Source organism: Pleomorphochaeta caudata, assembly GCF_055395745.1.
Window position 1 is genome coordinate 1153432 of sequence record NZ_AP042458.1, and the last position, 57671, is coordinate 1211102.

The window sequence follows — 57671 nt, forward strand, 5'->3', positions numbered from 1 at the left end:
AATACTGCTAACAGCTAAAGTAGCAATTAGAGGAGGTAATTTTTTCTTGGCAATTAAAAAAGCATTTAATGCACCAAAAGCTAATCCCATCAAACTAGCTACGATATAGAAAAATGCAATACTATCTATATTGTATTTTAAAATTAATTTAATAGTTGCATATGCGGAGAAACAAGCAATAGCAGGGAAAGAGACATCAATTCCACCACCAATTATTATCATCATTTCTAAGCCCGCAAATATTAATGTTATTAACATTGCTCTTAATAGAGTAATAACTGTACTAAAGGATAGGAATGCAGGATTTGCTATTCCAATAATTGTACATAGAATAATAACTGTATAAGCTACAATAGCTTCATTTGTAGAAAATATTTGTTTTGTTTTAGTTGTCATTATTTTCCTCCGCTGTAGCTTCTTTGATTTTTCTTGCAATTTGATCTTCGCTATAGTCTGCAGTAGTAAGAGTGCCAGAACTAATTCCATTACTCATAATTATTAATTTATTACAGTTGTAATATAATTCATTTAAATCATCACTTATGATAATAATTCCCATACCTTCTTTTGCTAGATCATGAAGTATTTTATGAATATCAAATTTTGAGCCAATATCAACACCTACAGTTGGACCATTTAATATTAGTAATTGTGGATGTGTATTTAACCATTTTGCAATTACCATTTTTTGAGCATTTCCACCTGATAATGTTCTTATTGTTGCTTTTGGAGAAGATGCGACACAACCAATTTTTTGAATCCAATATTTGGTAATTTCTTCAATTTCTTGAAGATCTAACTTGCATTTCTTCATATAAGTTTTTAATGAAGCTGCAACAGTATTATCACTTATAGATCTTGATAAGAATAAACCTTGTGTAAGTCTATCTTCTGGGACATAACCAATGCCTTTGTTTACAGCATCAAAAATTGAAGTAATTTTTACTTGTTCGTTGTTTATTATAATTTTTCCGGAAGTTGCCGGTGTTATTCCAAATAATGTATCTCCAATTTCAGAACGCCCAGATCCTAATAGTCCAGTTATTCCTAAAACATCACCTCTATTTAAAGAGAAATCAACATCTTTAAAATATCCATCTAAAGTTAAACCTTCAACTTTACATACTTCATCGCAGCAAATTTCAGGGGTATAAATTGTATCAACAATGTCTCTACCTGTCATATATTTAATAAAGGATTTCCTATTGAAATCTTCAATTAAGCCTGTTGCAACATTTTCTCCATTTCTAAGTATTGTTAGTCTATCTGCAATTTCAAATATCTCATCAATTTTATGGTTTACGATTACAATTGCCATACCTTTAGCTTTTAAATTAAGTAATGTTTGATTTAATAATTCAACTTCTCGTGCGGTAAGAGCCGTGGTAGGTTCGTCTAGAATTAATAGCTTTGCATCATTAATAATCGCTCTCGAAATTGCTACCATTTGTTTATTTGAAATTGATAATCTTTCAACTAAAATATCTGGGTCAATATCGGCACCAACTAAAGCCATAGCCTTTTGTGCTAAAGCTCTAGCTTCTTTCCAATTCATTTTTTTCTTTTCATTTAACAAGTTGTTATTCATTGCAATGTTTTCTGCAACAGAAAGATTAGGAAATACTGCAAAATCTTGATAAATAACCTGAATACCTTTATGTATTGATGTTATAGGGGTTAAATGTGATACCTCTTCCCCATTAATATAAATACTTCCAGAAGTTGGTTCATGCGCACCTGAAATTACTTTTATTAATGTTGATTTACCACAGCCATTTTCACCGGCAAGACAGTGAATCTCTCCAGTATTAATTGTTAAATCAACACCTTTAAGAGCCTTTACGCCTGTAAAATATTTTTTTATTTTCTCAAGACGGATAAATTCTTCAGTCATTGTATATACTCCATTAACTCAAATAAGGGGATTTGGAAAAATCCTTATCCCCTTAATATTTGCTTTGATTTATTTAGAAATCAATTGCTGGATCATTAACATTTTCTTTTGTGATGTCAATCCAAGCTTGTCCAGATAATACTTTGCCATTTAATTGTAGGTCTGTATAACCAGGAACGTTTAGATCACAACCACTTGCGATGTCTTCTCCATCTAATACTTTAAGAGCTAATTCAATCATTGCTTTACCTGCTAATGCTGGATCCCAGAATGAAGCCATTTGAATTGTACCATCTTCAATGTATTTACCTGCAACAGAAACTAATGATGTACCTACAATAGCAATTTTACCTTGTAAGCCTAATTCTTGTACTGCTAAAGCTGCACCAGCTACATCAGGCATTGCTGAACCTTGGATAGCTTTAATGTTAGGATTAGCTGTTAGAACTTCTTTAATTTTGTTGTAACATTGACTTTGGTTGTCAGCTGTTTCAATTTTGTCACCATATTGACTCATGTTAGGGAATTTTTCTTCTTGTAATGCTTTAGCTGCATCAACCCATTGGTTATGTGATTCTGAAGTTAAAGAACCAACTGTTAATACATATTCGCCTTCACCATTAACTAATTCACCAATTTTTTCCATGAAGTGTCTACCATAGTCAGCATTGTTAAATGCTTCAATATCATAATCGATATTGCTCATTCCTGATGCTTCATGTGTGATAACAACGATACCAGCTTCACGAGCTTTCTTTAATACTGGTTCTAGAGCTTCAGTTGAGAAAGGAACTACACAGATTGCATCAACACCTTGAGAAATTAAATCTTCAATAGCTTGAGCTTGTAGAGCACCATCACCTTCTGATGGACCTGTATAGAATGCATCAACATTATGTTCATCAGCATATTCATTTACACCAACTTCCATTCTTTGGAACCAAGAAATACTTGTTAATTTAGGAACTACTGCGATTCTGTAATCTTTTGCTCCTGATCCTTTTTCACTTTCACCATTTGCAAATGCAACAGTAGAAACCATTAATAACATAGCTAAAGATAAAGCTAGAAATTTTTTCATATTATCCTCCTTAAAGATATACTAAACAAAACTGGTTTTGTGTTTAGTAAATTGAACATCCTAATTATAGGTATCTATAGAGAAATTTGTCAAATTTAAATCAATAAAAAAATATTTCTGCACTAATTTTTTTTATAATTATATATTGTATAAAGAATTAAATAAAAAATTTTTTGTTTAGCTTTTGTTTAGTATTTACTAAATGTTAAGTAATATATTTTCTTGACAACTAAATAAAATTATGCTTAACTTGAACTTGAAGGATTAAATTATGACCGTAAGAGAAATAGCTAAAATCGCAGGGGTATCTCCTGCTACAGTATCTTTAGTAATTAATAATAAAACAGGAGTAAGTGAAAAAAAAAGAGCTGAAATTATTAAATTACTTAAAAAATTGAATTATCCGATTAATTATACTGTTACAGATAATAATATAGTTAATGAGAATAAAAATTTACTTTTTATTAAAATTATAAAAGATGGTGTTTTAGTAGAACAAAATGCGGGGTTTATTTCTAAAATAGTAGATAGCATACAAAATGATTGTGCTAGATTTAATTATAATTTACAAATGGTCACCTTCGATAAAGATTATTCAAAAAACATTAAAAATTTAAATTTTTCAAATGTTGATGGAGCTTTTGTTCTTGGAACAGAATTATTAGATATAGATTATAAAGCTCTTGATTCTATTTCAATCCCATATTTAGTTATAGATAATGCAATGCCAAATTATCCTTGTAATTCAATTACAATGGCTAATGAAGAAATGGTCGATTTAGCTATTAGGCATTTAGGTGCAAATGGGGAAAAAGATTTTGGGTATTTTAGATCTTCTTTTGATTCACAGAATTTTTTAGATAGACATGAAGGTGTTATTAAGGCCATAAATAAATATGGTTTATATTATTCTAAAGATAGAGAGTTTAGATTAGAAGCTACATTAAAAGGTAGTTATAATGGGATGCTAAATTACTTGAAAGATGAAAGACGTATTCCAAAGGTTGTTTTTGCAGATAATGATATTATTGCTTTAGGTGCAATTCAAGCGTTAACTGCTTCTGGTTATAAGATTCCTGAAGATGTTTCTATTATAGGTTTTGATGATATCTTTTTAGCTGAAACTTCTATGCCGCCATTAACAACTATGCATGTACAAAGATCTATGATTGGTCAAATGGCAGCAATAACACTTGTCAATGAAATAAGAAGAAAGCATCCTTCCTATTATAAACTTACTGTTGGTGGAAAATTAATTATTAGAAATAGTACTAATTAATCCAAAAATTATAGCTTTATTTTGGTGCTCTTAATTTACTATCTTTCTTGTTTTTTGTTGATTAGTGGAGTATCATTTAGAAAAGGAGTTTTCATGGATAGAGTACTAGTTTGTGGGCATAAAAATCCAGATATGGATAGTGTTTGTAGTGCCTGGGCATATGCTAAATTAGAAAATTTAATTAATAAAAATAATGATGATATAGAATATATAGCTGCACGTTGTGGTAACTTAAATGAGAGTACAAAACAGGTTTTTAGGAAGTTGGATATTGAGCCTCCTAAATTTGTTAAAGATGTTAGGACTAGAGTTTCTTCTGTTTATGTTAAACCAAATATATCAGTAGATTGTGAAGAACCAATACATGTATTGATGGATATATTTACTCAAAATGAAGTTTCTGTAGTTACAATAACCAAAAATGGAAAGTATCATGGTTTGTTAAGTATTGATGATGTAAATAGATATTTTTTAAGAGATGCAAGTTCTCAAAAACCTTATTATGATATTAATATTGATAAAATTACTAAAGTTTTGAAGGGTAGGTTTTTAACTAAAGGTAAAAAAGTAAAACATAGATTGCAAATAATGGTTGCTGCTATGAGCTTTACAAAATTCAAACAAGTGTTTGATGAAATTGATGATGATAATTTACCTTTATTGGTAGTAGGGGACAGATTAGAGCCCATATTAGAAGCCATCTATCGTCAAGCTCCTTTAATTATCTTGACTAAAATGAGTGATAAAATAAAAAGACTTGTAAATTTTGATAATTATGAAGGCACTGTATTTTTAAGTGAGTGTCATACAAATGAAACTTTAAGACTTTTAAGATTATGTACTCCTATCGAAGATTTATTGGAGAAAAAGCTACCAAGTTTATTTTTACATACATTATTTGTTGAAGGGAAAAATACTTTAATAAATAGTCATTTTAGAGGTCTTCCTGTTTTTGAAGAGAATGAATTTAAAGGGTTTGTTACAAGACGTTGTTTTATTGAAAAACCTAAAACAAAAATTGTAATGGTTGACCATAATGAAAGTGAACAGGGTATGCCAGGAATTGAAGAGGCTGATATTGTTGGAATTATTGACCATCATAGGTTTAATGCTTCTAAAACTAGTAATCCAATTTTTATTTATAGTGCTCCATTAGGTTCAACTTGTACTTTAGTCGCTCAATTGTATGAAAGATACAATATTGGAATTTCAAAAGAGATAGCATCAATTTTACTATCAGGGCTTATTAGCGATACTGTTATTTTGAAGAGTCCTACAACAACTCAAGAAGATATAAGAATTGCTAAGATATTATGTGAAGCTGCAGAAATTTCAGATATTAAAGCTTATGGAGAGGATATGTTTGCTAGTGGCATTTCAATAGCTAAACAAGATCCAAGAACTGCAATTGAAGGGGACTTTAAAATTTACAAAGAACATGGTTTAAAAGTTGGTATTGGTCAATGTGAAGTTACTACTTTAAAAGATATTGATGACTATAGAGAAAAATATTTAAAAACTCTTGAAGAAGTTAAAAGAAGTAATGGTTTGGATTGGGCTTTATTCTTGATAACTAATGTTGTAAAAGAAAATAGTATTTTATTAACTACAGGTCTTGATACTGTTGAGTATAAATTTATTTATGAAAAACAAGCTGAAAAAACTTTTATGTTACCTGGGGTTTTATCTAGAAAGAAACAATTACTACCTGAGGTTATTAGAGTTTTAGATGAATAATTAGTTTGATTGGAGTTGACTAATTTTAACAATATCACCAATTTTTAAAGTTCCAATTTTAGCTAAATTATCGGCCTTTATTCCTACTGTAATAGGATTGTCTTCACTGACAGTCCTAATATAGCATTGGCCTTCATTTATATTATTGTTACTTAGGGTTAAACTGCTTTCAATTAAGTAGCCATTAGAAAATTGAAGAATCAAATTATTACTATAATTAAAATCAGCCATCAATAAATCTTTTGTCAAAATATTTAAAGTTATATTTCCATAAGCATCTATTGATGCAATTTTCGCATCAATAGTAATATTTTTATTAATAGTTTTTGTTTCTAATTCAGTTGTACTTCTGCAGCCTATTAAAGATAAAGCTATTATACTTAAAAAAAGGCAAATCCATAAGTTATTTTTTCTAATCATTCTTCATAATACTATAGCAGAATTATAATAAAAAGTTTATACAATTTTTATAAAAAACAAAAAAATGTTATTTGATTTTTATTTTCTATGTAATTTTATATTCTATTATGACATTACTTTCATATTCACCAGAAGGTAAATTTGGATCGCCTGACCAATATAAGAAAAATCTAGTAACAACTGTATTTGTATTTAATCCAGCATATAATATTCCATTATTGATTTTATAGGATACATCAGGACGAATTTGAGTGTTGTTTACACCTTTTGAGTTTTTAATTTTTTTGAATTTTTGAGGGTTTATAACAATTTTAACTGATTTGTTTTTATTTAAATTACTATTTACTTTAATTGTAAAATCACCCGTCTGACCATTTTCAGTTAATGGTGCAACTAAAATTTCATAGTCTTTTGTTTTGTCTGCAATTAAATCATCTTCATAAAATAAATTATATGAAACTTCAGTTTCAGGTATTGTAGCAACAAGTGAAACATCTGAAGCTTTAGAATATATTGATGAAATTGTTAAAGTGAAAACAATAATTAATATTAAAATTTTCTTCATTCTTCCCCTACCTTATTACGTATTAGTATAAGATACTATTTCACTTTTGACAATAGTTGAATTATATAAATCTATAATATTGAACTAACGGTATTAATTGATGGTAATAGTTTTAATGCCTTTACAACCTTTTTAAAATCATCCTCATTGTCAATTTCTACTGTAAAAGTACCAATAAGCCTTGAATTATCCATATCGTCATCATAGAGCCTTCCACCAATTAAGTGTCCATGATATTTCCTTATTGCTCCCTCAATTTCGCTAAATAAGTCATAAGTTCTTTTGCTAGTTACTCTAAATTTTCTAGTTGGTTTTGGAGAATTTGTTTCCCAAGCTACTTCAACACTTCTTTCCTCAATTTCTTTCATGTTTTTCAAGTTAGGACAGTTTTTCTTATGTACGATTATTCCTCTTCCTCGACTTATGTAGCCTACAATATCATCGCCTCTTTGTGGGTTACAGCATTTTGCTAGAGAAATCATTAGGTTGGTTTCATCTCCAACTCTAAAGGTTAATCTACTTTCATCTGTAACATTTCTAATTATTTCACCTTTTTCATCAACTTTTTCTCTTTGAGGTGCAGTAATTCCTGAATCGGTGATAACACTTTTTGGTGTAGCAATGATATTTTTATCTATTATTATATTGTCATTTTTATTTAGCCAAGTTCTTATTTTTTTTCTTGCACTTTGAGTCTGAGCAAGTCTTAACCAAGATAGGTGAGGATGTGCATTTGGATTAGTCAAAATTTCAATTACTTGAGTATGTTTTAATCTTTGATCTAATGCAATTATTGAACCATCAGCTTTTGCTCCGGCAGTATGATTACCAACTTCAGTATGAATCCTATATGCAAAATCAAGTGCTGTAGAATTCTTTGGTAATTCTACAATATGTCCTTGAGGGGTAAATACACAAATTGTATTTTTTAATAACTCATCTTTAATGTCATCCATGAAAGATTCATTATGTTGAATTTCATTAGACCATTGTTCAAGAGTATTTAAAATTTTATTAAATTGAGCATCATCCATGCTTATATTATCTTGAGAGCCACTGTTTACTTTATATTTCCAGTGTGCGGCGATACCATATTCAGCTGTTTGATGCATGGCTTTAGTTCTTATTTGTATTTCAAGTAATTTACCATCAAGGGCCATGACTGTTGTATGAAGGCTTTGGTAGTTATTAGCTTTTGGCATTGCAATGTAATCTTTAAAACGGCCTTCAATTGGGGGCCAGAGTCTATGAACAATACCTAATAAAGTATAACACTCAGCTATAGAATCACAGAGTATTCTAACTCCTAAAAGATCAAAGATTTCTTCGATGTCTTTTTTTCTTTTTTTCATTTTTAAATATACAGAGTAAGCATGTTTTGCACGGCTTGTGACTATTACATTACCAAGATTATCTTCAGCACAAGCTTGATAAATTGTTTTTTCAATGCGTTTTAAATAAGCTGCTTGTTCACCTTTTTTGCTTAATAAATAACCTTGTACATAATCATAGGTTTCTTTATTAATTGTTTTCAGTGATAAGTCTTCTAATTCATCTTTAACCCAGGATATACCTAATCTATCAGCTAAAGGGGCATATATATCTAGTGTTTCTGTAGCAAATTCTTTGGCTCTTTCAGGGGTTAAGAAATGTACTGTTCTCATATTATGTAATTTATCGGCAAGTTTTATGATAATTACACGAGCATCTTTACTCATGGCAAAGAACATTTTTCTTATAGTTTCAGCTTCTTGTACTGATTTATTATCTGTTTTTAATATTTCTATCTTTGTAACACCATCAACAAGATCAGCTACTGGTTTTCCAAATTTTTCTTTTAATTCATCATATTCAGCAGTGGTGTCTTCTAAAGTATCATGTAATAGGCCCGCACAAATTGTATCTCCATCCATATTTAACTGGATAAGAATTTCTGCTACGGCTAGTGGATGTATTATATAAGGTTCCCCGCTTTTCCTTTTTTGTCCTTCATGTTTAGTGTTGGAAAAATCAACAGCTTCTTGTATTTTAATTTGTTGATTTTCTGGGTACTTCTTAGTTTTCATTAAGAATCTTTCAATTAATCTATCGCTCATATATCCCCTTAACAACTCTATCCCTATTAGCTAAATCTTTAAAGATTTCTATTTCTTTAAAACTATTTGCTTCTAAAATATATTTTACAGTATTACACTGTCTACTATCACATTCAAGAAAAATTGCATTTTTATTTGAATTGAAGTGATTTTTTGCACTTGTAATAATTTTTCTTATAATATCTAAACCATCTTGGCCAAAGCCTTCTAAAGCCAATATAGGTTCTTTTTTTACATCCTCATCTAATTCTTCACACCATTGGTTAGTTAAATAGGGAGGATTACTTACAATTATATCATAAGTTTTACAGTTTTCTAATAAATCGCTTTTAATGAAATTTATTTCTTTTGAATATAATGCTTTTGCGTTTTTTTGAGCAATTTTAAGGGCCTCATCACTTATATCACACAAGCTGATATTTGATAAATCTGTTTCAAGTGCAATTGATAGACCAACACAACCAGTACCTGTGCATAAATCTAATACATCTGGTTTGTAATCTAAGGTATTAATGTAATTTATAGTAGCTTCAACTAATGTTTCAGTGTCCGCTCTAGGAATTAATGTATCAGAAGATACTATGAAGTCTCTTCCATAAAATTCTTTTTTCCCAATTATATATGCTATTGGTTCATGGTTAAGTCGTCTTTTTATAAGTTGAAAGAATTCTTTTTGTTCTGCTTCATTGATTAATTTATCTGAAAAAGTTATTTGTTTTACTTTGTTTAAGCCACAAGCCTTTTCGAAGAGAATTGACGCATCTAAAGAAGGAGTATCAGTGATACTCCTTAATTCGTTTTTAGCTTCAAATAGTAATTCTTTAACAGTTCTATCCATAAATTTTATGCTTCTTCCATTGCTTGTTCGCCGGCTGCAATTTTTAGAGCTTCAATTACTTCATCTAATTCACCACTTAAAATTATTTCTAATTTATATAGAGTAAGATTTAAACGGTGATCAGTTAATCTGTTTTGAGGGAAGTTATATGTTCTAATTCTTTCTGATCTATCACCACTTCCAACTTGATTCTTTCTAGCTTCTGATCTTTCTTTTCTCTTTTTATCTTCTTCTAAATCATAAAGTCTTGAACGTAAAACTCTTAAAGCTTTATTTTTATTTTTTAATTGAGATTTTTCATCTTGGCAGATTACAACAAGTCCTGAAGGAATGTGTGTAAGTCTAACAGCACTGTCTGTTGTATTAACACATTGACCACCTGGACCACCAGCTCTCATAACGTCAATTTTTAAATCTTCTTGTTTTATTTCAATATCTGTAGCTTCAGCTTCTGGTAATACTGCAACAGTAACTGCAGAAGTATGTACACGTCCACCACTTTCAGTTGCAGGAACTCTTTGAACGCGATGAACTCCACTTTCCCATCTTAATGAACCATAAACATCTTTACCGCTGATTGAGAATACAATTTCTTTATAGCCTCCTAACCCGGTTTCATTTGTGCTCATGATATCTATTTTCCAACCCATTTTTTCAGCATAATGGGAATACATTTTAAATAAATCAGCACAGAAAAGAGCAGCTTCATCACCGCCAGTTCCAGCTCTGATTTCCATAATAATATTTTTACCTTCTAATGGATCTGGTGGAATAAGAAGCATTTTACATTTTTTCATAGATTTTTCAGAAGCTATTTTAAGTTCAGTAATTTCTTCTTTTGCCATAGCTATCATTTCTGCATCATCTTCAGCTTCTAATAATTCTTCAGCATCTTGAATTTCTTGATTTAATTCTTGTAATTTTGTCATTTCTTCAACAATTGGTGCAATATGAGCTCTATCTACCATAAGTTTCTTATATAGATTCATATCACTCATTGTTTGTGGATCGCCTAATTTACTATCAATCTCTTTTAATTGATTTTCATATGTAGGTAGTTTTTCTAACATTTATATATTATCTCCGTTGGATTTGTACTTCAAATATAATTGATTTTGTATATTTTGAATAGACTTATTTGCATGATGAAATATCATACAATTTTGTATGAATTTATAATGTTAATTTAAGTCGCTATCTGTGTTTATCAGGGGTGTATCTGACTACTAAATGAACTGTAGCAGGAGCGTTTGTATTACAGCTAATGGTATGCTCAATATCACAGTGATACATTAAAAAATCACCTTTTTTCATTGTGCATTCATTTTCACCTGCTTTAACTTTAACTGAGCCTTTAATTACAGTTAAGAATTCTTGTGTGCCAGCAAAATGTGGTTCACTAGGAAGTTTTGTATGAGGTTCAAAATTAATTAAGTACATTTCTAAATCTTCAACCATTGTAAGTGGTGATAAAATTCTTATAGTAACACCATTTTCTGTGGTTTCGATAACGTGTCCTGATCCAGAAGTTGGGTTTTTTATAAAATCTCTTTTTGGTTGAGGGTTAATATCTAATATATCTTGAATATCAATGTTCAAGCCTCTAGCGATTTTCCATACAGTAGCAATAGTAGGATTTACTTTATCACTTTCAATTTGACTGAGCATAGCTTTTGAAACACCACTTCTTTCACTTAGTATATTAAGTGTTAGGTGTTTTGATTGTCTAAATTTTTGTATGTTCTTTCCAATTGGTGGAGGTGTTTCCATATTAATTCCTCTTTGTACTACTAATTAAATAATATATTAATTAATTCTTGTCCATAGTCTTGCAATTCAATAAGTATTGATTTTTCTTTTTCACTTGTAGTATCAGACTCTAATTTTTCTTTTATTTTTCTATTATAGAAGTCTAAATTAATCATTATATTTCCAGGAGGGCTTACAATTCTATGGGAACAGAAAGATTTCCATTTTTCTTTTTCTTCCTCAGTTTGATATTCTAAATAGTTTCTTAAAATATGTCTATAAACTAATTCTTTTGCTCTTTTGTCATCAAAATCTATAGCTTTTGCAAGTTTTAGTTTTTCTTTTTCCCCTGCATCATGTATAAGTTGGAATCTTTTACTATCTTCATCTTTAAAGAATCCTTCATAAAGTTGGAAATCAGAATCATCAATACTTTTTATATCTGAATTAAGTAAAGCTTTTCTAATTTTTAATATTATTTCAGGATGTTCTTTTAATGTGTTAGCTCTTGAAAGCGTTTCTTGTCTATCAATATCTAATTTTTTCTCTAGTTGCTTATTTAGTATAACAAGAGGACTTACAAAAGGACATTTATTATAAGCTATGTTCACAATACCATGAGTAAATAGAATGTTTTCTTCATCAGCTTCAATTAATGGAGTTATATCTTCTTTTAAATTAAAACATATTACATTATTAGGATTATTAACATCATAAGTTATTGGCATAACAATTGATGTACAGCCATTTTTTGAAGTATATGAAGGATGAGTATGTAATATTGGTTCTCCAAATGGTGCTTTAACTACATTTTTAACTAATTGTTTTTTTCTATGTTTAAAACTCCAATCATATAATTTGGGTTGATGAGTTTTAATAAGTCTTGCAACTTCAATTGTTGCTCTAACATCAACTAAAGCATCATGTGCTCCAGTTTGTTCAATATTATTAGCTTCAGTAATATCTGTTAATTTAAAAGTTGGGTTCCCATTTTCTTTTCTAGCTGGCCAATTCATATTATCTGGTCTTAAATCATAAGCAGCTCTCACTAAATTTATTATATCCCATCTTGAGCATCCATTTTTATATTCTCTTTCATATGGATCATATAAATTTCTATATAAAGCATTTCTAATGAATTCATCATCAAAATTAATTGAGTTATATCCTGTAACAACTGTATTAGGTGTTAAAAATTCTTTTCTTATTTGTTTTATAAATTCAACTTCATTTAATCCTTTTTTATTTACTTCTTGAGGTGTAATTGATGTTACTAAACAAGATAAAGGATCTGGTAGGTAATCTTGTGTTAATTTACAATATAATATTATTTCTTTTCCTATCTGATTTAACTCTAAATCAGTTCTTATTGCTGCAAATTGAGCTATTCTATCATAATGAGAGTTCAAACCAAATGTTTCTAAATCATACCAAAGTATTGATGGTTTTTCTTTTTTTACATTCATGATATAATATTACCATATTTTCAATTTGTGAAAAAGCTTATTTGTGAATGGAGAGGTATAAATGAAAAGGATTTTATTAATCTTGCTGATTAGTTTGTTGTGCAGTTCTTTGTTTGCCTCTAGTGTTAGTGATAAGGAAGTATCAAATGCTTTTGTTGCTATAACTGATTTAGGTTATATTGCAGCATCTAATTTTATTTCTTTAAAAAGGGTAGATTTTGATTCGATTGCAATTAAAATATCTTCAAAAAATTCTTTACCTGAAGCTATTTTATTAAGTAATGCGGATTTATCGACTTATATGCCATATTTTTTGAATGAAGATTCTTCTGATGGGTATTTTGCATCTCTTATTCCTTCTATCAATCCAATAGTCAAAGATAGACTATTGATTAATGATTGGAAAGAAGGAGAAGCTGTTGTGACTGGAGCCGCTGTTGTTGTTTTTCCAGATGGTATGACTTTTCAAAGTCTTATAACTAATGCAACTTCAGGACAATTCCCAAATGTTGGAATAAGTTTTAGCTTTAATGTTTCAGGGAGCCTTTTTAGTGAAAGTCTCTTAATTAAAGGTGTTATTATTGTATCTTCTGATGAGTATGGTGTCCCAATTATTAATCCGATTAGACTCAGTATTAATGATAAGGACTATGATTTATCTTTTTTTGAGAAAGCTCCTTTACTGTTAACAATGAAAAATGATGTTTAGAGGATTACACTATGAAGCGCTTAGTGCACTTAATTTTGCTACTTATATTTATTAATTCATTGTTTGCAACTTCTTTAAGTGAACAAGAAATTAATTATGCTTTAACATGTGTAAAAGATGTGGTTTTTGTCTCTTGTGATTACTTTATTTCTGAAAGTCAGCCACAAATTCCAAATTTGAAAGTAAGAATACCTAAAAATAGTGGAATATCAGATGCTATTGTTTTTGAAAATTGTGACATGGCAACCTTACTGCAATACTTCCCCCAAAAAAATATAAATTCAAATAATATAATTGATTCATTAAAAGAACCTTTAGCAATATATGTTAGAGATTCTTTAATCAATAATGATTGGAAAGCTTCTGATGCTGTTGTTTTAGGTGCTGTTGCTTTAGCTTATAAAGATTATGAATCAATAAATCAAGTAGTTTCTAATTTAGTAGATGGAATTTATCCAAGAGTCGGGGTTGTTACTGACCTTACTATTTCTGGAAGTTTATTTTCTTCTCCTTTAAATGTTAAGGGCGTATTTGTTTTAGAAGAAATGGATGGTACTTTAGCAGTTAATCCCATGCAAATGAGTATTAATGGTGAAGAAATAGATGTCTTTCAATATTGATAAATTGCTTTTATATTAAATTTTGTAGGTATTTAATTTATATATATAAAAATAGTAGAAAAAAAAATAATTATAATTTATGATTGAATAATATATATAGTAAATCCCTTGGAGGCGTTTAATTGAATACAGAAGTAAAAGATTTTTTAATTAAATGGGGACTTGATGCAGAGTCTATTTCAATAGATAACATGGTAGATAGTTTCCTAAGTGAAATGAATAAAGGTTTAGAAAAAGCTCAATCGAGTTCTTTGCCAATGATTCCAACCTATATTGGAGAAGGTTCTCCAATTGTTCCAGGTCAAACTGTTATAGTAATTGATGCTGGTGGAACTAATTTAAGAACTTGTTTAGTTACTTTTGATGATGATTTAAAACCTGTAATTTCCGATTTCAAAAAAGTTTCAATGCCTGGTATAGATAAAGAGGTTAGTGCAAAAGAATTTTTTACTGTTTTTGCAAATCAAGTTGAACATATAATTGATAAAAGTGACAGAATTGGTTTCTGCTTTAGTTATGCAGCTCAAATTACAGAAGATAATGATGGAATTCCTTTAGTCTTTTCTAAAGAGATTAAAGCTCCTGAAGTTATTGGAAAAAAAGTAGGTGTTTCATTATTAGCAGAATTAAAAGCTAGAGGTTATTTTGTTGATAATAAAAAAATTGCAGTTGTAAATGATACTGTAACAACTCTTTTAGCTGGTAGAGCTCAAGGTAATACAAATTATGATGGTTATGTTGGTTTTATTTTAGGTACTGGTACTAATACTGCTTATTTAGAAGATACATCAAATATTAAGACTTTGAGTCAAACAAATTTAGATCATATGGTAATTAATGTTGAATCTGGAAGTTATGGTTACTCAAATGCTAAAATTGATGAATTATTCTTATCTACAACAAAAGATCCAAGTACCTATCATTTTGAGAAGAAAATAAGTGGAGCTTATTTAGGTCCAATGAGTTCTTTAGTTTTGCATAAAGCAATTGAAGAAAATGTATTATCTCAAGATTTTAAAAAGAAATTTGAAGAAGTTGGAGATGTTAATACCACAGAAATGAGCCATTATTTGGAAATGCCTTTTAATACCGATTATAAACTAGTTCAATGTGTTGCAAATAATGAAAGAGATGCTGAAAACCTATGGTATCTTCTTGAAGCTATAATTAAGAGAGCAAGTAAAATGACGGCTGCAAATCTTGCTTCAGCTGTATTAAAAACAGAATATGGTAAAAATCCACTACATCCTGTATGTATTAATGCAGATGGTACTACTTTCTATAAAACAGAATATCTAGAACAATATACAAAATATTATTTACAGCAGTTCCTACAAGAAAAACATAATCGCTATGTGAATTTTGTTAGGATAGATAATTCTCCAGTTATTGGAGCTGCAATTGCTGCTTTAGGATTAAATTAGTAATTATTATTTAAGAAAATATAGTTAATACTTGGTACAAATATGTATCAAGTATTTTTTTTATGCATTGTTACTATTAATACAGATTATTTTAGTTAAAAAGATGGAATTCGTCATTTGAAGCCATATTTTGATAGAATTTAGCCTTATTGGCTTTAAACGTATTTAAACTGAGTAAAACCCCTAAAAATCCTATTTTTTTCATTTATAATTACTATACATAAATATACTATAAATATATTAAGTTAAAATTAAAATTACAAAATTATATACCGAGTTAGGAATAATTAATTAATTTTTATAAAACAAGGAATAAAAAAAATTCCTATCAATATTTCTATTAATAGGAATTATCTATGTTATTTATCTGCTTTTTTTAGCAGTTGAGTATGTAAATTTAATAGATAATTAAATAATTCAAGGTTATCACCTTTTACATCAACTAATATTCTAAATACAGCTTCAGTTCCTGAGCCTCTCATCCAAATAAAAGCAATATTATCATTATCTTTATCCTTAAATATGATTTTGTATCCACCTTTATAAGGAGGAGTTCTAAACTCATTTCCTAGGCCTTTTATACAATTAGCACCTTCCATTTGGTACACTTCATAACTTTCTATATTAAATTTATTTTTTAAGAAATCTTTATTTTCATTATAGTAATTTAAAAATTCCATTTCATAATTGTCTTTTAATATTCCATGATCGTTATTAATTTGCAATTTTGCATCTGTAGAAAAAGCATCAAGAGTTGTGTATTTTGGTAGACTATTGATAAAGTTTTCAATTGAAAGTGTATCATTTTTGTAATTGATTTTATTTCTATAGTAATCAAATATTTCTTTATTGGATAATAAGTTTATTAAACTTAATAAAGTGTTTAATGGATCTCTTACTTTAGCAGGGTGGGTAATGTTTCCTCCATTAGAACCTTCTCCAAATATTCTAACAATATAGCCTTCATCACGTAGCATTTGAGCTTTTTGAACTACATTTGCTTCCCCAACTTCAGCTCTAAAAACTTCAACATTTAAGGCTTTAGCTATATCATCAATGCGCATTGATGTTGGACCATTTACACTAATTGCCATTTTTTCTGTTGGATATGAAACTCTCATTGCACTTAATTCTGCCATAACTACGAGAGCAAAAACTTCTTGTGCTTGTAAGATTTCAGCTGTATTAGTGCTATCTTTAATATAAACTAAGTTTCCTCTATCCCCATCATTATCAGGAACATATCCTACTACAAAAGCACTATCTTCTTTATGTTTTTCTTCTAAAATAGATCTGCACATTTCAAGATTTTCACCCTCTGGAACAATTGGATGAACAACTTCTCTAGGTTTATCATTTACTGCGTGTACTTTTATATTTAGTTCTTTAAAGAATTCTTTATCTATACTTAGAGTTCTAGCACTACCATTTAATTCTGCAACAATACCAATTTTATTATCAGTTTTCTGTTTTAGAGAATTTAAATAGTTTTCAATATTTTCATTTTTGCTAGCAGTAATTAGAGCAAATTCTCTATAATTTTCTAAACTTTTTATTTTGTTTTGTGAGATTTGTTTTAAATTAGCTTCTAATTTTTCTTTTTCTAGATTACTGACTAAGTTTTTAACAAATATTAAAGCTTGTTGATTTTCCACAAGAGATGTAAAGATTTGGGTTAGTTCTTGAGATTGACTTTTATTAAAAACACCTCCATTTGTTCCAAATTTTATACCATTATGTCCAATTGGATTATGAGAAGCTGAAACATATAAAAACGCATCAATTGACTTATCTTGTGAGGATAATGCCATAATCTCTGGAGCTGCAGCAATAAAAAGATTAACAACTTCTATATCTAGGGCTAAAAAAACTCTACTTATAACATCAAGAATTTGTACTCCAGTAGGTCTTGCATCCATTGCTACTACTATTTTCTTTGTGCTAGTTTTTTTGTTTAGTTTATTGGTGTTAATTTCTTTATCACTTACACAATTTAAGTATTTTGCTAAAGAAAGTGCTATTAATGCACAAAAGTATTTATCTGCAACACTTATTTCTTCAGTGTTATCTTCTTCATCATTGCTAATTGCAAAAACTTTTCTCCAGCCAGAGGCAGAAAGGATAAATTTTGATAATTTTTCTTTTAATTCTTTTGAATCTAAAACTGGATAACTTAAAGGATTAATAGAAGAATCAGCAATAAATAAATTACTTTTTTTGTCTTTAAATATCATAAAAACTCCTAATATAGATTATAAAAATTGTTTAATTAATCTATTTGAAAAATATATCAAAAATACAAGGGACACAATAGTATATAGTAAATATGAAAAGAATATTGCTTTTTTGTATAAATTTTACATATTTTACTTGTCGCTAAAACGAGTCTTTGATAATCTTTTTGTATGATTAAAAACTGTATTGCAATTCATGATTTATGTTGTTACGCAAAGAGTTCTTTAAGTGTTGTTATTCCAGCTTTAGAGAGCTTAATGGTAGAAGTTTTACCTTTACCAACTGCTTTGTTATCTTCTCAATCAGATGGATTTAATGATTATTATATAAAAGATTTAACCTATGAAATAAAAAATGTTTTAGATGTTTGGGATAGAGAAAATATTAAATGTGATTGTATATATAGTGGCTTTCTAGCTAATGCAGAACAAGTTAATATTGTAGAAAGGGTAATTAATTCTCAAAAAGAAAGTAAACCTTTAATAATAATTGATCCAGTTTTAGGTGATAATTTAGAAACTTATTCTCCAATTACTAAAGAATTGATTGAAAGAATGAAATATTTAATATCTTTAGCTGATGTTATTTGTCCTAATGCTACTGAAGCTGCTTTATTATTGGGTGAAAGCCCTAAAGAAAACTATAGTGATGAAGAAATTGAAAATTTTTTACATAGGTTAGTCTCTATGGGACCAAATAAAGTAGTTATTACTAGTGTATTACAAGAGAATTCAGATACAGTGGCAACTGTTTCTATTAATAATGGAAATATTTATTATCATTATAATAAAAAGATTGATATATCTTATCCTGGAACAGGTGATTTATTCGCGAGTGTTTTAACTGGTTTATTATTGAAAGGTTATGAATTTGAGAAAATTTGTGATATTTGTTCTACTATTTGCTCCAAAGCTTTAGTTAATACAAAGAATTATGGCTATAAAAAAAGGCATGGAATTTCAGTTGCTTCAATAATCCCTTATTTAGAAACTTTTAATTAATTTCACTGATACCTAAAGAAAAATCTCCAACAATTTTTATTAAATTTTGATCTCTTTTGATTTCTAATTTTCTTTCAGGCATATGAAGCTCTAGAAGAGTTTTTAATTTTTGGATAGCTGCCTCTTCAATTTTTGTTTTATCTGCTTTTGTAACCCAGCTTAATGTTCTAATATCAATATCTAATAAATACCCTCTACCAAATTGACTTCCATAACCAGTTGTAAATTGAACCCCTGTTGAAAAAAGACCATCATAATTTGCACTAGAAGTCTTTCCTCTCTTCTCTCTTTTCGGATGGAGAGGAAACATGGTGCCAAATTCATCTTCTAAATAATTGTCTAGTTCCATACAAATTTTATGCAATCTAGATTCTAATTCAATTTGTTTGGGATGCATCTATTCTAAATCCTTTTCGCTGAATCCATATTTGTCTAATATTTCTTGGTATTTTTCATTGTTAGAACTTTTTTGTCTTTGAAGTTCTTCATTATCACTTTCAAATACTTTTTCTAATTCTTTTGTATTAATATTTTCTTGAGGTAGTTCTGTTTTTTTCTTTTTGCTAAAGAAATGTGATTTCGCATTGGTATTTTCAATTAATGTTGTTTCTGTTTTGCTATTAGCAAGTTGATCAAGGGGCGTAATACTTTGATCTAATTGATTTTCTAATTGAAAAACTTCTGTTTCACTTTGTGGCTCTGTTTTTAGTTTATCGATGTCTAAAATATGAGAGAAATCTTCTCTTTTAATCATATTTTTAATAAATTCAGTTAATTTTTTCTCTTCTTTTCTATATAACTGTTCAGCGCTATCTATTAATGTATTGATTGCATAAGTAGAAGTATCATCTAATTTAAAAGAATCTCCTTTTAAATTGTAATGAATTCTAGTAAATTCAACGTCTTTTATATTTTGTGCAACTAAAGCTGCTAATTGCATTTGGCTTGTGGAAGCAATTTTTTGTATAGGGGCACCTTTTGATGGATCTATCCAGCCCATTAATCCTCCACTAATATCAATATCTTGCATTGAATAATCATTGCTTGCGGTTGAAAGGGAAAGTATGTGGAATTTTTTACAATTTGGATAAAGCTTTCTAGCTGCGCTATAAGCTAAAAGAACAGGATTATTAGCGATAATTCCACCATCAATTAAATATCTTTTCTTTTTTGCCTCTTTATCATAAAGAATAGAAGGGGGGAAATATGTAGGGGCAGCACTAGTTGCTCTAGCAGCTTCTCTAACATAAAAGTCAGAATTTTCCCAGCTTTTAAAGTTAAAAGGAATCCCTTCTGCAGCATCATAGGAGACAACCATTGTTGGAACAAGACATTGCTTCATTTTTGCATTTTGAAATGTTTTATATAAAAAGTTTTCTATATGCTTTGCATCATATTTATCTTTTAGTAAAGTTCCAAAAATTCTAGATTCTGAATGAAATATAGATTTACCATCATTTACATAAAAATCTTTTAAAGAGGAACAATCTGTTCCTTTAGTAATTAATTTTGGAGATTTTGGGTTTTGAGGTTTTATACCTTTTAATTTTTCAAGAAAAGATAAAGTTGGGGTTTCATAGGTTTGTAAAAAATCTTCCCCTTCTTCTTTCTTTAAGTTTGAAATTAATGGAGAGGTGGATAATCCTAAAGCAATTAAGCCTCCAGTTGAAGTACCTGTTATTAAATCAAAAAAAGAGTAAAAAGGTTTTTCTGTTTCAAACTCTTTTAATTTCTCATTTAATTTCGATATTACAACAGCTGGAACAATCCCTCTCATTCCTCCACCATCAATGCTTAATATATATCTTTCTTCAATTGGTTCTGTTTTTTTCTTTTTGCTAGGTATTAGCATCTTATCTCCTGTTTTGTGTATATTATATATAAAACAAATAAATAAATAAATCCGTTACTAATATACAAAATTTATTAAAATATGTTTTATAATAGGATTACACCTTTTAAAATATAATATAAATAACTATTTTAAGATTATAAAAAAGGAAATAAAATTGAATTTATTAGATGAATATAAAAATTGTAATTTATGCCCAAATCATTGTGGAGTTGATAGAACTAGTAATGAATTAGGTATTTGTAATGAAAGTGATGTTGTAAGAGTTGCTTTTAGTGGGTTACATAGAGGAGAAGAACCTCCTGTTACAGGGAAAAAAGGTTCTGGTATGATTTTCTTCTCAGGTTGTCCTTTGCATTGCAAATATTGTCAAAATTATCAAATCAGTGGTGGGAAAAAAACTAGAGATGGTAATGTAGGTATAAGTATCTCAATTGATGAATTATCAACTCTTATGTTGGAATTAGAGAAAAATGGAGCGAATAATATCAATTTAGTAACTCCAACTCATTATATTCCTTCCATAGTTATTGCAATACAAAAGGCTAGATTAAAAGGAATGAAATTACCTATTGTTTATAATACAAGTGGATATGAAGATGTTGAAGCTTTAAAATTAATTGATGATTATATTGATTTATATTTAATAGATTTAAAAACATTAGATAAAGAAGTTGCAAAGAAATTTTGTGGTAGAGAAAAGTATGTTGATGTTATAACTAAGGTTTTTGATTTCTTAGTTGAAAAGCATCCTAAATTTGAATTTATAGATGATTTAACAACCCCAAAAGGTTTATTAGTTAGACATTTAGTTTTTCCTGATTCAATAAAAGCTAGTTTAGAAGTTTTAGATTATTTTGCAAAATATTTAAAGGATAAATGCTTTTTATCTTTAATGGTTCAGTTTATTGACCCAAAAAATGTTAAAACTTTTGAAAAAATCAGCAGCGGCGATTATGATTTATTATTAGATTATTTAGATATAAAAGATATAGAAAATGGATTTGTTCAAGAGTTAGGTGATAATATAGATTGGATCCCTAATTTTAAATTAGATAAACCATTCCCTGATGATTTTTGCGATACTTTAGATTATTATTTAGATTTAAAGAGAAAGAGAGAAAATTATGGATTATGAGATTAGAGAAGCGAGTTTTGATGATATTGATAAATGTATGGAATTAGCTAGTTTTGCTTGTAAATTGATGGTTTCAAGAAATAACCCACAATGGTTAAATGGTTATCCCACTGCAGAAATTTTAAGAGATGATGTTTTAAATCATCAATTGTATGTTGCTTTTGATAAAGATGAATTAGTAGCAATGGCTGCAATTCAAGAAAAAAAAGATGAACTTTATGAAGAATATGATTTTTGGACAAAAGGCCCATATATTTCAGTACATAGAGTTGCCTCTAGAAGATCTGGATTAGGTAGATATTTTTTAAATATGGCTATAGATAAAGCTAAAAAAATAGGTGCCAATGTTAGAATTGACACCCATATAAAAAATCTTCATATGCAAGCTCTTATTGAAAGCTTAGGTTTTGTTGCAGTCGGTGAGACTGATTGTGGTTATATTGATAATACTTTAGCAAAAACTTATGAGCTTGTATTAATTAACCAATAGTAGTTCCATAGAATTCAGTTCCTCTTAAAATATTAAGGGTGTTTTCTATGTTTCTTCCATCAGCACAGATAACTTTCATACTATCTTCTTGTGCGCCTTTACTAGCAATTGGGTCGAAAGGACAGTTTTTACCGGGAACCCATTCATTTCCTACCATTTTCCTAAAGTCTTCCCAATTAATAGAATCAATTGGTTTTGCATTTTTATCTAATTTTGGGTCTGCTGTATAAACTTTTGCAATATTAGAAAGATTAACTATTAATTTTCCACCAAATCTTTTTGATAAAAATACTGCATCAGTATCTGTAGAGAAGCCTGGTTTCCAGCCTGCTGCTACAAGTACTTGATTAGTGAATTTAATATCAGCATTTGGGTTTGTAATAACTTCATCTGAACATAAATCGCTGAAAATTGAATATACTAATTGAGCATTTAAATGAGTTGCTTTTATTCCAATCCAATCCTGAATATCATTGTTTGTATCATTTACAATTTCTCTATATGCATTTTGATATACTCTAGCTGGGGCTCCACCACCACAAACTAAAATCAATTTATTCTCTTTATTTTCTTTTAAATATTCACGAATTGCTTTGTTGAATTTGCTTAAAAAATCAATATCTACTTTATCTGGTGCAATAATTGATCCACCTAAAGATAATACAGCTAAATTACTCATTAAATATCTCCTTATTATTATTTAATCATCCTTTAATTTTATAAACAACAATCATAAAAAATTAAAGGGCAAAATGATAAAAAACTTGATAGAAATAATAAAATGTGACAATAAAAAAAGTTTTTTTACTAAATGGAGGTTTTTATGAGTATGTTTGATGATCTAAATACTATAATTATTGAAGGTCGATTAACGAAAGATCCAAATGTTAGAGATCTAAAAAATAATAGTTGTGTTAGTACGTTATCTATAGCTGTTAATTCATCATACAAAGCAAAAGATGAATCTTATGTAAAAGAAGTAGGCTTCTTTGATGTTGAGGTTTGGAATAATGCAGCTAGAGCTTGCAATCAATATTTAAAAAAAGGATGCAAAATTAGGGTAAGAGGACAATTGAGACAAAATAGGTGGGAAAACAAGGACGGTAGCAAAAAGGCAAAAGTAATTATTAAGGCTGAGTCTGTAGAATTTAATAGTAAAGAATTTCAAACAGATGGAGAAACTTCAAAAGATAAAAAAGGAGAAATAGAAACATCTCTTGGAATTAACATTGTTCCTGCTTTTTAATCTAGATTTTATGCATCAATTAATATTGGTGCATTATTATTGACAATTTTAATTAAATTGATGAACATATTTTTATGTTTAAAAAATTTAATATAATTGTTTTCTTAGTAGTTTTGATTCTTTTTGTATCTTGTAAACAAGAAGAAAAATTTCAAACCCAGACTCAAATAGCTTTAGGTACTGTATGTTCTATTAAATTAGAAGAAAGTGTTGATGATTCAGTATTTTCCAATTGTTTTTCTATATTACAAAATGTTGAAAAAGAAATAAGTCGTACAAATGAAGAAAGTTATATTAGTATTTTAAATAGAGATAAAACTGTTCAAGTTAATCAAGAAGTATTTGATTTATTTAAGTTAGCAATTTCTTTAGCTCAATTAAGTGATGGTAAATTTGATGTTGCAATGGGTTCTGTTGTAAGTTTATGGGATATTGGTGGAGATAATCCAAGAATTCCATCAAAGGCAGAATTAGATAGTGTAAATGTTGATTATACTCAAATTAAATTAGATGAAGATACTTTAACAGTAGAAATACCACAAAATATGCAAATAGATTTTGGAGCATTAGGTAAAGGTTATGCTGCTGATAAACTTGTTGAATATTTAAAAAGTGAAAATATTAATAAAAGTATTATTAATCTAGGCGGAAATGTGGATGTCATTGGCCAAAAATCTGATGATAGTCTTTGGACTATTGGGCTTCAAGATCCTAATAATAAAGAAGAAATATTTGCAGCATTAGATGTAGGTGATGTATCTATAGTTACTTCTGGTACCTATGAAAGATATTTTTATCAAGATGGTGTAAAATATCATCATATTTTAGATCCTGATACTCTTTATCCAAGTGATAGTGATATAATAAGTTCAACAATAATAGGCAAACAATCTTTAATCTGTGATTGTTTATCTACAACTTGTTTTTTATTGGGGAGTGATAGAGCCTTAGAATTATTAAAACATTTTGATGGATATAGTGGGTTTTTCTTATTAAAAGATAATTCATTGATTCATTCTGATAATTTTGATTACAAATATCAAAGAATAACTAATTAATATATTCTTCTTTATTGTTTTCATATCCAAAAGTATCTCCTCGAGTTACTGTTGTATAAAAATCTTCACAGCTATCAGTATCTAGAAAATAAAAATTTTTGAACTTTCTATTAATAGTTCTTGTTGAGGTTTCAAAAGTAGTATCAACAGCCGCTTGAAATAAAGGAAATATATTTTCCCAAAGTCCTATATTCGCTAGAGTTTTTGCAGTATTTAAAACATCTTCACTAGCAAAACCTTCACAATTTGGACTAATTTTATTTGAATATATTAAGCAATCAATTACTGGTGAATTAAAAGATGGATCTTCTAATATTAAAATACATCCATTATTAGAACTTAACCCGTTTTTATTTTCACTTATAAAAACACCAGATTCTTGAGTCTCTTTAAAGGCTATTACAATGAATTCTCCTTCATTAACATATATATCAGGGAATATATATCTATCGTTATAATTATCATTAAATCCATCAGATACAACAATGCCAGCTAAAGAGCCACTCTTTGTTACAACCAATTCTACTTTATCGCAATTAGCAGAAGTTCCTTTTGTTGATACTTCGCTTATTAATAAATTTGCTCTGTTGTTATTTTTTGTATAAACATAGGAGTTGATAAATGTCGAATTTCCATTTAAATCTTCAGCTTTTATTTTTATTAAGTACTTTTCACCAGGAATTAATTTATCTTTTCTATAATAAGTTATTTTATTGTTTTTGATTATAAAATTATCTACATCAGTATTATTGAAAGATATTTTTATGTTTTCCTTTGAAGATAAAATTTCATCAAAAACAATTTCAACTGAATATGGACTATTACTTTCTATATATTTTAGTTTAGGTGGTGTAGAATCAATAGATGTTAAAAGATTATATGATTTTATTATTTTTGTATCACAAGCAGTGAAAAAAAATAGTAATAAATAAAAAATTGTAAAGAAATAAAACATTTTTTTCATATATTATAGTATTAAGATTTTTTTTATATTGCTTGAAAAAAGAAAAATCTTTAAAATCAAAGAAAAAAAATGAAGGACTTATTATGGCAAAGTTGTGGCAAAAAGAATATTCTTTAGATTCTTTAATGGAAGATTTTACTGTTTCAAATGATTATATCTTGGATCAAGATTTAGTAATTAGTGATGCATTAGCATCAATAGCTCATGCAAGAGGCTTAAATAAAATAAATATTTTAAGTGATGAGGAACTAAAAAAAGCAGAAAAAGGATTGAAAGAAATTATTGATTTAAAAAATCAAAATAATTTTCAAATTACTAAAGAAAATGAAGATTGTCATACTGCAATAGAGTCTTATATTACCACTCAATATGGGGATGTAGGTAAGAAAATACATACAGGTAGAAGTAGAAATGACCAAGTTCAAACAGCTTTGAGACTTTGGATGAGAGAGTTTGCTACTAAATTATCAATTGAAACAGCTGAATTAGCTCAAGCTTTATTAGAATTTAGCGACAAATATAAAGATATCCCAATGCAAGGAAGAACACATATGCAAATAGCAATGCCATCTTCTGTTGGACTTTGGGCAGCCTCTTTTGCTGAAGAATATTTAGATGAAGCAAAGAGAATAAATTCATTTATTTCTATTTTGGACCAATCTCCTTTAGGTTCAGCAGCTTCTTATGGTGTTCCTTTAGATTTAGATAGAGCTTTTACTGCAAATCAAATGGGATTTGAAAAAGTTCAAAAAAATGTTCTTTATGCAAATAATTCTAGAGGTAAGTTTGAAGCAATGTTATTAGATTTATGCGATTATGTAGCACTTACTTGTAGTAAATTAGCTCAAGATTTAATATTATTTACTCTTCCTGAATTTGGATATTTTTCTTTACCAAAAGAATTGTGTACAGGAAGTTCAATTATGCCACAGAAGAAAAATCCTGATGGACTTGAATTAGCTAGAAGTAGATCTGCTGTTGTAAGTAGTACTGCCTTTAGAGTTAAATCTATAATAAGATCATTGCCTTCAGGTTATAATAGAGACTTTCAAGATACAAAAGAACCATTATTAGTTGGTGCAAAAGCTACTTGGTCCTTAGTTGCAATTATGTCTAGAATGATAAATAAGGTTGCAGTAAATAAAGATAATTTAGCAAATGCTTGTGTTAGTGAGCTATATGCTACAGATGAAGTTTTAGAAAGAGTTAAAAAAGGTGAAAACTTTAGAGATACTTATAAAACAGTCGGAATGAATTTAAATACAGTTAAAAAGTACGATCCATATGAAACTATAAAAAATAGAACAAGTATTGGAACTACAAATAATTTATGTTTGGAGGAAGATTTTACTGAATTAAAGCTTTTATTTGCAGATAATAGCGATAAATTAGCAAAATTTAAAGCTGCATATAAACAACTTTGTGATAAAAACATTGAAGTTGTGAATATCTAAGTATAAATATTATTAATTTATTATTATTTGTAATTGAAAAATTATAATTAATTATAGTATTCTAAAGTTATGAGCATCATTAAACCCCACAAACTCGGTGTTATTGCTGGCCCGGGTAGTGAATATTTTACAAGCAAAGTCGTTAAACATTTGCGCCGATTATATAAGGAAAGATATAATAAATTATCTGGTGCACTTGCAAAACGACATGATATGAGTGAGGAACAAATCTTACAGATGGTCACCTTGATTGATGACATGAATAGTAAGAAGATTCCTAGAAGGAAGTGTCCAACACAATTTCAGTGTCCGGATTTCACTATTAGAGCTAAATATACTAGATTTGCAAATGGCGAAGAGAAGGCTGAAATTCTCGATCCTGTTAGAGGCTTAAGAATCTTCTTTATTTATGATTTATCTAATATGGAATTGATTAAAGTTAATGGAGCAAATGAACCTGTAAGACTAAGTGTTAATGACCATTTAATGTTCTTGTTGACAACAACACATGCACTTAAATTAGCTGGAGCTTCATCTATTACTTTAGTATTACCTACTTTCCCATATTCTAGACAACATAAAAAGAATAGTAGAGAAGCTTTAACTGCAAGTCTTTTCTCTCATATTTGTGATATGTTAGATGTTGAAAGAATTATTACTTTAGACATTCACTCAAGAGAAATTGAAAATAGTTTCATGAAAACTCATTTAGAGAACCTACATGGTTCCTATCAAACTTTAATAGCTTTAAGTAGATTAGTTGATCTAAATGATCCTGATATTGTTGTAGTATCTCCTGATACTGGAGCTATTTCTAGAAATAAATTCTATGCACAATCTCTACATAGACCTTTAGCTGTTTTATATAAAGAAAGAGATTACTCAATAGTTAGTACAGATGCAAATCATACAAATATCAAAAATATCAACTTATTAGGTGATGTTGAAGGCAAAACTGTGTTGATGGCTGATGATATGATTGCTACCGGTGGTACGATGATTACCGCTATGAGAGAACTAATGAGACGTGGTGCAAAAAAAATTATTTGTATGATTTCATTACCTTTCTTTAATGGTGGTGGTATAGAAAACTTTGATAAAGCATATAAAGAAGGTGTTTTCTACAGAATTATTGGTACAAATTCTGTTACACATGGTCATGATTTATTAGATAAACCTTGGTTTGTCCAAGCTGATATTTCAGAATTATTTGCAAGAACAATTAGTAGATTACATCATGGTAGATCTATCAGTCCTTTATTGGATAATAGAAGATTCATTCAAAAACTTATTGATTCTCAACAAGCCGCGGGGGCTAATGAGAAGAGTATTAAGAGTGAAAAAATTAAAGATTAAATTTTATAAATAAATAATAATCCACTCTTTTGGCGTTTTGTTGAAAGAGTGTTTTTTTGTTTATAAAAATAGATAAAAAATAGTAAGAAGTAAATAAAAAAAAGGTTGTAATAAAACGAATTAAGAGAAAAAAGAAAGAAAATTTATGCTAAATTAAAATTATTTTTATAAAAAATTAGGATTACCTAAATGTGAAGATTTTTTTTAATTGAGGATTTGTTTTTTTGTTGAGTTTTATAACAATATATTATATATTTCTTAAATCAAAACTATATAATTAAATAATAATTAAATTAAGGAGCCCGTTATGCAAATGTCCCGCAGAATTTCTGGATTTCAATGTTCGCCAATTAGAAGATTATCTCAGTATGCTGTCGCGGCCGCCCAAAAAGGAGTAAAAGTTCATCATTTAAATATAGGTCAACCTGATATTAATTCACCAAAAGAAGCTTTAGATGCTGTAAGAAATTATTCAAAACCTTATATTCCTTATGGTCCTAGTGAAGGATTATATGAATTAAGAGAAGGAGTAGTTAATTACTATAAAACTATTGATGTTGATATTGATGTTGATGATGTTTTGATCACTACTGGAGGTTCAGAAGCTTTACAATTTGCTTTTATGACTTTATGTGATCCTTATGATGAAATAATTATTCCCGAACCTTATTATACTAATGTTACAAGTTTTGCAAGAACAGCTATGGTTGATTTAGTTCCAATTACTAGTAGAATTGAAGATGGTTTTTCATTGCCTCCAATCGAAGAATTTGAAAGAAGAATTACTAGAAAAACTGGTGCAATTTTATTATGTTCTCCTAATAATCCTACTGGTCATATTTATTCAAAAGAAGAAATGTTAACTATTTTAGACTTGTGTAAAAGAGCAGACATTTTTTTGATTGTAGATGAAGTATACAGAGAATTCTGTTATGAAGATCAATTTTATAGTGTTTTAAATTATAAAGACTATGAAGATAGAATTGTTTGTATTGATTCTTTTTCTAAAAGATATAGCATGTGTGGATCAAGAATTGGTGCTGTGGTAACTAAAAATGAAGAATTTAAAGCAAATATATTGAAATTATCACAAGCTAGATTATGTCCTCCTGATATTGAACAAGTAGCTGCACTGGCTGCTCTCAGTACAGATTCTTCTTATCTAGATAATGTTAAGAATGAGTATAAGAAAAGAAGAGACTTTTTAAGTGCTGGTTTACAAAAAATAGATGGTGTTATATCAACAACTCCAAAAGGTGCTTTCTATATGGTTGCAGAGCTTCCTGTAGATGATGCAGAAAAGTTTGCAATTTTCATGCTAAGTGAATTTAGTTATGAAAAAGAAACTGTAATGATAGCTCCTGCTGAAGATTTTTATGTAACTCCAAAAATTGGTAAAAAACAAGCAAGATTAGCATATGTATTAAATACAGATGATTTAGCTAGAGCTTTAATTTGTCTTGAGAAAGGCTTAATAGCCTACAAAGAAAAATATTTATCTTAAATTAAATTTTAAAATTCATATATTAAAATAAATCCAAAGTTTTTAATAACTTTGGATTTTGTTTTTTATTCACTAGTCAATGAATGAATAAAAGGTATTAGAACTGATAAGGCAATTTCATTGTGACCACCTTCAGGTATAATTAAGTCAGCATATTGCATTGTTGGGAAAATAAAGTTATAAAAACCTGGTCTTACAACTTCAAGATATTGATTTATTACACTATCAACAGTTCTACCTCTTTCAGCAATATCTCTTTTTAATCTTCTAATAAATCTAATATCATCTGGAGTATCAACATATAATTTTAAATCTAATATATCTCTTATTGCTTTATCATAAAGAACCATCAGTCCTTCAATTATTACAAGTTTCTTTGGTTCTACACGTAAGGTTTCATCATTTCTTCTATGGTGAACAAAGTCATATTCTGGCATATCAATTGCTTCACCACGTTTTAGAGCTTGTAAATGTTCATATAATAATTCCATGTCAAAAGCATCAGGATGGTCGAAGTTAAAAGCAGTAATATTTTCATTATTAATAAAGGTAGCGCTTTTATAATAATTATCTTGAGGAATAAAGACGAAATCAGAACAAACTTCGCTTATTTTTCTTACAATAGTGGACTTGCCAGAACCAGAGCCACCAGTTATACCAATAATTTTAACTTCCATTAATTAATCCTTATTCGGAAATAGTTTTATAAATAATACTATTTTAGAATTTAAAAGTAAATAAATTACTTAATTTGTTGAAAAAATTTACTATAAATAATTCAAATTTTAATGATTGATTGTTGTTTAAGTTTTAAGTTATGCATACAATGCATTTATGATTTACTATCTTGCGTATTTTTTTGTTAATGCAACTTTTGTAATTGTTAATCCTTACCTGCAAGTTATGTTAGATAATTTAGGTTTTGGATTTAAGGCGGTTGGAGTCTTCATCGCTTGTTTTGAAGGCTTTGGAATCTTAGGGCCTTTATTAGTAGGATATTTGGCTAATAAAAAGAATTTATATAAAGAAATGGTAATATTATCGTTAATTATCGGTAGTATTACTTTTTATTTGCTCGCGTTCGCTCATAGCTATCTCTCTGTTATATTGTTAATTACCGTTACCGGATTTTTCTTTAGAGCTGTTGCTCCAGGTTTAGATTCTATTGGTAATTTAGCAGTAAAAGGTGATAGTTCAAAATATACAAAGATTAGAGCTGCAGGTACAATGGGATATGCTGTAGTGTCTGCAATATTGTCTTTTATAAAAAAGCCAAATATTGATTCAAATACAAGTATTGGGTTTTGGTTTATAGTCATTTGTTTGCTTTCTGTATTTACTATGATCTTTGTTCCAAAACAAGACCCAATAGTGATTAACTATAAAAAACCTATAAAAGATGATGGTAGTGAAGATGTAGAAGATAAATGGTATAACAAAGGACTAATTATTGGATTAATTGTTATTGGGTTAAGTAGATTTTCTTTATCCGGAACATATTCCTTTTTATCTTTATATTCAATTAAAGAAGTTGGTTATACAGATTTAACTACTTTAAACCTAATTGCAACCTTAGCTGAATTTTTTGTAATGCTATATAGTGGCTATTTATTGCAAGTAAAAAAAGTTAAACCTTTGTATCTATTAATGTTAGGTAGTTTAGCAATCTCTTTACGTGTTTTAATTTATGCTTTTTTACCAAGTGTTAAATTTTTATTACTAGCACAAACTTTACATGGACTTTGTTTTGGTGCTTTCCATCCTGCTGCTATTGTATTTATCAATCAACATGTTAGAAATGATAAAGTAGGGGTAGGAATTAGTTTATATTATGCCTTATCAACAGGATTGCCAGCAGTTTTAGGTTCTACAATTGGTGGAGTTTTGGTTTCTAATTATGGTTTTAAGACTTTATTTATCTTCTATTGTATAATAGGTTTAGTAGCAGTATTTACAGGAATTATTTTCCATAAACCTTTGAATGAAAAAATAGAACATTAGATCTAAATTATATATAAAATTTGGGTTGTTTTGAATTTAAAAAATGTTATAATTTGGGGAGTTTAGGAGTTGGGTTATATGAATTATGATAATTGGGATTTAGAAAAAGCTAATATTTCAAAAGAAAAGATAGAAAAGAATTTAAAAGAAGCTTCAAGATTAATAGAAGCTGATATATATTCTATATTAAATATTATTGAGAAATATGACCCTTTAGTAGTCTTAAAATCTATAGCAATTTATGTTGATGAAATAGTAAGTAAAAATCAAGAAAGAAAAGATGTTCAAGCTAATATTTATGGTTTGATGAGATTTTTAATTAAATGGATTGCAACAAATCCTAATAAATTTTCAGAGAATCAAGATGTATCAAATTTTGATAAAAACAAATTGAAAAAAATATATGGTCAGCTAGAATCTCATACAATAAAATATTTAGATAATTATATTTTACATGAAATAGAAAAACCAAAAGATAGAGCAGAAATTCAATCAATTTATCATAAATATATAAAACCTTTACCTATAGAATATGAAAAATTAAATGATAAAATTTTAGAGTTAAAATGTTTATTACTTCCTTTTGTTGATGAAATATCAAAGACGTTTGATTCTGATTTAGAAGGAATTTTAGAAGCTATTAAAATTGTTACTTATAATGGATTTAAAGCAATGGAGTTATTAGATCAAGAAGTAACTATTTTTTCAGATAAAACTCAAGAGAAAATTCAAAAACATAGAGATGCCGGGAATACTGAAAGTGATAAGGATTTATTAAAAAGAATTATCAGTGAAGAAAATTGGCAAAGTTGGTTTGATGATATTAGATATAAAAGTGAAGGATATGACTTATTTTTTGCTAACAAATTAACTAATTTATCTCAACATGATATTGATTTATTATCTGTAACTGCAGGCACTGTAAATTCAGAGAATTATTGCTGGTTAAGTGAAAGTGCAGGATTGGATGATTCAATTTTTATTAAAATTAGAAATAGAGCTTTTATATTTGATGGAATGTTTGCAATTGATAGAACTTATGCAGCGATAAAAAAAGCAGTATTAAATAATAATCCTTCATATAGAGAGTTTTGGGAATCTAATGAAAAAAGAAAAACTGCAATGTTGCCTTTTTCTATTTTTGCAGGAGTTTTTAGTAAACTTGGTTATACTTTGAATTATAAATTTGAGAATACAGTTTTTACCACCTTTTATGAAAATGATAAAAATAAAGTCTATTTACAAGTACCTAAGGCTCATGGATATATAATTCCATTGAACCCAATTAAAGAAATTGAGTTAACAGAAAATGCTATTCATTGTTTTAATTCAAGTGTTTTAGATTTTGATAAAATTTCTGATCCAATTATTTTAGTTATGGATGATGATGAATTAGAAAATGATATTTTTGTAGAAGATAATTTATATAAAGTTCGACTTTCTTATGTAGTAACTTTGATGGATGATTTTTCAAAAATTGTTGATTTCAAAAAACTTATATTTAATCTTTCTGAAATAGAAGCAAATGAAGACTCTCATGACCATCATCATGAAAAATTAACTGAGAAAGAAGAATCTAATATGGATAAAAATGGAGCTGCTTTAGCTATTGAGACAGAAAATAATGTTTTAGATGAAGTGGATTTTGATGAAGATGATTTAATGGATGAAATTGCTGATGAAGAGCATGAGCTAGAGAATGAAGAATCTCTAGATGATTATGTTGAATTAAAAGAATCATTAGAAGAGCAATTTTCTGATAAAAAATATGAAAGTGATGAAGAAGAAATTTTAAATGTTGGTTATGAGCAATTAAGTAAATATGAAGAAATAAATACTTTAAATGATTTAGAGCTACAAGATCACTTAGAAGAACAAGAAGAACAAGAAGAACAAGAAGAACAAGAAGAACAAGAAGAACAAGAAGAACAAGAAGAACAAGAAGATCAAGAAGATCAAGAGGACCAAGAGGACCAAGAGGACCAAGAGGACCAAGAGGACCAAGAGGACCAAGAGGACCAAGAGGACCAAGAGGACCAAGAGGACCAAGAGGACCAAGAGGACCAAGAGGACCAAGAGGACCAAGAGGACCAAGAGGACCAAGAGGACCAAGAGGACTTGGATGAATCCTTTGAGATAGATGATTTAATGGATGAAATAGCAGAGGAAGAATTAGCAGCAGAAGAAGAATCCAAGAAAAAGAAAGATGCCCAAAGTGGATTTTCATTTTTTGATCTATTAAACAATGTAGCACAAGGAAAAGATCCTTTAGGACGTCAAGAATCTCAAGAAGAACAACATGAAAAACAAGAAACTAAAGAAGATTCTTTAACAATTGAAAATGATAATCGTTCTGAAGAGAAAAAGTTTGGTGATAATGTTGAAAAAGGTATTCCAAGAAATAAATCTAGTTTTTCATTCTTTGATGTGTTAAATAATGTTGCTAAAGGAAAAGATCCTTTATCTCAAGAGGATGATGATCTTATAGAAGATGATGAAAACGCTGAAAAAAATATTGTAGATAATAATTTTGTTGATTTTATAACTCAAGAATTAGATAAAATAGATCAAGATGAAAATGATTTAGAAAATTATGGTTTATCAACTGATGAAGAAGAGAATTTTGATGAAATAGAAGACTTTGATGAAATAGAAGACTTTGAAGAACCAGATGATTTTGAAGAATCAGAAGATTTTGAAGAATCAGAAGACTTTGAAGAACCAGAAGATTTTGAAGAATCAGAAGATTTTGAAGAATCAGAAGATTTTGAAGAATCAGAAGATTTTGAAGAATCAGAAGACTTTGAAGAACCAGAAAACTTTGAAGAACCAGAAAACTTTGAAGAACCAGAAAACTTTGAAGAACCAGAAGACTTTGAAGAACCAGAAGACTTTGAAGAACCAGAAGACTTTGAAGAACCAGAAGACTTTGAAGAACCAGAAGACTTTGAAGAACCAGAAACTTTTGAAGAACCAGAAACTTTTGAAGAACCAGAAACTTTTGAAGAACCTAATGAAGTAGAAGACCCAGATAAAGTTGATGAACTAAAAAAAGAATGTATAAATGTCGATTTGAATGATTATAAGTCTATTGATGAAAAGAGGATTTATGAAACTAAATTTAGTACTCTAGATGAACTTTTTCCAAAAAGAGTATATGAAATTATTTCTTTAGTTCATGAAGAAACTAGCTCTTTCTTTGATATTTGTAAGGAAAGTGATTTAGATTTATTACAGAGTATTGATTATTTAATTAATCAAACTTTAGAACAACAACAAATTGATAAGCGTGAAAAAATGTTTACTATTCCAGGGTATGATTTAACTCTAGTTTTAGCTTTGGACAATAAAGATAAATTAAAGTTGTGGGAAAGAAGAACTAATTTAGGGGCTGTTATGTATTCTCAAGAAAAGGATCATTGGAATGCTCTAATTTTAAAATATGATAATAATAAAATATTAAATGATGTTGAACAAATTGTAATTACAAAAGACAGTTTTGCACCTGCAGATTGGAAATTTGTTGTTTCAACAGGCAATAGAATTATAAGGAATAAAAAATAAAATGCTAGAAGATAGTTTGTCACAAAGATTAGAATTTGCCAAAGAGCTTGCTTTAAAAGCAGGCCAATTTGCTTTAAATAAAAGACAAAATCAAGATTTTCATATATCTCAAAAAGGCTTGAATGATTTTGTAACTACAGCGGACAAAGAAACTGAACAATTGATATTTGATGCTATAAAAGCTAAATATCCAAAAGATGGCTTCTTCGGTGAAGAAAGTGACTCCGTAGATGGTGAAGGTAGGTGGGTTGTTGACCCTATTGATGGGACAACAAACTTTTTTAGGAATCTATCTAACTGGGCAGTTAGTATTGCTTATGAGAAAGAAGAAGGAAAGCCTTTAGTTGGAGTTATTTATGCTCCAAGTTTAGAGGCTCTTTTTTATGCTAGTAAAGATGGTGGAGCTTTTAAAAACGGTAAAGAAATAAAAGTATCTAATATAGATGATTTTCAATATTCAATAAACGTATGTGTTCCTCCTCATAGATATAAAGATTTATATTCTGATTATATGGAAAAATTCATTTTGATTGGGAATAGTTCAAGTGATTTAAGATCCTATGGATCTTGTGCATTAGAATTATCTTATATCGCTAGTGGGTCTATTGATAGTTATTACGAACTATGTTTAGGTTATTATGATTTTGCTGCAGGAAAAATAATTTTAGAAGAAGCTGGTGGCTCTCTAATTTATAAGACAAATGAAGCAACCGGAAGATTAGATTTGTTAGCAACGAATTCTAAGTTAAATGATTGGTATAAGAAAAATAAAATTTTTTAATAATAAAAAGAGGTAAAATGAGTAATTACAAACTAATAATTTTTGATTTTGACGGCACTTTAGTGGATTCTTCATCTGGAATCTACAATACTGCAAACTGGTCAGTAAAACAAATGGGTTTGAAAGAGGAAACTGATTTAGAACAATTAAATAAGTTTATTGGACCTCCTCTAAAAGACTGTTTTAAATTAACCTTTAATCTCCCTGATGAATTAATGGAAAAAGCTTGTGATATATATCGTCAAAGATATATAGAAAAAGGACAGTATGAAGTTGAAGTTTTTGAGGGTGTAGAAGATGTTTTAAAAGAGTTAAAAGCTAAAGGATATATTTTAGCTGTAGCTACTATGAAATATCGTGAAGTTGTTTTCACTATGTTAAAATATTTAAAGCTTGATGGCTATTTTGAATATATAGATGGGACAAATATTGAAGGTACAAAATACAAAGCAGAAATTTTAAATGAAATAGTTGAACATTTTAATGTTGATAAAAAGGATGCTGTTTTAATTGGTGATACATATCATGATGAAACTGCAGCTGTAGAAGCTGATGTGGATTTTTTAGCGGTTAGTTATGGTTTTGGATTTAATGAAGAAACAAAAATTGAATCTTCTATGATAGGACTTGCTACAACACCTAAAGATATATTATCATATATCGTATAATGAAAATAATATTTGAATATTTTTATAAATAAATCAATAATATAGGAGATTATTATGGATAACCTAAAAAAAGTTGAAATATCTACAAGTGATGCACCTTCAGCTATTGGCCCATATAGCCAAGGTATTACTGTTGGTCCTTTTGTTTATTCTTCAGGTCAAATTCCAGCAGATCCAAAAACTGGTGAAATAGTTGGTGGAATAAAAGAACAAGCAACTCAATCTTTAAAAAACCTAAAAGCTGTAATTGAAGCTGGTGGTAGTGATATGGAACATGTAGTAAAAACTACAGTATTTTTAAAGAATATGGATGATTTTGCTGCAATGAATGAAGTTTATGCTCAATTCTTTGATAAAGGAATCAAACCTGCTCGTTCAGCTGTTCAAGTTGCTAAATTGCCAAAAGATGTTTTGGTTGAAATCGAAGCTATTGCTTTAGTAAAATAGTTTTTAGCAATATCAATTATAAACAAGCCTCTTAAATTATGTTTAGGAGGTTTTATTGTATAAAATTTTCGAAAGTAGCATTTACACATTTAGCTAGATCTTGAGGATTGATAATTATTTGCAATCCTCTTATTCCCGCACTTATGTAAATTTTTTCTTCCATTTCTGCAAATTCAGATATGTAGGTCGGATATTTTTTAATCATTCCAATAGGGGAACAGCCCCCTCTAATGTATCCAGTTGTTTTCTTTAAATCAGATAGTTTAACTAAATCTAGTTTGTTAGATTTTGTAATTGCTTTTGCTTTTTTTAAACTAATATCAAATTCTGCGGGTAAACAAAAAACAAATATTTCTTTGTTGTCATTTATCATGACAATTGTTTTATAAACTAAATCTAAGTCTATATTAGCATTTTTAGCAACATGAATAGCATCTAAATTATTTTCATCAACTTCATATTCTTTTAAATCATAATTTATATTTTCTTTTTCAAGAATTCTCATTGCATTTGTTTTTTTTATTGAGGACATATAAATAAAATAATGATTGATGAAATTTTAGTAAATAGATAATAAAAAATCTCCTCAAATTTGAGGAGATTATTGCTAAAAAATACTACTGCTATTTTTCATCGATAGCAAATGGTGTACCTAAAGCAGAAGGGGAAGCAAAACTTCCTTTTGATTTTATGCTATTTATTGTCATAATAATTAATGTAACAATAGTGATAAAATATGGTGCAATAGCTAAGAATTGAGCAGGAATTATCATTTTGAAACCTGCAGCTTGTAAAAAGAATTGCAAACTTGTAATTCCACCAAAAACTAAAGTACCAATAGCTACTCTTGCAGGATTCCAAGCTGAGAAAATTACTAAAGCAATTGCAATCCAACCGATACCACCTGTCATACTATCATTCCAAGATGGAGTAAAGCTTAATGATAAAGCAGCTCCACCAATACCAGCAAAAGTTCCACCAAAAACAGTATAAATATAGCGGGTCTTATTTACATTAATACCCATTGCTGCAGCAGTTCTTGGAGCTTCTCCAACACTTCTTAAAGATAACCCATATTTTGTTTTGTACATAAAATACCAGGCTAATGGTAGTAAAATATATAAACAGTAAGTTAAAATTGAAACATTAAAAAATGCGCCAATAATTGGTATCTTATTTAGTACAGGGATTTGAATGTTATTAAATGTTTTTGGGAGGTTTAATCCAACTAAGTTTAGGCTGTTTTCTACTGGGCCTAATCTTTTTCCTAAGAAGTTAGCTAATCCTGTTCCAAACATGGTAATGGATAATCCAGTTACAACTTGATTTGATCTAAGAGATATAGTTAAGAAGGCATGCATTAAGCTAAATACTGCTCCAGCAATCATTGCAAATAAAATACCTAAGAATAAACTTCCTGTGTGATATGTCATTGCAAATCCAGAAAGAGCACCCATTAACATAGTTCCTTCTAGTCCTAAGTTTAGAACCCCAGATTTTTCAGTAAATACTTCACCTAAAGTAGCATAAGTTAAACTAGTTCCCATTGCTAAGGTTGCAGCTAATAATTTTGTTATTAAATCAATTGTATTCATTATTTGTCCTCCTTAACTCTAGCAGCAGGTTTAATTCTATGATCAATAAAAATACTGCCAGCTAATAAAGGAATTAAAATTAATCCTTGTAATACTTCACCCATAGCTGAAGGTAATTTCATTGTAATCTGTAAAGCATCTGAGCCAGTCTGTAATGCAGCTAAGAAAAGCGCAACAACTACTGATACAAATGGATTTAAACCACTCATCCATGCAACTATAATTCCAGTAAAACCGTATCCACTATTTACACCTTTTGTTAAACAGTGTGTTACTGCAGCAGAATCAATTCCACCAGCTAAACCAGCAATTGCACCTGAGAAAATCATTGCTATAATAATATTCTTTTTAATTGAAACCCCTTGGCATCTAGCAGCTTCGCTATTTTTACCAATCATGTTCAATTCAAAACCCCAACGAGTTTTGTAAAGAATGAAATATAAAATTACTACTAAAATTAGTGCAATAAAAATACCATAGTGTACTTTTCCCCAACATCTTTGAATCCAAGCAACTTCAGGATATTTTACTGTACCCATATTACTTTTTGGAGCTTTCCAAGCTGAAATATAAAGATATTCAGCAATACCAATAGCAATATAGTTCATCATCAATGTAGTTAAGGTTTCATCAACTTTCCATTGAGCTTTTAGAGCTCCTGGAATACCTCCCCATAAACCACCAAAGATAATTGCCATTAATAATCCAATAGGTAATAATAAAGCACCAGGTAACCAAGTCCAAAACTGCATTACCCAAGTAATACCAATTACACCCATAACATATTGGCCTTCAGCACCAATATTCCAGAATCTTAATCTAAAAGCTATACCTACTGCTAAACCACACATTAATAAAGGAACCATTTTTACTAAGGTATATTGAATTTTTGTATTAGATCCAAAAGCCCCTTTAAAAATAGCTCTATATGTTGCAAGTGGATTTGCATTAGATAATAATAAAACAATTGCCCCTAAAACTGCTGATATTAATAAAGAATAAAGCGGAATTAGGATTTGCATTTTTTTTGATTTTTCATTTCTTTTTTCAATTACGAATCGCATCTCTTAACTCCTTTTTACCCCAGCCATTAGAAGACCAATTTCTTCAGTAGCAGCATTTTGAGCATCCATTATATCCATAATTTTACCTTCAAACATAACAGCAATTCTATCACAGACTGTTTTTAGTTCATCAAGTTCTTCACTAACTAATAAGATTGCAGAACCTTTATCTCTTTGAGCTATAATATTCTGTCTAACTGATTCAATTGCCCCAACATCAAGGCCTCTTGAAGGGTAAACAGCAATTAAAATACCTCTACAAGAGTTAATTTCTCTTGCTAAAATAGTTTTTTGAATGTTCCCACCTGATAAAAATTTTGCGCTAGTGTATTGATTTGGAGTTTTAATAACAAATTTTTGAATTAATCTAGAAGCAAATTGACGAACTTTTGATTTGTTGATCATGTGATGATGAGATAATTCTTCTGTACGATATTTTTTCATACTTAAGTTCTCTCCAACACTCATATCACCAACAATACCCATTCTTCCTCTATCAGCAGGAATATGACTTACTCCAGATTTAATAATTTGTAATGGTGTCTTATTGGTATAGTCTTTTCCATCAATTGTAATTGTTCCAGAATCAATTTTTAATAAACCAGTGATTACTTCACTTAATGGTTGTTGTCCATTACCAGCAACACCAGCTACACCTAAAATCTCACCTTCACGAATTGAGAAAGAAATATCATCTAGAGTTTTTCTTGCATGAGTTTTAGAGTTTACACTTACATTTTTAAGTTCGATTCTAACTTTACCTGGTTTGAAAGGGGCTTTATTTAATTCAAATAAAACAGGTCTTCCAACCATTAAATTAGCAATTTCAGAAAGTTCTTTAATTGAAGAAGTTGGTTTTACTCCAACACATTTTCCTTTTCTTAAAACCATTAATGTTTCAGAGAATTCTAATACTTCAATCATTTTGTGAGTGATAAAGATAGCACTCTTTCCTTCACTTAACATTTTTTTAAGAATATTATTTAATTCTTTTGATTCTTTTGGAGTTAAAACAGCTGTTGGTTCATCTAAAATTAAAATATCAGCACCGCGATATAACAATTTTAAAATTTCAACTCTTTGTTGTTCTCCAACTGTAAGTGTTTCGATTAATTTAGTTGGGTCAACTTTTAAATCATATTTTTTACTTAATTCAATAATTTTTTCATTTATTTCAGAAATTGGAGGTACCGTTGGTAAGTCTTTCAAACCAAGGATAATGTTTTCTGCAACAGTTAAATTGCCTACTAACATGAATTCTTGGTGTATCATACCAATTCCTAGGGCCATAGAATCTTGAGGTGAATTGATTACTACATGCTTGCCATTTACATAGATCTCTCCCTCATCTGGTCTATATAATCCAACTAGCATATTCATCAATGTGCTTTTCCCAGCCCCATTTTCGCCAAGTAGTGCTAATACTTCTCCTTTGTGAAGTTGTAGGTTAACATCTTCATTTGCGATTACTCCAGGGAAACGCTTAGTAATATTTTTCATCTCAACTACGAGAGGTCTTTCCATTTTGATAATCCCTATACAATTTTTAATAAATCTTTTTAAAAATAGGGGTAGAAGATAATCCTACCCCCATTAACCAAATACTTATGGTTGTTCAGTATTATTTAGCTGAACCGATAACTCCGTCAACGAACCAATCCATTGTTAACATATCGCCATCGCTCATTTTTTCTCCAGCGTTTTGTCTTACTGTACCATCGTTGTCAGTTAATTTACCCCAGAATACATCAAAAGTTCCGTCTCTCATTTGATCTTCAATAGCTTCAACGTTAGCAACTGTATCAGCAGGAACTAAGTCAGAAATTGGAGATAGGTGAATCATTTCATCTTCTAAACCACCCCAATATGATTGAGATTTCCATGTTCCGTCTAATACTTTTTGAATTTCAGGAATCATGTAATTTCCCCAGTTCCACATTGGTGATACTAGAACATGGTCGCTACCTGTTAATGACATAAAGTCAGCATTGTAACCAATTGCATATTTACCTCTAGCAACAGCAGCTTTTGCTGGTTCTGTTGTATCTTGGTGTTGAGCAATAACATCACAACCACCATCTAACAATGATTCAGCAGCTTGTCTTTCTTTAGAAGGGTCAAACCATGTATTTGTCCAAACAACAGTAACTGTAGCATTAGGATTAATACTCTTTACACCAAGTGTGAAAGCGTTAATACCACGAACTACTTCAGGAGTGTTATATGCGCCAACAAAACCAATATGGCCTGATTCACTCATTGTACCAGCGATGATACCTGAAAGGTAACGCATTTGATACATACGACCAAAATAGTTTGACATGTTTTCGTTATCTAAATAACCAGAACAATGTTCAAAATAAACATCTAAATGTTCTTTAGCAACATTTTGCATATATTGTTGGTAGTTATATGAGTTAGCAAAGATGATTTTACAACCTTCGTCAATTAAGGATTCCATTGCTCTTTCGCTTTCTTCGTTTTCAGCAATGTTTTCCATTCTAATCACTTCAATTTTATCACCGAAATGTTCTTCTGCAGCAATTGTTCCTTGGTCATGCATGTAAGAATAACCAAAGTCGCCAGGTGCTGAAACGTAAATAACACCAACTTTTAATGGAGCATCACTGCTAGTTTCAGTTGTTTCGGCTTCCCCTCCAGCAAAAATAGGAGCTAGTGTAAACAGAGCACAAGTCAACAAAATAGTTAATTTTTTCATTATTTTTCTCCTTCTCTAATGAAATAATTGTGATATAAATATCACATTTAAGTATAGGGTACTACTTTATTGTTGTCAAAAAAACTTTTATTAATATAGTTTTTTTTGAAGTAGTATTATTTCTCATTGTTGTTGATTTTTTATAAAAAGGCAACATTAAATAAAAAAATATATATTAATTTTTGCCTGATGCAACAGATTTGTTGTTTTTAAAAAGAAAAATGAGGGATATGTATTTGTTTTTGTAGTTTTTGAGGCCATTTTACTAAAAGAGAATAATGGAAAAGTAAAATGTATTTGTATTATTTTTGCTTATTTTATGTATAGCAAATATTAATTTTTGATACAATTTTTTTACTGTTGATTACTAGAATGTAATAAAGAAGTTGTATGATGTAAAAAATGTTTAATAATTTTATTGCAAAAATTATATTTTGAAATTTATAATAAATCTAAAATCCAAAATATTGTTATATATAAAAAAATCAAATATTTTTAATTTTTTTTATCATTTTTTAGCAACTTTTTTGATTTTTTTTTGTTAGAATTTTTGTATCTTATTTTTTTTGAAATAATTGTTATAGTGATTGTCTATTAAAATATTTAAGGTAGAAAACAAATTATATAACAAATTAAGGTACTAGACTTTTAGCAATTTATAAGTCAATATAATATCATAGCAAAAAAGGAGTCAATTGTGCGCCTTAACCACAAGAAAATTATAATTTTATCTTTAATATTAAGTTTATTTTTTAATGCAAATATATATTCAGTAACTGATTTACAAGATGTTTCTGGATTTGTGATTAACTCTCCTCTATATAGTAATATAGATATAGAAGATGATTTTGATTTAAGCCTACAATCTTTTTCAGAACAGTTAGGGCTTGTAGATAAAAATGAGATGGAATATGATTCTAATCTTTTTTTATTAAGGGCAATTAGTGACTCAAATTATCCTATAACTCCAGGCGACACTTTTAGAATTGAATATTTAGATGGAGATTCCACTGAACAAAGAATTTTGCAAGTTGATAGTAATTATGAATTAACTATTCCTCTAGTTGGTTCTATAGATGCAACTGGCATGACTTTATCTCAATTAGTTTCAAAAATAAAAGATGATATTTCTACTTATTATGCATTCTCTTCTCCTCAAGCGGCTTTAGTATCTTTAGGAATTTTTTCTGTTGATGTAATTGGAGATGTAATTTCTTCAACAACTTTTGCTGTTAATGGATTAACTCGTTTAAGTGATGTAGTTCAAATAGCTGCATTTAATGCTAATACTAGGGATATTGAAATAAGAAATAAAGCAGGTGAAACATTTCATTACGATTTATATTTAGCTCTTAAAAAAGGTGCTGTAGATCAAAATCCTTTGTTAAAAGTCGGAGATACCGTAATTCTAAAAGAGGCTGATAAAACAATAAATATAGTTGGTAATGTTTATAAACCTGGAACTTATCAAATAAAAGATAATGAAACATTAAATAATATAATTAATTATTATTGTGGTGGTTTATTAACTAAAGCAGATAAAAATAATATTTATTTAAGCAGATTTGATGAAGCTTCTAATAATTATTTAGAAGATAATATTAAATTAAATAGTACACAAAAAATTAAAAATTTAGATACAATTATTATTCCTAGTATAAAAATTGAGAAAAATAGTGTAAGTGTCGAAGGCGCAATTAAAGATACAAATATTAATAATGCTACTACTACTTCTCTTTTAACTATGCCTCAAGGAAAACTAATTTATAATTTTTATCCAGGTGAAACACTTGAGCAAATGTTAGAAACAATTTCATCAAGGTTTATGGTAAATAGTGATTTAACACATGCTTATTTAATTAGGAATGATGAAAAAATAAATATTGATATTTTGTCATATTTAACTGAAAATATAAATGATAATGTTAAGCTAAAGGCCGGTGATAGGATAATAATTCCAATTGATAACAAGTTTGTAAATGTACAAGGAGCAGTTGAAAGAGCAGGTGCTTTTGCATATGAACCAAATAAGAAATTGGAATATTATATTTCATTAGCAGGCGGATATAGCCAAGATGCAACAAAAACAATTAGTATTACAGATTCTCAAGGTAATAAAATAGCAACTGATGCTATTATTCCTTCAGATGCAACAATAAATGTTAAAAAGGATACTTATAGAACTGATCTTGCAACCGTTGCTTCAATTATTGGGATTGTAGCCTCAGTTGTATCAATAATTGATACTTCTGTTGGAATCTTTAGCGGGAATTAATTTAGGAGTTTATTTTGGAATTTAACGATAATAATGATATAAATGAAGAAGGAATTAGTATTTCAGAGTTATGGGAGATATTTAAAGCTAGATTCTCTTGGTTTATAGCCACATTGATTATAGTTGTAGTTGCAGCTGTAATTTATCTTCAATATGTTATCCCACAGTACTCTTCTAAAGTTACTGTATTAGTAGAACCAATAACTACTTCATCATCCTTAGATGATTTGATGATTTCTAATTTGAGTGCTAGTTCCTCAAAAATATCTACTGAAGTTGAGTTAATAAAAAGTAGAGCAAATATCGATGCTGCATTAAATTTACTTGATTTATCTCAATATAAAGATTCTGTTGGAGTTCCTTATAGTGAATTTTATAAAGTAGGTCCAAATAGTGATAAAATTTCTGTATCTTCTGTAAAAGATACAAAACTTGTTTCAATCACTGTTACTGATGAAAACCCACAGTTTGCAGCAGATTTTGCTAATGCTTTATCAGTAAGTTATGATAATTTATTAACTAGTATTGCTAGAAACTCAAAAACTACTCAGAGAGAATTTTTAGAGAAGCAGATTCCAATTAATGAAAAAGAATTAAAAGAGGCTTCAGATAAGTTAAGTGATTATAAAGAAGAATCAGGAGTTTTACAGTTAACTGAAAAATCTTCTCTTTTAGTAAATCAGATATCATATTATGAATTAAGAAAAGAACCATTAAAATTACAAAAGATTGAAGCTGGAAGTAAAATTGATTCAGTTTATTCTGCTTTCCTTGATAAAAACATTGTATTACCTACAGTAAAAGGGTTAACTGAGAGTAGTGATTTCCAAAAATTAAGACAAGAATATGAAGCAAGTGAATCTGAGTTAATAATGTATGATGCAGTAAATAATTCTACAGTTTCACAAAATACAAATAAGGGTATTGATTCTAGAACTAGTGAATTAAGTAGTACTCTTTCGTCAATTTCTAAGAGAATGCTTGATAATATAAATAAGCAATTGAATTCATATAAATCAGGTGATGTTTATGATTCTGCATTGTTAAATGAATATGCAAAAGCTGTTTTAACTAGTGAAATGTGTGATGTAGGTTTGTCTGTTTTAGATCAAAGAGCAAATCAATTTAATAGTGAATTAGATCAATTACCTATAATTGAAAGAAAAGTTTCAGAGTTACAAAGAGACGTAACAGTACTACAACAAATCGGTGTTCAATTGAGAACAATGCTTGAAGAGGTAAAACTTGTTGAAGCTGCAGTAAGTGGAAATGTTACATTAGTTGATAAAGCTATTGTATCAGATAGACCTGTTAGTCCAAATACTTTGTTAATTTTAGCTGTTGCAATATTGTTAGGAGCTGCTTTAGGTTTCTTATTAGCTTTAGTAGTTGATATGGCTGATAATACAATTAAAACAACTGAACAAGTAAGAAAAATATTAAAAAATTCAATGATTCCTTTATTAGGTTGGATTCCTCTTGTTAAAGATAAAACTGTTAATCCCTCAAAAGAAAAACAGACTGGATATCAAACTCTTTCTGTTTATGAAGATCCAATTGCTTTTGAAAGTGAAAAATATATGGCAATTGTTTCAAACATTATTTATTCAGGAGAAGTTGGAAAAAATAGAAGTATTACTGTTACTTCTTGTGATGTAAGTGAAGGTAAGAGTTCTTTAGTTGCTAATATGGCGTTATGTCTTGCTAATATGGGAAGCAGAGTTTTATTAGTTGATGGAGACTTTAGAATGCCTTCAATTGAAGCTAAGTTTGGTTATTCAAGAGCAAAGAAAGGACTTGTTAATTTAATTCAAGAACCAGATGTTAAATTTGAAGATATCATATTACAACCTATTGAAGATATGCCTCTACTCCAAATATTACCTCCTGGTAGATTACCTTTAGTTCCAATTGCAATATTAACAAATCCTAAAATGGATTATTTAAATTCATTAATTGGCCCTTATTATGATTATATATTAATTGATGCTCCACCATTGGAATATGCTTCAGAAGTAATGACTTTTGGAGAAAGATTTGATTCCTTAGTAATTAATGTTAGAGCGAATATTACAACTAAACCTGCATTAAGAACTTTATTACAATCTTTAAATAGAGTTGAAAATAAGATATCAGGTATTGTATTAAATGGTTGTTTACCTAAAGATGCTGAAACTACAGCAAACGTAAGTTCTAAATATGGTTATGGCTATGGTAGTAAATATGGAAGTAAATATTTCTATGGTTCTGATAAAACAAAGAATAATAGAGCTATAACTTCAAGACATAAAGCAATTAGAATATATAAGCAAAGCTTGAGATATAGAAGAATTAGAGATACTGACTGGCAGAGAAAGAGACCTGTTGCTCCTTTAGCTAATATAAAGGCTAACTGGAAAAAACCTGAGGATTTCTCATCTACTGTATTAAAAACTTCTTATAGAACAAATGATGAAGTAAATTATGATTCAATTTTTGATTTCTTAGAAAATGACCCATTGGCAAGTGGAAAAGCTACTAACAAAGCTAATAATAAGGAACCAGAAAAGAACAAAGATAAAAAATAATTAGAAAAAATTAAAGAATTTGATATTCTTTACTTGATTTTGAATTAATTATTTTATAGTATGAAAAAAATTTGGATTAAAATTAAGTATGGGAGTAGTTATGAAGTTAAAAAAGCGTTTACACAGCAGAAAACATAAAAATTTAGCTACTTCTATTTCTATTTATTTATTATTAAAAAATCAGTCTTTTATAGGCTGATTTTTTTTTGTAAGGAGAGCATATGGATAATTATTTTGTAGGAAGATCTTTGTGTGTTATTGATGATTTCAATATTGAAGAAAGAGCTTATTTGTTTGATAAAGTAAAAACTTTAAAAAAAGCTATGGCAAATGATGATAAGAAAGTATTAGATTCCTTTAGAATAAACAATCCGGACTTTGGTATGTATGAAGTCTTTTTAGAAGATTCTACAAGAACAAAAGAATCCTTTAAAAATGCTGCAAAATTTCATTTAACAAAAGTAAGTGAATTATCTGTTACAACATCTTCATTCAATAAAGGAGAAAGTTATAGCGATACCTTTAATACTTTGGCAGGATATTCTAATTCAATCTTTATTATCAGAAGTAAAGTTGAAGGCGTTTGTGCTCATCTAGAAAATCAATGTGCTCAATTCGCAAAGAGAAATAATCTAGTTAGAAAACCTTCTTTTATTAATGCTGGGGATGGAAAACATGAACATCCAACTCAAGAATTATTAGATGAGTATACTTTCTTAGAAGATAATGATTTTAACTATGATAGTTTGCATATAGCTTTAGTTGGAGATTTATTCCATGGTAGAACTGTTCACTCAAAAGCTAATGGTTTAAAGCTTTTTAAAAAGGTGAAAATTGATTTAGTAGCTCCTAGTGAATTAGCAATGCCCGAAACTTATATTTCAATAATGAAAGAAAATGGTTTTGAAGTTAATACTTTTAGTTCTATTGAAGAATATTTAGAAAGTTCAGAAGTTGCAAATAAATGGTATTTTACTAGACCGCAATTAGAGAGAATGGGTGAACAAATTCTAAAAAGACAAGCTCAACTAAGAGCTTCAATAACTTTTAGAAAAGAATTTTTAGATAAGTTACCAGCAAATACAAAATTCTATCATCCTTTACCAAGACATAAATTAACTCCTACAATACCTACATTCTTAGATAAAACAGAATTAAATGGTTGGGAAAAACAATCTATTAATGGTATGTTTGTAAGAATTGTTTTATTAGGTATGTTAGGGGGATCTTTAGGTAATGATTTTAATCCTAATTTAGTAAAAAAACCTAACTACACAGATGAAGAATATATTATAAAAGTTGAAACAGACAAAAATAAAACTAAGAAAAAAGATTATAGTGAAGGTGTAAATCCAATCGATACAGGTATAGTAATTGATCATATCTGTAAAGGTGATACTCCAAAAGAAATCAGAGAACATATGGCTTTAATTAGTAAAATCATGGAAATCGAAGATGGTAAAGGTGGAGAATGGGTAAGCTTAAGTTCAGATGGACAGTATAAAGGAATATTATTTAGACCAGGTAATAAAATATTTTCTAGAAAAGAATTAAAACGATTAGCTGCAATAGCTCCAGGCTGTACATTGAATATTATTAAGAATCATGTTGTAGTAGAGAAGTATAGAACTACAATGCCACCAAGAATTTATAACTTTGATGATTTATGTTGTAAAAATGAAGCTTGTATTTCAAATCCTGCACAAGGTGAGAATGTTGAAGCTATGTTCTTTAGAACTAAAGATCATAAGTTTATATGTAGTTATTGTGGTAAAGCTCATAGCTTTAAAGAAATATTTAAATAAGATAGGGAGATGTTATGACCTCAGTAGACAAAGTTAAAGAAAATTTTGCAAATCAATTAGCTGATATTGCTTTAGAATTAGGTGCTATAAAATTACAAGTAAAAGAACCTTTTACTTGGGCAAGTGGATATAGAATGCCAATTTATAATGATAACAGAAGATTATTAGCAAGTCCAAAAGCAAGAAAATTAATAGCAGATGCTTTTGAAAAAATTTGTGAAGCTTTAGCCTTTGACCCAGAAAACATAGCCGGAACTGCAACTGCAGGAATACCTCATGCTACAACTTTAGCAGATAGATTAAATAAGAGTTTATCATATGTAAGATCCTCTTCAAAAGATCATGGAATGAATCAAAAGATTGAAGGTTTAGGAAATTCTCACTCCTATGAAAATCAAAAAGTTTTATTGATTGAAGATTTGATTTCAACAGGAGGCTCTTCTATTAAAGCTGTAAAAGCAATAGTTGAAAGTGATGGGATTTGTCCTTATACTTTGGCAATTTTCACTTATGGTTTAGATGCTTCAAAAGAAGCTTTTGAATCATTAGATCCAAAATGTGAAGCTATTACAATACTAGATTATGATACAATGATAAAAAGAGCTTTAGAGATTAAATATATTAATGAAGAAGAAGCTAATGAACTAAGAGAATGGAGAAAAGATCCTTTTGCTTGGGGAATTAATCGTGGATTTGAAAAGGTTGAGAGATAGGAGAGAATATGAATTATATTCAAAAACTTGAAGCAAGTGCAAATGAAGTAAAAAATATTGCTTGTATGGGATTAGATCCTAAATTAGAAGTATTACCTGAATCTGATGCAAATATAAGAGAAAGATTAAATGAATACTTTTACACTTTATTTAGAAGAATGAATTTATCAGGCTTAATTCCTTCAGCATTTAAACCAAATATTGGTTATTACCAAGCCTTAGATAGACCAAGAGATGAAAATTTTGATGGTTCCTTAGCTCTTAATGATATTTTAGATTTATTAGACAATTTTTTCCCTACAATTCCTGTAATCTTAGATTCAAAAAGAGGAGATATTGCTAGAAGTAGTTTAAATTATGCAATTGAAGCTTTTGATTGTTGGAATTGTGATGCAACAACAGTTTCTCCTTATATGGGAACAGATTCCGTTTCTCCTTTCCAAGTTCAAGATAAAGGCCTATATGTATTAAATAGAACTAGTAATCCTGGTGGAAAAGATTTACAGAATTTAATTTGTGATAATGAGACTTCTCTTTATTTAAAGGTCAGTGAAAAGATTGTTGAATGGAGTAAAAAAGAAATTGGAATTGGTGCTGTAGTTGGAGCAACTTCTATGAAAGAGTTATCAGATATTGCAAAGTATTATAGTGATAAACAAATTCCAATGTTAATTCCAGGTGTTGGCTCTCAAGGTGGAAGTGCAACAGAAGTAATTAATAGTTTAAAAGAGGCTAATTATCCTCTATATCTTGCTAGAATAAACAGCTCAAGTGGATTAACTCATCCTTGGAAAAAAGGTGTAGCTCCTGAAGACTGGTTAGAATTATGCATGAAACAAATTAAAGATTTATTAGAAGAGACAACAATTTAAAGATTATGAAAAAAACATTATTTGAAACCCTATATAGAAATCATTGTAAAGAAGATATTCCTTTGTATTTATCTACAGTAAGTGGAGTAATTACAACAAATAAGAATATTATTAGTTATGTTGATAAGAATGTTAAAGCAATAGATATAATTACTACAAAAAGTTATCAAGTAACACCTAATTTAGGTAATAGAGAACCAATTTTATGTGAAACAGAGACAGGTAATTTTGGAAATTCAGTAGGTCTTAGAAATCCTGGATTGGATATTGCAATTGAAGATGTTAAGGCTTTAAGAGCTTCAAATATAAGTGCATTTTTAAATGTCAGTGTATCAGCAAATACAATTGAAGATTTTATTACATTATGTAAAGCTTTCAACGGAATTGCTGATTCAATTGAATTAAACTTCTCTTGTCCTCATGCTTCAAAAGGTTTTGGTGCATCAATTGGTTGTGATATTAATATAGCAAGTACCTATGTTAAAGAAATCAAAGCAGGAGTAGATAATTTTAAAAGTCTACTATTTATCAAATTAACCCCTAATGTAGATAACATTGGTGATATTGCTTTAGAATGTGTTAAAAATGGGGCTGATGGAATTGTAGCAATTAACACTGTTGGTCCAATTGTACATATTGATCCTGTAGCTAAAACACCTATCCTACAAAACAAGCTTGGTGGAAAGGGCGGTAAAAGTGGTAATTGGGTATATGATAGAGCCTTAGAAAGTATTAAAGAAATTAGAGCTAGTATTGGTGATGATGTAATTTTATTAGGCATGGGTGGTGTAGATAATGGGCTTAAAGCTCGTGAAATGGTAAATGCTGGTTGTGATGCAATTGGTATTGGTTCTGCTTTCGGTAGAGTAAAACAACCATTTTGGAACGACTATCTAAATGCAGTAAAAAATGAATATATCACTAATGAATTAAAATCTGATGTCTATTTAGCTAAAAATAGACAAATGGAATATAAGGAAATGAAAATCAATAAAATTGATTTTTATGGTAAAGATACTATTATTCTAGAATTAGATAAAAATTTAAGCTGTAAAGCTGGAGAATTTGCATTTTTATGGTTACCTACAATAGGCGAAAAACCTTTCACTTTGGCTAATGATGAACCAGTCACTTTTGTAATAAAAAGAAGAGGTGAGTTTACAAAAGCCTTATGGGATTTAAATATTGGAGATAGTGTCTATGTTAGAGGCATCTATGGTAAAGAATTAGAAAATCGAAAAAGTGAAAATGCTTTATTAATCGCTGGAGGTACTGGAGTTGCAGTATTACCTGCTTTATGTAGAAAATTAAAAGAAGAAAAAACAAATATAAATATTTTAATTGGAACTACTGAAGAAAGCAGTAAAGATGCTCTTTTAGAATATGCTCTAACTCCTTATGGCAATTTCAAATGTGTTAGTGATAATGGTGTAGTTGCAAGAGTTCTAAATGAATTAGATGATATTGATATCCCAGTTGATACAAATGCTTATTTAGTTGGTCCAGAAATATTTATGGCTACTGCAGCAAAAAAATTACTTAGTCGAGGCTTTGATAAAGATAATTTATATTTATCAATGGAAAAAAGTACTAGATGTGGTGTTGGTATGTGTGGGGAATGTGTTTGTGGAGAAGTATTAACTTGTCAAAATGGAACATTCCTAAAATATGAATATTTAGAAGAATACGCACCAGAAATAATTAAGAGGTAGTTATGGTAGATCCTCATGTCCATCTAAGAGATTGGAATGATTCAAAAAAAGAAACAATTTATCACGGATTAAAAGTTGCATATGAATGCGGAATAAATGAAGTATTTGATATGCCAAATACTAATCCGCCTTTAGTTGATAGAGAAACAATATTAGATAGAATTTCTGATGCAAATCAAGCAATAATGCAATTAAAAAAGAAAGATCTATTTTATCATGTTTACGCTGGGTTAACAAAAGATGAAAAACAAATAAAAGAAGTTGTTAGAACTTATAATGAATTATTTCCTTTAGTCATTGGCTTAAAGCTTTTTGCTGGTCATTCTACAGGTGGTATGGGGATTATTAAAGAAGAGGATCAAAAAAAAGTTTTTAAAGTCCTAAAAAAAGAAAACTATAAAGGGGTAATAGCAATTCATTGTGAGAAAGAAAGCTTATTAGATAACTCAAAATTTGACAAAAAAGATTTTTCAACACAAAGTATTGCTAGACCAGAGATTGCTGAAATTGAAAGTATAAAAGATATGATTAATTTTGCTAATGAAGCAGGTTTCGAAGGAACAATCCATATTGCCCATTTAAGTACTCAAAAAGGTTTAGAAATAGTTAAAGACGCTAAAACAAAAGACTATCCTTTTAAAATTTGTTGCGGGGTTACTCCTCACCATGTTTTATTAGATAAATCTTGTGCAAATGATCAATCTTTAGCAAAAATGAATCCTCCATTAAGAGAAAAAACAGATACTTTAGCATTATTAGAAGGACTTCTTGATGGTAGTATTGATTTTATAGAAAGTGATCATGCTCCACACACCATTGAAGATAAAAAAAATGGTGCTAGTGGTATTCCAGGATTTTCCTCAACTTTATTATTAATTGAAAAACTAATTGAAAATAAAATATCTAGAGAAAGATTAAAAGATTTAATGGGTAAAAATGTTTATAGAATTTTTAATTTAGATATGGAAGGAATTAATTTTAATATAAAAAATGTTCCAAAGCTTAAAGAAATTTCTGATTGTGTTGCAAAAGAGTATCCCTATGATGCTTTTATCTCTTTAAGAAAGTAGGAAATAAAATTTCACTAAATAAAATAATTTGGGTATTATTGTTAGTAATATTTTTTTCAAATTTATTTTATTTCGTTGGGACTCCTTTTTTTAATTATTTTTAGCTTTTTTAAGCTAAAAAAATAAAGAATTTTTAAAAAAAATTAAAACCTTAAGATAAAAAAGAAGATATTGATGAAAAGTAATAATTTCTTAATTTATTTGAGGTTGAAAGAATATAATCTTTATAATATATTGTCTTTATTAGATAATATATTTTTTATTATCGTATCTTATTTTTTCGAGGAGGAATTAAATGTCAGACGATAGTGGCAGTCCTTTGCCTAGGCCTTTTAAAAAATTAATCACAGTTTCCTCCTATATGCATAACTAATTATTCATTATGCACTCTAAGAGGAAACTTCTTGGAGGACAATTAAAATGATTACAATTAGAAACAATGTAGTATCACGTATTCCAGGTGATACTCCACATAACACAGATTATGTTTGGGTTGATGCAAGAGACATCAACAGAGATGATATTGCTGTTCTAGAAGAAGAATACTCAATTGATAGTGAATTACTAGCCGATATTATGGACCCTGATGAACAAGCTCGTATTGAAAAAGAAGATGATTATACAGCTTTGATCGTTAGACTTCCTGCAAAAGATGATGATTGTGAAGGTGTTAATCAATATGCAATCCCTTTAGGTATCGTTTTATATAAAAATATGGTAATAACAATCTGTCAAAGTGATTCAGTAGTATTAGAAGATTTTGCTAGAAAACGTTTTAGACAATACCCTGTTGAAACTAAAGAAGGTTTTGTAATTTCAATTATGGAGAGAGCTGCTTTAGTTTATATCAGGTTGCTAAAATATATAAATAGACAAAAGAATCAAGTTGAAGAAAAGCTAAGTGGAGTAGTAATGAATAGAGAATTACTTCAACTTATGCAAATTCAAAAAAGTTTGGTTTTCTTTAAAACTAGTTTAACCACAAATGAATTGCTTTTAGAAAAACTTCAAAAATCTCCTTATTTCCAATTAAAAGGAGAAGAAGAAATAGATTTTCTAGAAGATACAATTACTGATAATAAACAGGCTATTTCTATGGCTAATATTTATTCAGATTTGTTAGCTGGTACTATGAATGTTTTTGGTTCTGTTATTAGTAATAATATGAATATTATAATGAAAAGATTAACTATTTTATCAATTGCATTAATGTTCCCTACTTTTATAGTAAGTTTCTATGGAATGAACGTTAAGTTGCCATTTTCTAATATTCCATTTATTTGGACTTGGTTATTACTTTTATGTGTAATCTCAGCATTAGTTGGTGCTTGGTTTATTTCAGATAAGAGAAATAATAATGTAATTAAGAAAGCTAATGCTTTTGAAGAGAAACAAAAAGAAAGAAAAAATAGAATAAAAAAGAGAAAGTTTTTAACTTAATATAATCAATAGCAATTCAATGAATTGCTATTTTTTTTATTTATTATTTTTTTCTCCAATTATTTGATAGTGTGTTTTTCTGTAGATTGAAGGGGAAAATCCAGTATTATCTTTAAAGCATTTTGAGAAATGAAACTGGCTATTATAATTTAATTTAGCAGCAATTTCTTTTATACTTAAGCTAGTTGTTGCAAGCAGAGATCTGGCAGCTTCAAGTTTTAAGAGCGAAAAATATTTTATAGGTGGGAAATTCATTTTTTTGCAAAATAATCTGTTAAAATATATTGGATTTAGTGATACATAATTTGCTAATTCTTCTAGACTAATCGTATCAAATAAATGCATTCTCATATATTTTAAAGCATTTTCAACTGCAACATTTATACTTTCTTCTTCTTCATAATTTTGATCAATGCTATATAAAAAACCTAAAAGCTTATGGCAGCTTGATAGCCTTAAATTAGTGTTTTTGCTAAGTCCATTATCTTTAATCCATTCAAAGAAAAATCTTTTATTTTCGTTTAGGGTAATTGGTCCTTTTTGATTTAGGTAGTCAATTAATTTTCTATCTGCATCATCAAATTCCATTAATACGGCATAATATGAAATAAAAGAATCTTTATCAGCAGTAATTTTATGCTGAGTAAGTTCTGAAGTAACATAAACTTGGTTTTCTCTAATACTGTATTTTTTTTTGTTCGTAAAGAAAGAACCTTCTCCTTCTAAGAAGTAATGTACCTCAAATTGATTTTTTTTATGTTCATGCAATCTTTGGTGCCAAGCTAAATCTTCTTCCTCATGAAGTTGTAAAACAAATACACAATCTAAAATATCCATAAGTTAATATTATATATGTAATATAAATTTTGTCCATGTTTTTATTAAGATTTCCATGATTATATAATCGTATAGATATATCTAAGGAGTTTTACATGGCAATTACAGTTGGGATTGATTGCGGGACTCAAAGCACAAAAGTATTGTGTTATGATTCTGAAACAAAAGAAGTGTTAAAGGTAGCTAGTTCCTCTCATCAATTGATATCTAAAGATGATGGAACAAGAGAACAAAAAGCTTTTTGGTTTATTGATGCTTTAAAAGATTGTTTTAACCAAATTCCTCTGGAAATTAAACAAAAAATTGAAGCAATTGGGGTTTCTGGACAACAACATGGATTCGTTCCATTAGATAAAAATGGTGAACCTCTATATAATGTTAAGCTTTGGTGTGATACTTCTACAGCAATGTATTGTGACATATTAACAGAAAAACTTGGTGGTGAAGATAAAGTTTTTTCTTTGATAGGTAATCAAATATTAGCTGGATATACAGCTAGTAAGGTATTATCTTTGAAAGAAAATCATCCATCCCTATATGAAAACTTAGCTCATATTTTATTACCTCATGACTATATAAATTATTATTTAACAAATGAATATGTCATGGAAGAAGGGGATGCTAGTGGTACTGCTTTTTTTGATGTTAAAAATAGATGTTGGTCAGACGAAGTTCTAAAGGCTATTGATGATGAACGTGATCTAAAAGCTATGTTGCCAAAACTTTTGAAACCTTCAGAAGTAGTTGGTCTTGTTACTAAAGAGGTTGCACAAGAGTTGCAAATTAATGATAAGGCTATTGTTTCTGTAGGTGGTGGAGATAATATGATGGGCGCTATAGGTGCTGGTTGTACTTCAGATGGAGACTTAGTTATGAGTCTTGGAACTAGTGGAACTTTATTTGGATACAGTGAGAAATTAATTGCTGATAATAAAAATCGTTTAGCAGCATTTATTTCAAGTAGCGGTGGCTATTTGCCATTACTATGTACAATGAATTGTACTGTAGCAACTGAACAAATAAGAGAGCTTCTAGAACTTGGAGTTAAAGAACTAGATGAAATTGCAAGTACTAGTAAACCTGGGGCAAATGGGATTATTTTCTTACCATATTTTAATGGGGAGAGAACTCCAAACTATCCTAAAGCAGAAGCTGTTATCGCCGGAATGAACATGACAAATACAAATAGAGCTAATATTGCTAGAGCTTCATTAGAAAGTGCTATTTATTCTATGAAAGTAGGACTTGAAGCTTTTAAAGAGCAAGGTTTTGAACCAAGTAAAATTATTTTAATTGGTGGAGGAGCTAAGTCAAAAATATGGGCACAAATTGTATCTGATATGTTTAATTTAAAGGTTATGACTC

Annotated in this window: 48 protein-coding genes and 1 pseudogene (2 of these 49 only partly in view); 27 read left to right on the forward strand and 22 right to left on the reverse strand. The window is 28.9% G+C overall.

The genetic code is table 11. From position 1 onward, the window contains the following. From ACZ5RS_RS05285 to ACZ5RS_RS05295, 3 genes are all read right to left on the reverse strand, one after another. Positions 1 to 396 carry the beginning of an ABC transporter permease gene (locus ACZ5RS_RS05285; protein WP_464638165.1) on the reverse strand. 603 nt of this gene lie to the left of the window's left edge, so 396 of the gene's 999 nt are visible here — the first part of the coding sequence; its start codon is at positions 394 to 396; the stop codon falls past the left edge of the window. After that, a complete protein-coding gene (locus tag ACZ5RS_RS05290; protein WP_464638167.1) occupies positions 386 to 1894 on the reverse strand; it encodes a sugar ABC transporter ATP-binding protein in 1509 nt (502 codons plus the stop codon). The genes ACZ5RS_RS05285 and ACZ5RS_RS05290 overlap by 11 nt, the downstream gene beginning before the upstream one ends. 73 nt (positions 1895 to 1967) lie before the next feature. After that, positions 1968 to 2975, reverse strand: a complete 1008-nt coding sequence (locus ACZ5RS_RS05295) for a substrate-binding domain-containing protein (protein WP_464638168.1) — start codon at positions 2973 to 2975, stop codon at positions 1968 to 1970. A gap of 271 nt (positions 2976 to 3246) precedes the next feature. On the opposite strand from ACZ5RS_RS05295, the gene ACZ5RS_RS05300 reads away from it, so the two are divergent. Both ACZ5RS_RS05300 and ACZ5RS_RS05305 read left to right on the forward strand, forming a co-directional pair. Next, positions 3247 to 4254 (forward strand): LacI family DNA-binding transcriptional regulator, encoded by a 1008-nt coding sequence (locus ACZ5RS_RS05300; RefSeq protein ID WP_464638170.1) that lies wholly within the window; start codon positions 3247 to 3249, stop codon positions 4252 to 4254. A gap of 93 nt (positions 4255 to 4347) precedes the next feature. After that, on the forward strand, positions 4348 to 5991 hold the full coding sequence (locus tag ACZ5RS_RS05305; protein WP_464638171.1) for a putative manganese-dependent inorganic diphosphatase: 1644 nt from the start codon (positions 4348 to 4350) through the stop codon (positions 5989 to 5991). Here ACZ5RS_RS05305 and ACZ5RS_RS05310 read toward each other — a convergent pair whose 3' ends face one another. The 7 genes from ACZ5RS_RS05310 to sbcB form a co-directional block, all read right to left on the reverse strand. Next, a complete protein-coding gene (locus tag ACZ5RS_RS05310) occupies positions 5992 to 6411 on the reverse strand; it encodes a hypothetical protein (RefSeq protein WP_464638173.1) in 420 nt (139 codons plus the stop codon). 85 nt (positions 6412 to 6496) lie between these two features. Further along, entirely contained in the window at positions 6497 to 6976 is a 480-nt protein-coding gene (locus ACZ5RS_RS05315) for a hypothetical protein (protein ID WP_464638174.1), read from the reverse strand. 71 nt (positions 6977 to 7047) lie between these two features. After that, entirely contained in the window at positions 7048 to 9072 is a 2025-nt protein-coding gene (locus ACZ5RS_RS05320) for a RelA/SpoT family protein (RefSeq protein WP_464638176.1), read from the reverse strand. Next, positions 9062 to 9910 (reverse strand): peptide chain release factor N(5)-glutamine methyltransferase, encoded by an 849-nt coding sequence (gene prmC / locus ACZ5RS_RS05325; RefSeq protein ID WP_464638177.1) that lies wholly within the window; start codon positions 9908 to 9910, stop codon positions 9062 to 9064. The genes ACZ5RS_RS05320 and prmC overlap by 11 nt, the downstream gene beginning before the upstream one ends. 5 nt (positions 9911 to 9915) lie before the next feature. Continuing rightward, positions 9916 to 10980 carry a peptide chain release factor 1 gene (gene prfA / locus ACZ5RS_RS05330; protein WP_464638179.1) on the reverse strand — a complete coding sequence of 355 codons (1065 nt, stop codon included), beginning with the start codon at positions 10978 to 10980 and terminating at the stop codon, positions 9916 to 9918. 124 nt (positions 10981 to 11104) lie between these two features. Beyond that, positions 11105 to 11680, reverse strand: coding sequence for a helix-turn-helix domain-containing protein (locus ACZ5RS_RS05335; RefSeq protein WP_464638180.1), 576 nt, complete (start codon positions 11678 to 11680; stop codon positions 11105 to 11107). A 20-nt stretch (positions 11681 to 11700) separates the two neighbouring features. After that, positions 11701 to 13125 carry an exodeoxyribonuclease I gene (sbcB, locus tag ACZ5RS_RS05340; RefSeq protein ID WP_464638182.1) on the reverse strand — a complete coding sequence of 475 codons (1425 nt, stop codon included), beginning with the start codon at positions 13123 to 13125 and terminating at the stop codon, positions 11701 to 11703. A 61-nt stretch (positions 13126 to 13186) separates the two neighbouring features. Between sbcB and ACZ5RS_RS05345 the strand changes: the two genes are divergently transcribed. The 3 genes from ACZ5RS_RS05345 to ACZ5RS_RS05355 all read left to right on the forward strand — a co-directional run bounded on the left by ACZ5RS_RS05345 (position 13187) and on the right by ACZ5RS_RS05355 (position 15878). Continuing rightward, on the forward strand, positions 13187 to 13834 hold the full coding sequence (locus ACZ5RS_RS05345) for a hypothetical protein (RefSeq protein ID WP_464638183.1): 648 nt from the start codon (positions 13187 to 13189) through the stop codon (positions 13832 to 13834). Between the two features lie 11 nt (positions 13835 to 13845). Beyond that, on the forward strand, positions 13846 to 14454 hold the full coding sequence (locus tag ACZ5RS_RS05350; protein ID WP_464638185.1) for a hypothetical protein: 609 nt from the start codon (positions 13846 to 13848) through the stop codon (positions 14452 to 14454). 122 nt (positions 14455 to 14576) lie between these two features. Beyond that, positions 14577 to 15878, forward strand: a complete 1302-nt coding sequence (locus tag ACZ5RS_RS05355; RefSeq protein WP_464638186.1) for a hexokinase family protein — start codon at positions 14577 to 14579, stop codon at positions 15876 to 15878. Positions 15879 to 16237: 359 nt separating this feature from the next. On the opposite strand, the gene ACZ5RS_RS05360 is transcribed toward ACZ5RS_RS05355, so the two are convergent. Then, complete coding sequence (locus ACZ5RS_RS05360; protein WP_464638188.1) at positions 16238 to 18112, reverse strand: phosphoglucomutase; 1875 nt, start codon at positions 18110 to 18112, stop codon at positions 16238 to 16240. Positions 18113 to 18283: 171 nt separating this feature from the next. Here ACZ5RS_RS05360 and ACZ5RS_RS05365 point away from each other — a divergent pair, with 171 nt between their 5' ends. After that, a complete protein-coding gene (locus ACZ5RS_RS05365; RefSeq protein WP_464638189.1) occupies positions 18284 to 19114 on the forward strand; it encodes a pyridoxamine kinase in 831 nt (276 codons plus the stop codon). On the opposite strand, the gene ACZ5RS_RS05370 is transcribed toward ACZ5RS_RS05365, so the two are convergent. Together ACZ5RS_RS05370 and ACZ5RS_RS05375 are read right to left on the reverse strand one after the other, a co-directional pair. Continuing rightward, complete coding sequence (locus ACZ5RS_RS05370) at positions 19107 to 19511, reverse strand: hypothetical protein (RefSeq protein ID WP_464638191.1); 405 nt, start codon at positions 19509 to 19511, stop codon at positions 19107 to 19109. The genes ACZ5RS_RS05365 and ACZ5RS_RS05370 overlap by 8 nt on opposite strands. Further along, on the reverse strand, positions 19512 to 20966 hold the full coding sequence (locus ACZ5RS_RS05375) for a patatin-like phospholipase family protein (RefSeq protein ID WP_464638192.1): 1455 nt from the start codon (positions 20964 to 20966) through the stop codon (positions 19512 to 19514). A gap of 157 nt (positions 20967 to 21123) precedes the next feature. Between ACZ5RS_RS05375 and ACZ5RS_RS05380 the strand changes: the two genes are divergently transcribed. Both ACZ5RS_RS05380 and ACZ5RS_RS05385 read left to right on the forward strand, forming a co-directional pair. Then, complete coding sequence (locus ACZ5RS_RS05380) at positions 21124 to 22104, forward strand: radical SAM protein (protein ID WP_464638194.1); 981 nt, start codon at positions 21124 to 21126, stop codon at positions 22102 to 22104. Then, positions 22094 to 22594, forward strand: a complete 501-nt coding sequence (locus tag ACZ5RS_RS05385) for a GNAT family N-acetyltransferase (RefSeq protein ID WP_464638195.1) — start codon at positions 22094 to 22096, stop codon at positions 22592 to 22594. Before ACZ5RS_RS05380 ends, ACZ5RS_RS05385 begins: the two co-directional genes overlap by 11 nt. Here ACZ5RS_RS05385 and pyrH read toward each other — a convergent pair. Then, a complete protein-coding gene (gene pyrH, locus ACZ5RS_RS05390) occupies positions 22584 to 23273 on the reverse strand; it encodes a UMP kinase (RefSeq protein ID WP_464638197.1) in 690 nt (229 codons plus the stop codon). The genes ACZ5RS_RS05385 and pyrH overlap by 11 nt on opposite strands. Before the next feature lie 144 nt (positions 23274 to 23417). Between pyrH and ACZ5RS_RS05395 the strand changes: the two genes are divergently transcribed. Beyond that, positions 23418 to 23840: a single-stranded DNA-binding protein gene (locus ACZ5RS_RS05395; RefSeq protein WP_464638198.1), complete on the forward strand. Its 423-nt coding sequence runs from the start codon at positions 23418 to 23420 to the stop codon at positions 23838 to 23840. Between the two features lie 74 nt (positions 23841 to 23914). Next, on the forward strand, positions 23915 to 24898 hold the full coding sequence (locus ACZ5RS_RS05400) for an FAD:protein FMN transferase (RefSeq protein WP_464638200.1): 984 nt from the start codon (positions 23915 to 23917) through the stop codon (positions 24896 to 24898). Here ACZ5RS_RS05400 and ACZ5RS_RS05405 read toward each other — a convergent pair. Continuing rightward, the gene (locus tag ACZ5RS_RS05405) at positions 24891 to 25862 is read right to left on the reverse strand and encodes a hypothetical protein (protein ID WP_464638202.1); all 972 of its coding nucleotides are present in this window, start codon (positions 25860 to 25862) and stop codon (positions 24891 to 24893) included. The two genes, ACZ5RS_RS05400 and ACZ5RS_RS05405, sit on opposite strands and share 8 nt — an antisense overlap. An 83-nt stretch (positions 25863 to 25945) precedes the next feature. Between ACZ5RS_RS05405 and argH the strand changes: the two genes are divergently transcribed. The 3 genes from argH to ACZ5RS_RS05420 all read left to right on the forward strand — a co-directional run bounded on the left by argH (position 25946) and on the right by ACZ5RS_RS05420 (position 30176). Continuing rightward, entirely contained in the window at positions 25946 to 27316 is a 1371-nt protein-coding gene (gene argH, locus ACZ5RS_RS05410) for an argininosuccinate lyase (protein WP_464638203.1), read from the forward strand. Between the two features lie 69 nt (positions 27317 to 27385). Beyond that, the gene (gene prs / locus ACZ5RS_RS05415) at positions 27386 to 28672 is read left to right on the forward strand and encodes a ribose-phosphate diphosphokinase (RefSeq protein ID WP_464638205.1); all 1287 of its coding nucleotides are present in this window, start codon (positions 27386 to 27388) and stop codon (positions 28670 to 28672) included. A gap of 307 nt (positions 28673 to 28979) precedes the next feature. Next, entirely contained in the window at positions 28980 to 30176 is a 1197-nt protein-coding gene (locus ACZ5RS_RS05420) for a pyridoxal phosphate-dependent aminotransferase (RefSeq protein ID WP_464638206.1), read from the forward strand. Between the two features lie 65 nt (positions 30177 to 30241). On the opposite strand, the gene udk is transcribed toward ACZ5RS_RS05420, so the two are convergent. Continuing rightward, a complete protein-coding gene (gene udk / locus ACZ5RS_RS05425; protein WP_464638208.1) occupies positions 30242 to 30853 on the reverse strand; it encodes a uridine kinase in 612 nt (203 codons plus the stop codon). A 154-nt stretch (positions 30854 to 31007) separates the two neighbouring features. Between udk and ACZ5RS_RS05430 the strand changes: the two are divergent. From ACZ5RS_RS05430 to ACZ5RS_RS05450, 5 genes and pseudogenes are all read left to right on the forward strand, one after another. Further along, positions 31008 to 32177: pseudogene (locus ACZ5RS_RS05430) on the forward strand (MFS transporter); the annotation flags it as partial. A 78-nt stretch (positions 32178 to 32255) separates the two neighbouring features. After that, the gene (locus ACZ5RS_RS05435) at positions 32256 to 35741 is read left to right on the forward strand and encodes a hypothetical protein (protein ID WP_464638210.1); all 3486 of its coding nucleotides are present in this window, start codon (positions 32256 to 32258) and stop codon (positions 35739 to 35741) included. Position 35742: 1 nt separating this feature from the next. Continuing rightward, a complete protein-coding gene (locus ACZ5RS_RS05440) occupies positions 35743 to 36522 on the forward strand; it encodes an inositol monophosphatase family protein (protein WP_464638211.1) in 780 nt (259 codons plus the stop codon). Positions 36523 to 36539: 17 nt separating this feature from the next. Then, positions 36540 to 37190: an HAD hydrolase-like protein gene (locus ACZ5RS_RS05445; protein ID WP_464638213.1), complete on the forward strand. Its 651-nt coding sequence runs from the start codon at positions 36540 to 36542 to the stop codon at positions 37188 to 37190. A 54-nt stretch (positions 37191 to 37244) separates the two neighbouring features. Next, positions 37245 to 37637 carry a RidA family protein gene (locus tag ACZ5RS_RS05450; RefSeq protein ID WP_464638214.1) on the forward strand — a complete coding sequence of 131 codons (393 nt, stop codon included), beginning with the start codon at positions 37245 to 37247 and terminating at the stop codon, positions 37635 to 37637. 52 nt (positions 37638 to 37689) lie between these two features. On the opposite strand, the gene ybaK is transcribed toward ACZ5RS_RS05450, so the two are convergent. From ybaK to ACZ5RS_RS05475, 5 genes are all read right to left on the reverse strand, one after another. Then, positions 37690 to 38169: a Cys-tRNA(Pro) deacylase gene (gene ybaK / locus ACZ5RS_RS05455; RefSeq protein WP_464638216.1), complete on the reverse strand. Its 480-nt coding sequence runs from the start codon at positions 38167 to 38169 to the stop codon at positions 37690 to 37692. Between the two features lie 91 nt (positions 38170 to 38260). Beyond that, positions 38261 to 39232 carry an ABC transporter permease gene (locus tag ACZ5RS_RS05460; RefSeq protein ID WP_464638219.1) on the reverse strand — a complete coding sequence of 324 codons (972 nt, stop codon included), beginning with the start codon at positions 39230 to 39232 and terminating at the stop codon, positions 38261 to 38263. Continuing rightward, positions 39232 to 40296, reverse strand: a complete 1065-nt coding sequence (locus tag ACZ5RS_RS05465) for an ABC transporter permease (protein WP_464638220.1) — start codon at positions 40294 to 40296, stop codon at positions 39232 to 39234. Before ACZ5RS_RS05465 ends, ACZ5RS_RS05460 begins: the two co-directional genes overlap by 1 nt. Positions 40297 to 40299: 3 nt before the next feature. Then, positions 40300 to 41820: an ABC transporter ATP-binding protein gene (locus ACZ5RS_RS05470; RefSeq protein WP_464638222.1), complete on the reverse strand. Its 1521-nt coding sequence runs from the start codon at positions 41818 to 41820 to the stop codon at positions 40300 to 40302. A gap of 97 nt (positions 41821 to 41917) precedes the next feature. Then, the gene (locus ACZ5RS_RS05475; protein ID WP_464638223.1) at positions 41918 to 43015 is read right to left on the reverse strand and encodes a BMP family ABC transporter substrate-binding protein; all 1098 of its coding nucleotides are present in this window, start codon (positions 43013 to 43015) and stop codon (positions 41918 to 41920) included. A gap of 697 nt (positions 43016 to 43712) precedes the next feature. On the opposite strand from ACZ5RS_RS05475, the gene ACZ5RS_RS05480 reads away from it, so the two are divergent. The 8 genes from ACZ5RS_RS05480 to ACZ5RS_RS05515 all read left to right on the forward strand — a co-directional run bounded on the left by ACZ5RS_RS05480 (position 43713) and on the right by ACZ5RS_RS05515 (position 55469). Then, complete coding sequence (locus ACZ5RS_RS05480) at positions 43713 to 45290, forward strand: polysaccharide biosynthesis/export family protein (RefSeq protein ID WP_464638225.1); 1578 nt, start codon at positions 43713 to 43715, stop codon at positions 45288 to 45290. Positions 45291 to 45304: 14 nt separating this feature from the next. Further along, on the forward strand, positions 45305 to 47857 hold the full coding sequence (locus ACZ5RS_RS05485; protein ID WP_464638226.1) for a GumC family protein: 2553 nt from the start codon (positions 45305 to 45307) through the stop codon (positions 47855 to 47857). A gap of 221 nt (positions 47858 to 48078) precedes the next feature. Further along, positions 48079 to 49662, forward strand: coding sequence for a bifunctional aspartate carbamoyltransferase catalytic subunit/aspartate carbamoyltransferase regulatory subunit (locus tag ACZ5RS_RS05490; protein ID WP_464638228.1), 1584 nt, complete (start codon positions 48079 to 48081; stop codon positions 49660 to 49662). Positions 49663 to 49676: 14 nt separating this feature from the next. Beyond that, positions 49677 to 50375 (forward strand): orotate phosphoribosyltransferase, encoded by a 699-nt coding sequence (gene pyrE, locus ACZ5RS_RS05495; protein ID WP_464638229.1) that lies wholly within the window; start codon positions 49677 to 49679, stop codon positions 50373 to 50375. Between the two features lie 8 nt (positions 50376 to 50383). After that, a complete protein-coding gene (gene pyrF, locus ACZ5RS_RS05500; RefSeq protein ID WP_464638231.1) occupies positions 50384 to 51247 on the forward strand; it encodes an orotidine-5'-phosphate decarboxylase in 864 nt (287 codons plus the stop codon). A gap of 5 nt (positions 51248 to 51252) precedes the next feature. Further along, entirely contained in the window at positions 51253 to 52959 is a 1707-nt protein-coding gene (locus ACZ5RS_RS05505) for a dihydroorotate dehydrogenase (RefSeq protein WP_464638233.1), read from the forward strand. A 2-nt stretch (positions 52960 to 52961) separates the two neighbouring features. Then, positions 52962 to 54029 carry an amidohydrolase family protein gene (locus ACZ5RS_RS05510; protein ID WP_464638235.1) on the forward strand — a complete coding sequence of 356 codons (1068 nt, stop codon included), beginning with the start codon at positions 52962 to 52964 and terminating at the stop codon, positions 54027 to 54029. Positions 54030 to 54449: 420 nt separating this feature from the next. After that, on the forward strand, positions 54450 to 55469 hold the full coding sequence (locus ACZ5RS_RS05515) for a magnesium transporter CorA family protein (RefSeq protein ID WP_464638237.1): 1020 nt from the start codon (positions 54450 to 54452) through the stop codon (positions 55467 to 55469). A 36-nt stretch (positions 55470 to 55505) separates the two neighbouring features. On the opposite strand, the gene ACZ5RS_RS05520 is transcribed toward ACZ5RS_RS05515, so the two are convergent. Continuing rightward, a complete protein-coding gene (locus tag ACZ5RS_RS05520; protein WP_464638239.1) occupies positions 55506 to 56306 on the reverse strand; it encodes a helix-turn-helix domain-containing protein in 801 nt (266 codons plus the stop codon). Positions 56307 to 56401: 95 nt separating this feature from the next. Here ACZ5RS_RS05520 and xylB point away from each other — a divergent pair, with 95 nt between their 5' ends. Then, a protein-coding gene (gene xylB, locus ACZ5RS_RS05525) for a xylulokinase (protein ID WP_464638241.1) crosses the window boundary here: on the forward strand, positions 56402 to 57671 show its 5' portion. It continues 209 nt past the right edge of the window; the window shows 1270 of its 1479 coding nt (coding positions 1–1270); it begins with the start codon at positions 56402 to 56404; its stop codon lies beyond the right edge, outside the window.

Excerpts from the sequence above, each read along its gene's own strand:
- ACZ5RS_RS05290 (WP_464638167.1), bottom strand. The coding sequence starts at position 1,894 with ATGACTGAAGAATTTATCCGTCTTGAGAAAATAAAAAAATATTTTACA.
- ACZ5RS_RS05295 (WP_464638168.1), bottom strand. The coding sequence starts at position 2,975 with ATGAAAAAATTTCTAGCTTTATCTTTAGCTATGTTATTAATGGTTTCT.
- ACZ5RS_RS05300 (WP_464638170.1), top strand. The coding sequence starts at position 3,247 with ATGACCGTAAGAGAAATAGCTAAAATCGCAGGGGTATCTCCTGCTACA.
- ACZ5RS_RS05305 (WP_464638171.1), top strand. The coding sequence starts at position 4,348 with ATGGATAGAGTACTAGTTTGTGGGCATAAAAATCCAGATATGGATAGT.
- ACZ5RS_RS05310 (WP_464638173.1), bottom strand. The coding sequence starts at position 6,411 with ATGATTAGAAAAAATAACTTATGGATTTGCCTTTTTTTAAGTATAATA.
- ACZ5RS_RS05315 (WP_464638174.1), bottom strand. The coding sequence starts at position 6,976 with ATGAAGAAAATTTTAATATTAATTATTGTTTTCACTTTAACAATTTCA.
- ACZ5RS_RS05320 (WP_464638176.1), bottom strand. The coding sequence starts at position 9,072 with ATGAGCGATAGATTAATTGAAAGATTCTTAATGAAAACTAAGAAGTAC.
- prmC (WP_464638177.1), bottom strand. The coding sequence starts at position 9,910 with ATGGATAGAACTGTTAAAGAATTACTATTTGAAGCTAAAAACGAATTA.
- prfA (WP_464638179.1), bottom strand. The coding sequence starts at position 10,980 with ATGTTAGAAAAACTACCTACATATGAAAATCAATTAAAAGAGATTGAT.
- ACZ5RS_RS05335 (WP_464638180.1), bottom strand. The coding sequence starts at position 11,680 with ATGGAAACACCTCCACCAATTGGAAAGAACATACAAAAATTTAGACAA.
- sbcB (WP_464638182.1), bottom strand. The coding sequence starts at position 13,125 with ATGAATGTAAAAAAAGAAAAACCATCAATACTTTGGTATGATTTAGAA.
- ACZ5RS_RS05345 (WP_464638183.1), top strand. The coding sequence starts at position 13,187 with ATGAAAAGGATTTTATTAATCTTGCTGATTAGTTTGTTGTGCAGTTCT.
- ACZ5RS_RS05350 (WP_464638185.1), top strand. The coding sequence starts at position 13,846 with ATGAAGCGCTTAGTGCACTTAATTTTGCTACTTATATTTATTAATTCA.
- ACZ5RS_RS05360 (WP_464638188.1), bottom strand. The coding sequence starts at position 18,112 with ATGATATTTAAAGACAAAAAAAGTAATTTATTTATTGCTGATTCTTCT.
- ACZ5RS_RS05365 (WP_464638189.1), top strand. The coding sequence starts at position 18,284 with ATGATTAAAAACTGTATTGCAATTCATGATTTATGTTGTTACGCAAAG.
- ACZ5RS_RS05370 (WP_464638191.1), bottom strand. The coding sequence starts at position 19,511 with ATGCATCCCAAACAAATTGAATTAGAATCTAGATTGCATAAAATTTGT.
- ACZ5RS_RS05375 (WP_464638192.1), bottom strand. The coding sequence starts at position 20,966 with ATGCTAATACCTAGCAAAAAGAAAAAAACAGAACCAATTGAAGAAAGA.
- ACZ5RS_RS05385 (WP_464638195.1), top strand. The coding sequence starts at position 22,094 with ATGGATTATGAGATTAGAGAAGCGAGTTTTGATGATATTGATAAATGT.
- pyrH (WP_464638197.1), bottom strand. The coding sequence starts at position 23,273 with ATGAGTAATTTAGCTGTATTATCTTTAGGTGGATCAATTATTGCACCA.
- ACZ5RS_RS05395 (WP_464638198.1), top strand. The coding sequence starts at position 23,418 with ATGAGTATGTTTGATGATCTAAATACTATAATTATTGAAGGTCGATTA.
- ACZ5RS_RS05400 (WP_464638200.1), top strand. The coding sequence starts at position 23,915 with ATGTTTAAAAAATTTAATATAATTGTTTTCTTAGTAGTTTTGATTCTT.
- ACZ5RS_RS05405 (WP_464638202.1), bottom strand. The coding sequence starts at position 25,862 with ATGAAAAAAATGTTTTATTTCTTTACAATTTTTTATTTATTACTATTT.
- argH (WP_464638203.1), top strand. The coding sequence starts at position 25,946 with ATGGCAAAGTTGTGGCAAAAAGAATATTCTTTAGATTCTTTAATGGAA.
- prs (WP_464638205.1), top strand. The coding sequence starts at position 27,386 with ATGAGCATCATTAAACCCCACAAACTCGGTGTTATTGCTGGCCCGGGT.
- ACZ5RS_RS05420 (WP_464638206.1), top strand. The coding sequence starts at position 28,980 with ATGCAAATGTCCCGCAGAATTTCTGGATTTCAATGTTCGCCAATTAGA.
- udk (WP_464638208.1), bottom strand. The coding sequence starts at position 30,853 with ATGGAAGTTAAAATTATTGGTATAACTGGTGGCTCTGGTTCTGGCAAG.
- ACZ5RS_RS05435 (WP_464638210.1), top strand. The coding sequence starts at position 32,256 with ATGAATTATGATAATTGGGATTTAGAAAAAGCTAATATTTCAAAAGAA.
- ACZ5RS_RS05440 (WP_464638211.1), top strand. The coding sequence starts at position 35,743 with ATGCTAGAAGATAGTTTGTCACAAAGATTAGAATTTGCCAAAGAGCTT.
- ACZ5RS_RS05445 (WP_464638213.1), top strand. The coding sequence starts at position 36,540 with ATGAGTAATTACAAACTAATAATTTTTGATTTTGACGGCACTTTAGTG.
- ACZ5RS_RS05450 (WP_464638214.1), top strand. The coding sequence starts at position 37,245 with ATGGATAACCTAAAAAAAGTTGAAATATCTACAAGTGATGCACCTTCA.
- ybaK (WP_464638216.1), bottom strand. The coding sequence starts at position 38,169 with ATGTCCTCAATAAAAAAAACAAATGCAATGAGAATTCTTGAAAAAGAA.
- ACZ5RS_RS05460 (WP_464638219.1), bottom strand. The coding sequence starts at position 39,232 with ATGAATACAATTGATTTAATAACAAAATTATTAGCTGCAACCTTAGCA.
- ACZ5RS_RS05465 (WP_464638220.1), bottom strand. The coding sequence starts at position 40,296 with ATGCGATTCGTAATTGAAAAAAGAAATGAAAAATCAAAAAAAATGCAA.
- ACZ5RS_RS05470 (WP_464638222.1), bottom strand. The coding sequence starts at position 41,820 with ATGGAAAGACCTCTCGTAGTTGAGATGAAAAATATTACTAAGCGTTTC.
- ACZ5RS_RS05475 (WP_464638223.1), bottom strand. The coding sequence starts at position 43,015 with ATGAAAAAATTAACTATTTTGTTGACTTGTGCTCTGTTTACACTAGCT.
- ACZ5RS_RS05490 (WP_464638228.1), top strand. The coding sequence starts at position 48,079 with ATGGATAATTATTTTGTAGGAAGATCTTTGTGTGTTATTGATGATTTC.
- pyrE (WP_464638229.1), top strand. The coding sequence starts at position 49,677 with ATGACCTCAGTAGACAAAGTTAAAGAAAATTTTGCAAATCAATTAGCT.
- pyrF (WP_464638231.1), top strand. The coding sequence starts at position 50,384 with ATGAATTATATTCAAAAACTTGAAGCAAGTGCAAATGAAGTAAAAAAT.
- ACZ5RS_RS05505 (WP_464638233.1), top strand. The coding sequence starts at position 51,253 with ATGAAAAAAACATTATTTGAAACCCTATATAGAAATCATTGTAAAGAA.
- ACZ5RS_RS05510 (WP_464638235.1), top strand. The coding sequence starts at position 52,962 with ATGGTAGATCCTCATGTCCATCTAAGAGATTGGAATGATTCAAAAAAA.
- ACZ5RS_RS05515 (WP_464638237.1), top strand. The coding sequence starts at position 54,450 with ATGATTACAATTAGAAACAATGTAGTATCACGTATTCCAGGTGATACT.
- ACZ5RS_RS05520 (WP_464638239.1), bottom strand. The coding sequence starts at position 56,306 with ATGGATATTTTAGATTGTGTATTTGTTTTACAACTTCATGAGGAAGAA.